General features: G+C 61.6%; 45 protein-coding genes and 2 pseudogenes. 29 read left to right on the top strand and 18 right to left on the bottom strand.

All coding sequences use genetic code 11. The annotated features are described in order from the left end of the window. Positions 1-11: 11 nt before the first annotated feature. Complete coding sequence (locus tag B2Y33_RS08190) at positions 12-509, bottom strand: PaaI family thioesterase (RefSeq protein WP_181074270.1); 498 nt, start codon at positions 507-509, stop codon at positions 12-14. A gap of 57 nt (positions 510-566) precedes the next feature. Continuing rightward, positions 567-1,949 (bottom strand): amino acid permease, encoded by a 1,383-nt coding sequence (locus B2Y33_RS08185; protein WP_027916242.1) that lies wholly within the window; start codon positions 1,947-1,949, stop codon positions 567-569. 333 nt (positions 1,950-2,282) lie between these two features. Between B2Y33_RS08185 and B2Y33_RS08180 the strand changes: the two genes are divergently transcribed. Continuing rightward, positions 2,283-3,533, top strand: coding sequence for a 2-aminoadipate transaminase (locus B2Y33_RS08180; protein ID WP_206405416.1), 1,251 nt, complete (start codon positions 2,283-2,285; stop codon positions 3,531-3,533). A 135-nt stretch (positions 3,534-3,668) separates the two neighbouring features. Here the strand turns inward: B2Y33_RS08180 and B2Y33_RS08175 are convergent, their stop codons facing one another. From B2Y33_RS08175 to B2Y33_RS08155, 5 genes are all read right to left on the bottom strand, one after another. Further along, positions 3,669-4,526, bottom strand: coding sequence for an Ig-like domain-containing protein (locus B2Y33_RS08175; RefSeq protein ID WP_206405417.1), 858 nt, complete (start codon positions 4,524-4,526; stop codon positions 3,669-3,671). A 62-nt stretch (positions 4,527-4,588) separates the two neighbouring features. Further along, positions 4,589-8,479, bottom strand: a complete 3,891-nt coding sequence (locus tag B2Y33_RS08170) for an RCC1 domain-containing protein (RefSeq protein WP_206405418.1) — start codon at positions 8,477-8,479, stop codon at positions 4,589-4,591. A gap of 106 nt (positions 8,480-8,585) precedes the next feature. Continuing rightward, positions 8,586-9,887, bottom strand: a complete 1,302-nt coding sequence (locus B2Y33_RS08165; protein ID WP_206405419.1) for a hypothetical protein — start codon at positions 9,885-9,887, stop codon at positions 8,586-8,588. A gap of 113 nt (positions 9,888-10,000) precedes the next feature. Continuing rightward, positions 10,001-11,308, bottom strand: a complete 1,308-nt coding sequence (locus B2Y33_RS08160) for a DUF2599 domain-containing protein (RefSeq protein ID WP_288632827.1) — start codon at positions 11,306-11,308, stop codon at positions 10,001-10,003. Positions 11,309-11,448: 140 nt separating this feature from the next. After that, complete coding sequence (locus B2Y33_RS08155) at positions 11,449-11,751, bottom strand: hypothetical protein (RefSeq protein ID WP_023534858.1); 303 nt, start codon at positions 11,749-11,751, stop codon at positions 11,449-11,451. A gap of 177 nt (positions 11,752-11,928) precedes the next feature. Here B2Y33_RS08155 and B2Y33_RS08150 point away from each other — a divergent pair, with 177 nt between their 5' ends. Further along, positions 11,929-12,354 (top strand): hypothetical protein, encoded by a 426-nt coding sequence (locus B2Y33_RS08150; protein WP_028686568.1) that lies wholly within the window; start codon positions 11,929-11,931, stop codon positions 12,352-12,354. Positions 12,355-12,390: 36 nt separating this feature from the next. On the opposite strand, the gene B2Y33_RS08145 is transcribed toward B2Y33_RS08150, so the two are convergent. Together B2Y33_RS08145 and B2Y33_RS08140 are read right to left on the bottom strand one after the other, a co-directional pair. Beyond that, positions 12,391-13,833 (bottom strand): SulP family inorganic anion transporter, encoded by a 1,443-nt coding sequence (locus tag B2Y33_RS08145; protein WP_049695699.1) that lies wholly within the window; start codon positions 13,831-13,833, stop codon positions 12,391-12,393. Between the two features lie 85 nt (positions 13,834-13,918). Then, positions 13,919-15,625, bottom strand: a complete 1,707-nt coding sequence (locus B2Y33_RS08140; RefSeq protein ID WP_206405421.1) for a S8/S53 family peptidase — start codon at positions 15,623-15,625, stop codon at positions 13,919-13,921. 208 nt (positions 15,626-15,833) lie between these two features. Between B2Y33_RS08140 and B2Y33_RS08135 the strand changes: the two genes are divergently transcribed. The 3 genes from B2Y33_RS08135 to B2Y33_RS08125 all read left to right on the top strand — a co-directional run bounded on the left by B2Y33_RS08135 (position 15,834) and on the right by B2Y33_RS08125 (position 19,890). Then, a complete protein-coding gene (locus B2Y33_RS08135) occupies positions 15,834-16,568 on the top strand; it encodes a secretin N-terminal domain-containing protein (RefSeq protein WP_028686571.1) in 735 nt (244 codons plus the stop codon). A 484-nt stretch (positions 16,569-17,052) separates the two neighbouring features. Then, positions 17,053-18,378, top strand: a complete 1,326-nt coding sequence (gene aceA / locus B2Y33_RS08130; protein WP_206405422.1) for an isocitrate lyase — start codon at positions 17,053-17,055, stop codon at positions 18,376-18,378. Positions 18,379-18,618: 240 nt separating this feature from the next. Then, positions 18,619-19,890, top strand: a complete 1,272-nt coding sequence (locus tag B2Y33_RS08125; RefSeq protein WP_206405423.1) for a hypothetical protein — start codon at positions 18,619-18,621, stop codon at positions 19,888-19,890. Positions 19,891-20,066: 176 nt separating this feature from the next. Here B2Y33_RS08125 and B2Y33_RS08120 read toward each other — a convergent pair whose 3' ends face one another. Both B2Y33_RS08120 and B2Y33_RS08115 read right to left on the bottom strand, forming a co-directional pair. After that, positions 20,067-20,330 carry a DUF3077 domain-containing protein gene (locus B2Y33_RS08120; RefSeq protein WP_027916250.1) on the bottom strand — a complete coding sequence of 88 codons (264 nt, stop codon included), beginning with the start codon at positions 20,328-20,330 and terminating at the stop codon, positions 20,067-20,069. 152 nt (positions 20,331-20,482) lie between these two features. Next, positions 20,483-20,725 carry a hypothetical protein gene (locus tag B2Y33_RS08115; protein WP_027916251.1) on the bottom strand — a complete coding sequence of 81 codons (243 nt, stop codon included), beginning with the start codon at positions 20,723-20,725 and terminating at the stop codon, positions 20,483-20,485. Positions 20,726-21,625: 900 nt separating this feature from the next. On the opposite strand from B2Y33_RS08115, the gene B2Y33_RS08110 reads away from it, so the two are divergent. From B2Y33_RS08110 to B2Y33_RS08045, 14 genes are all read left to right on the top strand, one after another. Next, the gene (locus B2Y33_RS08110; protein ID WP_008096178.1) at positions 21,626-22,039 is read left to right on the top strand and encodes an NADH-quinone oxidoreductase subunit A; all 414 of its coding nucleotides are present in this window, start codon (positions 21,626-21,628) and stop codon (positions 22,037-22,039) included. A 9-nt stretch (positions 22,040-22,048) separates the two neighbouring features. Next, complete coding sequence (locus tag B2Y33_RS08105) at positions 22,049-22,726, top strand: NuoB/complex I 20 kDa subunit family protein (protein WP_023534774.1); 678 nt, start codon at positions 22,049-22,051, stop codon at positions 22,724-22,726. 79 nt (positions 22,727-22,805) lie between these two features. Further along, positions 22,806-24,587 (top strand): NADH-quinone oxidoreductase subunit C/D, encoded by a 1,782-nt coding sequence (gene nuoC / locus B2Y33_RS08100; protein WP_023534867.1) that lies wholly within the window; start codon positions 22,806-22,808, stop codon positions 24,585-24,587. A gap of 2 nt (positions 24,588-24,589) precedes the next feature. Continuing rightward, complete coding sequence (gene nuoE / locus B2Y33_RS08095; protein ID WP_027916252.1) at positions 24,590-25,087, top strand: NADH-quinone oxidoreductase subunit NuoE; 498 nt, start codon at positions 24,590-24,592, stop codon at positions 25,085-25,087. Beyond that, positions 25,084-26,463 (top strand): NADH-quinone oxidoreductase subunit NuoF, encoded by a 1,380-nt coding sequence (gene nuoF, locus B2Y33_RS08090; RefSeq protein WP_023534745.1) that lies wholly within the window; start codon positions 25,084-25,086, stop codon positions 26,461-26,463. Before nuoE ends, nuoF begins: the two co-directional genes overlap by 4 nt. Before the next feature lie 133 nt (positions 26,464-26,596). Further along, positions 26,597-29,311, top strand: coding sequence for an NADH-quinone oxidoreductase subunit NuoG (gene nuoG, locus B2Y33_RS08085; RefSeq protein WP_027916253.1), 2,715 nt, complete (start codon positions 26,597-26,599; stop codon positions 29,309-29,311). Continuing rightward, positions 29,308-30,315, top strand: a complete 1,008-nt coding sequence (gene nuoH / locus B2Y33_RS08080; RefSeq protein WP_027916254.1) for an NADH-quinone oxidoreductase subunit NuoH — start codon at positions 29,308-29,310, stop codon at positions 30,313-30,315. The genes nuoG and nuoH overlap by 4 nt, the downstream gene beginning before the upstream one ends. Positions 30,316-30,326: 11 nt before the next feature. Then, positions 30,327-30,875: an NADH-quinone oxidoreductase subunit NuoI gene (gene nuoI / locus B2Y33_RS08075; RefSeq protein ID WP_023534793.1), complete on the top strand. Its 549-nt coding sequence runs from the start codon at positions 30,327-30,329 to the stop codon at positions 30,873-30,875. 10 nt (positions 30,876-30,885) lie between these two features. Further along, entirely contained in the window at positions 30,886-31,386 is a 501-nt protein-coding gene (gene nuoJ / locus B2Y33_RS08070) for an NADH-quinone oxidoreductase subunit J (protein ID WP_023534783.1), read from the top strand. Between the two features lie 3 nt (positions 31,387-31,389). Next, positions 31,390-31,698 carry an NADH-quinone oxidoreductase subunit NuoK gene (nuoK, locus tag B2Y33_RS08065; RefSeq protein WP_003251446.1) on the top strand — a complete coding sequence of 103 codons (309 nt, stop codon included), beginning with the start codon at positions 31,390-31,392 and terminating at the stop codon, positions 31,696-31,698. Continuing rightward, entirely contained in the window at positions 31,695-33,548 is a 1,854-nt protein-coding gene (nuoL, locus tag B2Y33_RS08060; RefSeq protein ID WP_027916255.1) for an NADH-quinone oxidoreductase subunit L, read from the top strand. Before nuoK ends, nuoL begins: the two co-directional genes overlap by 4 nt. 49 nt (positions 33,549-33,597) lie before the next feature. After that, entirely contained in the window at positions 33,598-35,130 is a 1,533-nt protein-coding gene (gene nuoM / locus B2Y33_RS08055; protein ID WP_023534786.1) for an NADH-quinone oxidoreductase subunit M, read from the top strand. 7 nt (positions 35,131-35,137) lie between these two features. After that, complete coding sequence (nuoN, locus tag B2Y33_RS08050) at positions 35,138-36,607, top strand: NADH-quinone oxidoreductase subunit NuoN (protein ID WP_023534778.1); 1,470 nt, start codon at positions 35,138-35,140, stop codon at positions 36,605-36,607. A 217-nt stretch (positions 36,608-36,824) separates the two neighbouring features. Further along, a complete protein-coding gene (locus B2Y33_RS08045; protein WP_104926364.1) occupies positions 36,825-38,897 on the top strand; it encodes a TonB-dependent receptor family protein in 2,073 nt (690 codons plus the stop codon). 82 nt (positions 38,898-38,979) lie between these two features. Here the strand turns inward: B2Y33_RS08045 and B2Y33_RS08040 are convergent, their stop codons facing one another. Next, on the bottom strand, positions 38,980-39,540 hold the full coding sequence (locus B2Y33_RS08040) for an NADPH-dependent FMN reductase (protein WP_023534853.1): 561 nt from the start codon (positions 39,538-39,540) through the stop codon (positions 38,980-38,982). Positions 39,541-39,695: 155 nt separating this feature from the next. Between B2Y33_RS08040 and B2Y33_RS08035 the strand changes: the two genes are divergently transcribed. Further along, positions 39,696-39,914 carry a hypothetical protein gene (locus tag B2Y33_RS08035; protein WP_027916257.1) on the top strand — a complete coding sequence of 73 codons (219 nt, stop codon included), beginning with the start codon at positions 39,696-39,698 and terminating at the stop codon, positions 39,912-39,914. Between the two features lie 84 nt (positions 39,915-39,998). Here the strand turns inward: B2Y33_RS08035 and dnaQ are convergent, their stop codons facing one another. The 3 genes from dnaQ to B2Y33_RS08020 form a co-directional block, all read right to left on the bottom strand. Further along, positions 39,999-40,703, bottom strand: a complete 705-nt coding sequence (dnaQ, locus tag B2Y33_RS08030; RefSeq protein WP_232097597.1) for a DNA polymerase III subunit epsilon — start codon at positions 40,701-40,703, stop codon at positions 39,999-40,001. Positions 40,704-40,853: 150 nt separating this feature from the next. After that, positions 40,854-41,300 carry a ribonuclease HI gene (gene rnhA / locus B2Y33_RS08025; RefSeq protein WP_023534768.1) on the bottom strand — a complete coding sequence of 149 codons (447 nt, stop codon included), beginning with the start codon at positions 41,298-41,300 and terminating at the stop codon, positions 40,854-40,856. 13 nt (positions 41,301-41,313) lie between these two features. Continuing rightward, positions 41,314-42,087, bottom strand: a complete 774-nt coding sequence (locus tag B2Y33_RS08020; RefSeq protein ID WP_027916259.1) for a class I SAM-dependent methyltransferase — start codon at positions 42,085-42,087, stop codon at positions 41,314-41,316. 86 nt (positions 42,088-42,173) lie between these two features. Between B2Y33_RS08020 and gloB the strand changes: the two genes are divergently transcribed. The 7 genes from gloB to B2Y33_RS07985 all read left to right on the top strand — a co-directional run bounded on the left by gloB (position 42,174) and on the right by B2Y33_RS07985 (position 51,980). Continuing rightward, positions 42,174-42,953: a hydroxyacylglutathione hydrolase gene (gene gloB, locus B2Y33_RS08015; protein ID WP_206405424.1), complete on the top strand. Its 780-nt coding sequence runs from the start codon at positions 42,174-42,176 to the stop codon at positions 42,951-42,953. Between the two features lie 100 nt (positions 42,954-43,053). Continuing rightward, positions 43,054-44,484: a lytic transglycosylase domain-containing protein gene (locus B2Y33_RS08010; protein WP_027916261.1), complete on the top strand. Its 1,431-nt coding sequence runs from the start codon at positions 43,054-43,056 to the stop codon at positions 44,482-44,484. A 129-nt stretch (positions 44,485-44,613) separates the two neighbouring features. After that, the gene (locus tag B2Y33_RS08005; RefSeq protein ID WP_206405425.1) at positions 44,614-46,443 is read left to right on the top strand and encodes an extracellular solute-binding protein; all 1,830 of its coding nucleotides are present in this window, start codon (positions 44,614-44,616) and stop codon (positions 46,441-46,443) included. Continuing rightward, positions 46,440-48,275, top strand: a complete 1,836-nt coding sequence (locus tag B2Y33_RS08000) for an extracellular solute-binding protein (protein ID WP_027916263.1) — start codon at positions 46,440-46,442, stop codon at positions 48,273-48,275. The genes B2Y33_RS08005 and B2Y33_RS08000 overlap by 4 nt, the downstream gene beginning before the upstream one ends. 1 nt (position 48,276) lies before the next feature. Beyond that, on the top strand, positions 48,277-49,350 hold the full coding sequence (locus B2Y33_RS07995) for a microcin C ABC transporter permease YejB (RefSeq protein ID WP_028686579.1): 1,074 nt from the start codon (positions 48,277-48,279) through the stop codon (positions 49,348-49,350). A 1-nt stretch (position 49,351) separates the two neighbouring features. After that, entirely contained in the window at positions 49,352-50,371 is a 1,020-nt protein-coding gene (locus B2Y33_RS07990; protein WP_023534824.1) for an ABC transporter permease, read from the top strand. A 1-nt stretch (position 50,372) separates the two neighbouring features. Further along, entirely contained in the window at positions 50,373-51,980 is a 1,608-nt protein-coding gene (locus tag B2Y33_RS07985) for an ABC transporter ATP-binding protein (protein ID WP_206405426.1), read from the top strand. A 70-nt stretch (positions 51,981-52,050) separates the two neighbouring features. On the opposite strand, the gene B2Y33_RS07980 is transcribed toward B2Y33_RS07985, so the two are convergent. Next, on the bottom strand, positions 52,051-52,482 hold the full coding sequence (locus B2Y33_RS07980) for a hypothetical protein (RefSeq protein WP_111475294.1): 432 nt from the start codon (positions 52,480-52,482) through the stop codon (positions 52,051-52,053). 87 nt (positions 52,483-52,569) lie between these two features. On the opposite strand from B2Y33_RS07980, the gene B2Y33_RS07975 reads away from it, so the two are divergent. Then, positions 52,570-52,950, top strand: coding sequence for a MerR family DNA-binding protein (locus tag B2Y33_RS07975; RefSeq protein WP_027916267.1), 381 nt, complete (start codon positions 52,570-52,572; stop codon positions 52,948-52,950). Here B2Y33_RS07975 and B2Y33_RS23210 read toward each other — a convergent pair. Together B2Y33_RS23210 and B2Y33_RS23205 are read right to left on the bottom strand one after the other, a co-directional pair. Continuing rightward, positions 52,931-53,362: pseudogene (locus B2Y33_RS23210) on the bottom strand (methyl-accepting chemotaxis protein); the annotation flags it as partial. The gene B2Y33_RS07975 and the pseudogene B2Y33_RS23210 sit on opposite strands and share 20 nt — an antisense overlap. A 105-nt stretch (positions 53,363-53,467) precedes the next feature. After that, positions 53,468-54,043: pseudogene (locus B2Y33_RS23205) on the bottom strand (PAS domain S-box protein); the annotation flags it as partial. A 411-nt stretch (positions 54,044-54,454) separates the two neighbouring features. Between B2Y33_RS23205 and B2Y33_RS07965 the strand changes: the two are divergent. Next, a complete protein-coding gene (locus B2Y33_RS07965; protein ID WP_206405427.1) occupies positions 54,455-57,382 on the top strand; it encodes an aminotransferase in 2,928 nt (975 codons plus the stop codon). Positions 57,383-57,671 lie beyond the last annotated feature (289 nt).

The raw sequence follows: 57,671 nt of genomic DNA, 5'->3' as shown, positions 1-57,671 counted from the left end.
CCGTAAGGAACTCACGCCCTTGCATGGGCCTGGCGCTGCAACTTATCGGTATCGACACGGACGAACACCGAATCGGCCCTGACAGTGAGCACCCCATCGGCCCACACCTCGCAGATCACCCGGCTTTTGCGTGCTACTTCCCCCTCAACCCGAGCCTTGAGCAGCAGCTCAACCCCCATAGGGGTTGGTTTGAGGTACTCAAGCCCCAGGCGGCCAGTGACGCAGTCGATACGCGGTAAGCTGCCAGGCGCCCGGCCTTCGTTTCGATAGTGGTAGGCCATGGCCGTCCAATTGGAGTGGCAGTCCACCAGCATCGCGAGCAATCCGCCGTAGACCAGCCCCGGCCAGCCGGTAAAGGTAGCGTCGGGGGTGTGCCGGCAGATCAGATGAATGCCGTCTTCGGCCCAATGGCTTTGTACATGCAGCCCGCCCGGATGGGCGCTGCCACAGCCATAGCAAATGCCATCCAGGGCAGCCACTGCCTGCAGGCTCAAGGCTTGATCGTTCATACGCTTCCTGTGCTTGTTGTAATGAGGGCGCGCTACGCCCTCATTAAAGCAGAGAGGTCACGCGGTTTGCAGGCTCGCCTTGCCGGGGCGCCTGGCCAGCGCTACTACAAGGATGAACGTCGTGACCCCGGCTGTCATCAATGTTTCGTATCGGTAGGCATCGCTGACCAACATGTATCCCAGCACCAGGACGATGGTGGCGATAACCAGCCAGGTCAGCCATGGGAACAACCACATCTTGAGCTCCAGCGGGCGCCCTTCCCGCTCTGCGCGGGCGCGCATGCGCAATTGCGACACGGCGATGACCAGATACACCAGCAGCGCAATGGCACCGGTGGTGGACAGCAGAAAGCCGAATACCTTGCCTGGGAACACGTAGTTGACCAGACACCCGGCAAACCCTGCCAACGTCGAGAGGATCACCGCGACCGTGGGCACGCCGGAGCCTGAGATACGCCGGGTCATGGGCAGGGCCTGCCCGCGAGCGCCCAGCGAATACAGCATGCGCGAGGCGGTATACAGCCCCGAGTTCATGCAACTGGTCACGGCTACCAATACCACCAAGTCCACCAGCAGCTTGGCACCAGGCACGTTCAGCACTTCAAGTACGCGTTGGAACGAGCCGACTGCCTTGAGCCCTGGATCATTCCAGGCCACCAGCGAAACCACCAGAAAGATCGAAGCCAGGTAGAAGATCGCGATGCGATACACCACCAGGTTGGTGGCACGCCGGATCTTGTCCTTGGGGTTGGCCGTCTCGTCGGCAGCGATGGTGACGATCTCCGCGCCAAAGAACGAAAAAATGGTGATCAGCACGCCGCCCAGTACGGTGCCAAAGCCATTGGGCATGAAGCCCCCAGCATCCCAGAGTCGGCTGACCCCGGACACCTCGGCCAAGGGCCAGAACCCACTCACCGCCAAGGTACACACGACGATGAAGGCAACGATGGCCACGACCTTGATCAACGCGAACCAGTATTCGAACGCGCCGAAGTTCTTGACACTGATCAGGTTGGTGCCCGATAGCACGAGCATGATCAGGAAGGCGAACAGCCAGGACGGCACCCCGGGAAAGTAGGCATGCAGAATATCAGCGCCGGCAATGGCTTCGACCGGAATGATCAACACCCAGAACCACCAGTACAGCCAGCCGATGGTAAAGCCTGCCCACGGGCCAATGGCTTGCGAGGCGTAGGTGGAGAACGAGCCGCTGTTAGGGTTGGCAATGGCCATCTCACCCAGCATGCGCATCACCAGCAACACCAGCAGCCCGGTCATGGCGTAGGAAATGAGAATGGCCGGGCCTGCCGTGGCGATGGCGTTGGACGAGCCAATGAACAGCCCGGCGCCAATGATGCCGGCAATGGAAATCATCGATACCTGGCGCGAAGTCAGGCCATGTTGCAAGGAACGCTGTTTCTTGTTGTTCGAGGAAGCCATGTTGAACCCTCTGACTGGATCGCACGGTCATTTTTTGATCCGAGTCAGTATTGGGGCTTGGCCGGGGCGTCACAAACGACGTTTTATCACTACGTGATTCCCTCAAGGAATGATCACGTGCTCTTACACATAGGAACACGTTCTCTAAACTGGCCTGCAGGCCTATGTCGTGAAGGTCAGTTCATAAGGCTCCGAGTTCATCGCTCGCAGAGCGTTGATGATTGACTCGAATACATCAAGAATCAAAGGAATGAAAGCAATCCAATAATTCGTTTGCACCCCCTGATGACACGCGTTTGGATTGGCAGCACATCGCCCATAGGTCCCTGCCCCATGAACCACGACTGCATCAGCCAATCCATCGCCATCGTTCATCCCATCACCCTTTCACATGGCCGCAACGCCGAGGTGTGGGACGAGCAAGGTAAACGCTACATCGATTTCGTAGGCGGCATCGGCGTGTTGAACCTGGGCCATTGCAATCCCGCGGTCGTACAGGCCATACAAGCTCAGGCCAGCCGCCTGACTCACTACGCCTTCAATGCAGCGCCGCATGCCCCTTACCTTGAGCTGATGGCGCAACTCAACCAATTCATCCCGGTCGATTACGCGCTGGCCGGCATGCTGACCAACAGCGGCGCGGAGGCGGCGGAAAACGCCCTGAAAGTCGCCCGTGCGGCGACCGGCAAGCGCGCCATCATCGCCTTCGACGGCGGCTTCCACGGCCGCACACTGGCCACCCTGAACCTCAACGGCAAGGTGGCCCCTTACAAGCAGCGGGTCGGCGAACTACCGGGGCCGGTGTACCACATGCCCTACCCCAGCGCCGATAACGGGGTTACCTGCGAACAGGCCCTCAAGGCGATGGACCGCCTGTTCAGCGTCGAACTGGCAGTGGAGGACGTGGCGGCGTTCATCTTCGAGCCGGTGCAAGGCGAAGGCGGATTCCTCGCCCTTGACCCAAGCTTCGCCCAGGCCCTGCGCCGCTTCTGTGACGACCATGGCATCCTGATCATCATCGACGAGATCCAGTCCGGATTCGGCCGCACCGGCCAGCGCTTCGCCTTCCCGCGCTTGGGGCTTGAGCCCGACCTGCTGCTGTTGGCCAAAAGCATTGCCGGCGGCATGCCGCTGGGTGCGGTGGTCGGGCGCAAGGAACTGATGGCAGCGCTGCCCAAGGGCGGCCTGGGTGGCACCTATTCAGGCAACCCAATCGCCTGCGCAGCGGCCCTGGCCAGCCTGGCGCAGATGACCGACGAGAACATCGCTACCTGGGGCGAACGTCAGGAGCAGGCAATCGTGCGCCGCTTCGCACACTGGCAGGCGATGGGCCTGCCGTTCCTCGGCCGCCTGACCGGCGTCGGTGCCATGCGCGGGATCGAGTTCGTCAATGCCGACGGCAGCCCGGCACCGGCGCAGCTGGTAAAGGTGATTGAAGCGGCACGCGCCAGGGGGCTGCTGCTGATGCCCAGCGGCAAGGCGCGGCACATCATCCGCCTGTTGGCACCGCTGACCATCGAGGCCCACGTGCTCGAGGAAGGCCTGGATGTGCTCGAGAGGTGCCTAGCAGAGCTTGACTCCTGAGAGGAAGAGGATATAGAGACTCAGCGCTTGCGGAGTAAGCCTGTCGAACTCGAAGGCAATTAAGCTGCCTTCGAGTTCGAATGGCAATTGACGACCAAACCGCAGTAGACCAGGCCGTTTACACGCCGGCTTGCCTCAGTTGATTCCCGCCGCCTGACGCAATACCCCGTCCTTGCTGGACTCGCCGGTGATCACGCCGGTGTGGGGGTGGAAAGTCCAGGCGCTGTCGGCACCGATCGTCTCACCCCAGATTGCCAGGTCCGGCAACCACTGGCCGAGCTGATCGCCGTAAACATTCTTGAACAAGATGAAGTCTGACTTGCTTGGCATGCGCATGCCAAGGGACTTACACAGCTTCTCGGCACTGCTCCGTGTCGAACTGGCGGCAAGGATTTCCAACCCGACCAGGCCGGTGACGGTCAATTGATACTGCTCTGTGCTACCTGAGGCCAGAGTAGCGGTAATGGTGGTACTACCGTTTCGCAAGACCCCGATATTACCGGCGCCGTCCACCGTCGCGACGCTTGCATCACTGCTTTTGTAGCCAGTGGCGCCGAGCAAGGGACGAGCGAACTTCATCTGTGCCGGCAACTGCTTGGGCAGCTTGATCTTGCCGTTGTGAAGGAACACTGGCAGCCGCTGGGCTGAGAAGTCCACCTCATGACTGCCGGTGAAACCATCGCTGATTCCGAACTCCAAGGCCGCGCTGGGCCCATCCTGGCCAACTGTGTAATAGACCTTGAGCTTGCCGCTGCCCTGGGCGAACAGCTGCTTTGGGAAGCGCAAGGTAATAAGTTGATCGTTGTAGTTTACTGGCAGGCTCTTGCTTGCCAACTTCGTACCATCCACCTTGGCCAGAACGACGGTGAGTTCCTTGCCTGCATACATCGCATCGAGCTGGATGTCGACCGCTGCGCCTTGTGCGGGCAGGCGGTCCGGGTTGAGCCATCCGGCGATGGCGTGATCCGAGGTCGGGGTGTTGAGGTTGCTCATGAGGCGCTCCTATTGAGGGCCGTGTTGGGAGTGTCCGCCGGCCCTGCCATCGAGGTTGATAATCAGATGCGCTGGGCGCGAACCTTCTGTACCAGGTCGGCCTGGACGGACAAACTGGATCCGCCGTATCGACTGTCCCCCCAAGTCAGCACGCGGCCATCATGGGTCAACGCAGTGAAGGCATAATAGTTGGCGTAGATTGCCCTCACGTTGATCAACTGGCCGGCTAGGTCAGTTGTGTAGCCGCCATACGAGTTACTGCCCCAGCATCTGACCGAGCCATCGGCGAACAATGCGGCGAACGCTGCGCTTGTAGCACTGACTTGCATTACATCAGCGCGTTTGGCGATGTCAGCGGGCAGATTCCCCCCTTCCGCCGCGCGCCCCCACGCCACAACGTGCCCGTTACTGCGCCTGGCACAGAATGCCGAAGAGGTTGCAGTTACCTCGACAATGTCGGTCAAGCGCGCGATCTCGACGGGCACGACCCCACCGTAGGCCGCACCACCGAACGCAATGACCTTGCGCTGACTGGTCAGCAAGCAGTGAGCGGCAGCTGTATGCGCCTCGATCGACTCGATATCATCGCGCTGGGCAATGTCCGTGGGCAGGCTGCCGACATGGCTTAAATCGCCCCATACGAACACTTTCTTGCGCCCATCGGTAGTGACACGTCGGCCGATGAACGTGCGAACGCCACCTTGCACCTCGACTACATCGTCAAGAATCTGAAGGTCTGGCGGCATGACACCGCCGTAGTTCGGATGACCCCAGGCAACCATCCCCCCATTGCTGCGCAGCGCCGCGAATGCGTAGAGGGTAGCTACGATTTCATCGACGTCCCGCAGGTCGAGAATGTATTGCGGAATCTGCCCACCTGAGGCGATAACGCCCCATCCGGTCAGATACCGATCGCCAGGATTGGTGCCGTACAAGGCGACGAAGGCCTCGTAGTTGGAGCGAACCTTTAGGAAATCCCGCCGCACCACATCTTCCGGCCGCATGGTCGCACCGTAATTGGGATGACCCCAGCAGGTAATCGCGCCATTCGAACGTCGGGCCGCCATGGCCAGGTTGGTGACCGAGAGGTCGACCACATCATCCAGCGCAGGTGCAGCGGCGATACTACCCCATGATTTAAGCCCGTAAGCGCCAGGCACCGGCGTATCGGTCAGCGCAGTGAAGCCCCTGTCATTACCCATCACATTAGGGACATTGAGCACAATCTGCTGCGCGCCTGTGCGCACTTCGAGCAGGCGCTCTGGCTGGGTATCGTGCCAGGTCTGCGCGGGTGTCCAAGTGGCGTCGCCCCTGTAGCGCCACTCGGCGATGATCGGGCTGGAGGTCACCCCATGTACGGCCGTCAAACGCCGCGGCGGGGTTATGGCGGCTCTGCCATCGACGTTGAAGCGCGCTCCCATGACTCGCAAAGGCCCAGCACTGACCACCTGGTTGACCGAATAGAGTTGCTCCGGCGACTGCTCCACCCGGCCATCGGCAAAGCGTTTGATTCTGTAGCTGAGTTTCAGCCCATGGTTCATGTGGGCGACGATGATCGCCGAGGCGACCGGGACGTGCAGTGCTACCCCCTGCTCACCGGCCTGCACAGTATGGGTGATGGTGTTCACCTGTCCGCCCTGGAGGCCCTCGATATCGACCAGCACCTCATCGCCGATCTCGAGCCTGGCCGCAGCCGCGATCACCACCGTGGCCTGGCCGTTGAGGTCGAATGGGTTGATATTGCCCTGCAAAGCCTCGGCGATTACCGCATCCGGCAAGGGGCCGCGCTGGACGCGGAACTTGATGAGGCCTGACCAATCCGAAGGGCGTTTATCGTCGAAACGGATGATTTCGTATTGCACATCGACTTCGCCGTTCTCGCTGGCCAGAACGTAGCGCAAGTCGATCGGCACTGTGCGCGCCGCACCCTCCTCGCCTCTGGCCACCGAATCGTGAACTTCGATAACGCTGTTGGGGTGGTCGCCATTCCAATACACCACCACCTTGTCACCAGCAGCCAGCCCGGCCGCAGCCGGAATCGTCACCGTCGCAGCAAGGCTCAGGGCGCTGGGGTCGAGCACGTCCTGCTGCACCTCGTTGACCACTGGCAGAGGAAGGTCGTGCTGCGGCTGTTTACCAAGCACCAGCTCAAGGTCGAAGGATACCAGGTCGATTTGCCCAGGCCGCATGATGCGGTAGTAGACCGTCACATTCTGGGTTTGGGTCAGACCCGGATCGAGCTGCGCGCGCGGGATCTGGAACTTGATGCTGGTGCCGCCAGAGGCGGGTACATTCTGAGTGTCAAGATAGACCCCGCCGGATGAAGTACTCCATTCGATTTCAACCGTATAAGGCGCGCTGATGGTACCGGGCAGCGGCACGACCAGGTCCACACCCAGGGCGTATTCAGCCAGCGCGGGGTCGAGCACGCCGTTGGCGGGATCTGGATCGAGCGTCGGTGCAACCAAGGTTTCCAACGTTTCACCGACATCCAGCAAGGCGGATTCGGACAACACCTGCACCTTGCCCCGGGTAACTGTGTAGGACACATCCAACGTACCACCGTCGAGCGGTAGCAGCAGCTTGCTGCCATTGAGACGAAACACCGCATCCTGTCCGGCCTGGGCAGTGCTGATGCGCAACGGCGCGGGTTTCTCGAGCAGCAGCGTGGTATCTGGGCGCACACCCCGCCATGTAAGCGTCACCAGGTCGTTGGCTTGCAACTTGGCCGCGGCTGGCACGACCACTATGACGGGATCAAGATCGGCTTCTGTGTAGCCCTGACTGATACCATTGAGCTGCGGCGGCGGCAATTTGAGCGCAGCGCCTACGAACTTCACCCGCGTGCGCTTGGAATATTCAACCTTGGCGCCCCGGTAGCATTCGTAGCTGGCTATGCCCTGGCCTCCCCATAAAGGTTGCAGGTGGCGCACCGGCAGGTCGAAGATCAGGGTGCGGGTGCCACGTACCACCACCTGCGTACCAAGATCGATCTCCGACCTAACCCCCTGAGCATCCTCGCCAGTCCATAGCGCATGAATCTGATCGCCGACCTTGAACCCTCCCGCAGGTGGATCGATCTCGACACTGAGCCCCGCCGCACCTGGCGAGCCCGGCTGCAAGCGCGACACGCTCTGGAGGGTCTGCGGATCCACCACGTGCGGCGCCGGCAGGCCTTTGGCCAGATCGTTGGTGATCACCGTGTTGGGCGACCAGTCATCGGACTCGTTGCCCACCTCGTCAATGACGTAGTAGCTGATTTCCACATTGGCATCGCTGGAGCCGTCGACCACCGAATCGGGGATATCGATGGTGATCGCCTTGCCGACTTGGCGGCTGGTCACCTCATGCTCGAGCATGTGCCCCGACCAGCTCAGTTGGATGCGATCATAGCGGCGCATCTTGGCGTAGGCAGGCACCGTCACTTGCACGTTCTTGCTGTTGAGGTCGATCTTGGCATGCGACACCGTGGCTGGCGCCAGTTGATGGTCCAGATTGGGGTCTTCGCCCGGATAATTGAGCCGCACCAGCACGCTCAGTCGCACCGACTGCTCCTCGACACTGGCGCTAGGTGCAGTGACGCTGAAATAGAGTTCGGTAATGCCCGCTGGAATATCATCGGCCGGGATGTTCAATGTCAGCGGTTGGCCTTGCTGGCCGCTGCGCACTTTGTGGGTCCAGACCTGATCGTCGTCCCAGTAGACCTTGATCACATCGTCCACTTGCATGTTCGAGTAGGCCGGGATAACCACAGGCAGGCCGGCAACGCCTTCATTGATCAGGTCGCCGCTAACCCCGACGTCGGCGCCTTTGGTCTTGAGTGGGTAGACGCTTTCGGGGATATAAACATGACCGATACTGCCTGCCGGAGCACGGGTGGGGTCGAGTTTCAATAAGTAGGCGTTGAAATCATCGATATCGTTTTGCAATGCATTAGCCAGGGTCGTTGGCATTTTATCCTCCGCTGCTGAAATCAGCACATACTGAAACGCTCACGATAGATAGCTAGTATTATCAATTCAGCTTGCGCACGAGTACGCACCGTCATGTTTTCACTGATCATTCGAAGTATTGATCTTCAGGGCGATACTCTACCAATTGCCCATTGGCCGCATAGGTATCCAGCGCCAATACAGGCAGGTATCCGCCAGCGGTATCCTGATTGAATTCTCGCTGATAGCGTCTCGCAGTATCTTTGGCTGTTGCGGTGTTCCGATAATAAAATGCCTCCAACGGAAGGTCCGCCGGCACATTGTCGGGCCAAACGTTCATCACCGCTTCGTTCCAATCGTTGGCGGAACGCAGCTTTCGGACTTCCGCCGCCAACTGAAAGCCCGCCTGGTCTGCATCAAAGGCACAAGTGCCGTTCCGGCCGCCGTTATAGCGGTTATTCCACTGTGTAGCCGTAGTGATGCCTAAGCTTCGGCAGACCCCCTGATGAGAGCAAGGATTATTTCTGCGTGACGTTGCCGCATTCTGCGGATACATACAACGCAACGTGATGGGCTGAGCTGCCGGAGCGCCCGATGCTTTCAATATATAGCCCTGGGTGTAGTTTGACGATTGAACAACCTGGGTATCGGCTGCATAGAAACTGAACGAAACAGCGTTATTGAGTTTAGAGTCAGGCGTATTATTCCAAACACGAAAGTTCCCGGGGCCGGCCCCACGCACCCATACGCCATTGCAGTTGTAACGGGCACTCCCGTCCGGGCAGGCAGGCGCCGTATCCACATATCGAGCGTTGATTCGTGCTGCTACAGCGTAACCTTCGTTTAACTGCTCAGACTGAGCAAAACCGAAGACAAGGGAGTCGCTCGGCTGGTAGCGAACAAGGGGTAACCACTCCCCCGTGGCCTGATACCAGCTCAATTGGTGTCTCTGCCCGCGCCACAACGCGCCCGGTACGTCCAAGCGGTAATACAGTGCCTGGACGGCTACTTTCGCCGGAGTCTGGGCATCCCAGTTGCTCACCTCAACGGTTTCGGGCTGCGGCCGAGAGCTCACATCGTAAGCCTTGTCCTGGGCCAACGCTTCGAAACGGTTCATGAGGATAAAGCCGGTATTCTCCGTAGCCGTCGCTGCTGGCAGATCGCTGCGCAGGTAGACAAACTGCTCACTGCCTCGCTGGCTGGCTGCCGAATCATGCTCCCAGAACTTGTACGGATGGTTCTGCGACATTGGCCTGGCCAGCACGCCGCTACAGGAGTAATCGGGTTGATTTGCAGCGCATTTTTCGGGGGTATCAGCCAGGCGCATGTTCAGCGCATCGGCAACTCCGGGACCACTCATGGCCCAGATACTGGAAGTGGACAGGCATAGCAGGGCTATACCGCAAATTTGCAGCGTTAGGCGATTCATAGGTGACTCCTGAAAAGACCGCGGCAAACGTACTGCCACCACCGGTACTCTGGGCAAAGCCATGCACGGGCGGTGGCAGGGTCATTCAACCAAGGGGATATCCCGCCGGACCACTAGAGATACGGTACGGCCGGCCAGACATTGCAGCCCTCGGCGAGTGCTTGTTGTTGCGTGGCATCGGGGCGTATGGGCTCCATGTTGTAGACCGGCGTTTCACGTATGGCACGCCCCTGGTCGGTGCCATTCAGATGGCAGACCAGTTGCCTGCGCATGCCACCCCCGTACCGATCCCCACTCCAACGCGGGTCATCGCCATATTTTCTCAGCAACTCGGCATACATCGCTTCGGTCTCGTTCGCAGCGATGCGCCGGCCGTGCGCCGTAGGCGTGACCGCCAAAGACCATACGTCTTTCCCTAAGTGCGGGTCGTCACGCTGGATCCACTCAGCGCTTTGAATATAGGGCTTATTGGAGCTTGCCTGAATGCGACGCGGCAGGTCTCGATGTTGCGCATCGGCCTCACAGGAGAAGCGCGCCGCACTGTTGGCGGACTGCGGAAAGTCGAACCTCACCACCGGGACCCATGACCCGGTGTGCTGATAATAATCAAACTGGTTCTTCATGGCTTGCTTGCGACCGGCATCAAGACTATAGAAAAAGGCCGCCACCGGAACTTTATCCTTATCCCAAGTCGCCACGCGCAACTCCGTTTGAGTCTCCAACGCATCAGACGTATTGGCGATCGCCTGGCGGGCACTGATAAAGTCCTTGAACGCCTCAGTGCGTTGCGCACGGCCAAGGCTTCTTTTCAAACTGAAACCACATAGTCTTTGGTGGCGGTTGGTGCCAGCGAATGCCTGCAAACCGTTATAATGACCGACCCATCCTGTTGCGTCGGTAATCCCGAGTGCCTGACAACTGTTCTCCACTTCAGCGGTGTTGGCATTATCCAAACAGCCACGTTCTTGGCGGAAGTCGGTCCAGGCGTCGAGTGGAAACGCACAGACGACGTTCAGCTTTTTATCAGCATCGTTCACGAACTGACGAGGCGTGATGATGTAGCCGTTGTTCGCCGCCATGCCAGGATCTCGATAAGCGATTTGGTCGGCACGCATCCAGGAGACCGAAACGCCACCCGAAGCTACCGACGCCGGGCTAGGGTTCCAGACATAATATTTAAGAGGGTCGTTCGGTGTGGGGATCTTTTCCGGATTGCCAACTTTTTCATCCCAACGATGCGTGGCCCTTAACATCACCCCACTGCAGTCGACGGCCGGATCCAAGCCACAATCGGAACGCGTATCGGAATACCAACTTTCAATCTGCTTGACGACACCTTCACACGTGGCGGCGTCTGCTATCCCAGTAAAAGTCGACAGTGGAATCAAAACACAGGCGACTCTCGCCTTCATCCTGATCATCGCGGCATCCTCTTGTCGGATATATTTCCGACTTCGATGCTAAGGATGCCCACGGGTGGCAACAACTAGCAGAAATACTAGTTTTTAACTTACTCGATCTATGGAAGTTGCAGTGAATTTTTATCGCCGTGCTGCAGTACTTACAGCCCAAGCTCTTCGGGTGTCAGCATATCGGACTCGAAGGCAATCCAGCCGCCTTCGAGCTCGGCGTGGCCGTTGACGATCGGGCCATAGTAGGTCAGGCCGTTTTCCAGGGTCACGCAGATGTGCGTGGCGTTCTTTTCCGGCGCGGCCAGCGTACCGACGAAATGCACCTTCTTGAGGGTCTCGGTCACCGCCTCCAGGCCCACGCGCATGCTGGCGTTTTCCGAGGCTTCGATGTCGCCGCCTCGGTCTTCGGCGCTGATGGTGATGGTGGCGATGTACGGGTACTGGTTGCTCAAGCGGGTCTACCTCGAAACGTGGGTGGGCATAGGGGCGCGTAGAGTACGGCAGCCGTCACGCCTTGTCTCTAGCGTTCGCCTGCTGAGCCCGCACGGGACAGGCCAACACAGGTGATCTGCTCGCCATGATCTGTTAGGGTGCCGGCCGATACACGCCCTAGCATACGAGGATCCCGAGTGAGCGCCGAAGAACCCCTGATCGCCGACCTGTTCGACGTCGACAAACGCCTGTCCCTCAAGCCGGTCGTGGATTTCAACAGCTACCTGCGCAATGCGTTTGGCGAGGGACCCTGCCGCTGCCACCGTTGCCTTGAAGGCGCCGACCAGACGGCCTACGCCCTGGCGCACACGTTTTCGTTCGACGGCCGGCAATGGCATCGCCGCTTCGCCAGTACCGCCGCCAGCGACATGGCCCAAGTTCTGAAAAAGGCTTGGCTGTCCTACACCAAGGCTGATCTGACGCTGTCCGGCATGCTCGACCTGAGCACCGTACAGACCTTTACCGATGCAGCGCTGCACCCGCGCCTGCTCGCCCTGCTGCCCGCCAGCGGGCTGGCCCGTGAAGCCGACGGACAGTGGCACCTGCAGGCCCCGACCGACTGAGACCCTGGCCTGCGGTACCCTCGGCAGGCCGGCGCTTCAGTGCTGTTCGCCGGCCCGCTTGAGCAGCTTCTTGCAACGCTCGGACAAATGCACCACCCGCAGGTGCTTGCCGGCTTTGGCATAGCGCTCGCGCAAGGTTTTCAACGCGGCAATGGCCGAATAGTCCACAAAGCTCAAGTGCTGGCAGTCCAAGGTCACCTCGGCCGGATCATTGGCCGGGTCGAACTGGTTCAGGAACGGCGCGGTCGAGGCAAAGAACAACGTGCCGTGCACCTGATAACGCTTGTGCCCGTGCTCGTCTTCATGACTGTCGGCGTACAGTTCGCGCGCATGTTGCCAGGCAAAGTTCACCGCCGCGATCACGATGCCGAACAGTACGGCCATGGCCAAGTCGGTGAAGACCGTCACCACGGTGACGGCGATGATCGCCAGCATGTCGTTCACCGGCACCTTGTGCAGCACCCGCAGCGACGCCCAGGCGAACGTTTGTTGCGCTACCACGAACATCACGCCTACCAGGGCCGCCAAGGGGATGCGCTCGATCAATGGCGAAAGGAACAGCACGAACAACAGGATCATCACCCCGGCCATCACCCCGGACAGCCGCCCTCGCCCGCCGGAACTGAGGTTGATCACCGTCTGCCCGATCATGGCGCATCCGCCCATGCCGCCGCACAATCCCGACACCATGTTGGCCGCCCCGAGCGCGACGCACTCGCGGTCCGGAAAGCCGCGGCTTTCAGTGATCTCGTCCGTCAGGTTGAGGGTGAGCAGGGTTTCGAGCAGGCCCACCATGGCCATCAACACGGCGTAAGGGGCGATGATCTGCAGCGTTTCAAGGGTCCAGGGCACCGCCGGCCAAGCCAGCTGCGGAAGGCCACCAGCAATGTGGGCCATGTCACCCAGGGTGCGCGTCGGCAGGTCGAACAGGTACACCAACAGACCCACGCCCAGGATCGCAACCAGCGCCGGTGGCACAGCGCGGGTGAGCCTGGGCAGGATGTAGACCACCGCCATCGTCAACGCCACCAGGCCGACCATCAAGTACAAGGGCGCGCCGTCGAGCCAGCGCTCGCCTTGCTTGAAATGCTCCAGCTGGGCCATGGCAATGACGATCGCCAGGCCGTTGACGAAGCCGAGCATTACCGGGTACGGCACCAGCCTGACCAGCTTGCCCAGGCGCAGCACGCCGAACAGGATCATCACCACGCCCCCGAGCAACACCGTGGCCAGCAGGTATTGCGCGCCGTGCTGCACCACCAGCGCGACGATCACGACGGCCATCGAGCCCGCGGCACCGGAAATCATCCCAGGTCGACCGCCAAACAGCGCGGTCAGCGTGCAAATGACGAATGCGCCATAAAGGCCCATCAATGGATTGAGGTGTGCCACCAGGGCGAAGGCAATGCATTCGGGCACAAGAGCAAACGAGGTGGTCAAGCCGGCCAGCAGGTCGGCGCGTAGGCGAGCGGGTTTCATGGGTTTCCTGAGTGACGGTCCAGAACGGACGGAGCGCGAAAGTAAAGGCGCGATGTTACGGAATTTGTCAGGCAGGAGCCACCGATCAGCGCACCCGATCACGACTCTGCACCGCCAAATCCAGAGCACGCTGCATGTCCAGCCGTGCAGACCGCCCAAGGTCCGGATCATCCAGGCGCCCGCCTCGCTCCGACGGCAAGATGGGGGCAGTCAGGTCCTCGGCATCCATCGCCTCGAAATCCTGCTGCTCGCCAAGGGTCAGCGCACTACGCCGTAGCAACATGCGCACCTGCGCTGGGGTCAGCGCCGGATTGATCGCCAGCATCGCGGCCACGGTGGCCGCCACTAAAGGCGTGGCATAGGACGTGCCGCAATGGGGCTTTGCGCCGGAGGGCCGCAGGCATGCAGCGGCACTGACATCCACGCGGCTGTCGATGTTGGAGCTGTGGCGCTTGCGCACATGGCGCGGGTCATTGACCGGGACGGCGTGTTCACTGCGCTGATGGCCGCCCACCACGAGCAACTGTTCGGTGACGAATGACGACGGTAGCCGATATTCGTCCGTGCCCGACCACGAAGCCCCATTACCCGCCGAATTCACCACGATGACATCCGGATGCTTGGCCCGCAGCCACAGGAAGAACTCCTCGAGCAGCTCCTCGTAACCGCTCATGGCCAGCCCGGAACGGACCAGCGAATCGACCTCATCCCCTTTGATGTTACGCGCACCTACTCGGTGGATGCCCCAACTCCAATTCAGCACCCGCACACCGTCCTGCACCAGGTTGACCGATGCAGCGATATTGGCCGTGATACCGGCATCGGAATTACGGTCGACGATCACATCGAACCCCGGGCTGGCCTTGCCCAGGCCAGTGAGAAATCCCTCGTCCTGGGCGGCATAAATGCCCGCCACGTGGGTGCCATGGCTAGCAGGCTCGCTGACGTCCCTGGCATACACGCATGTCTGCCCGTGCTGGCAGGCGCCGCGATAACCCTTGAAGCCAGGCGCATCGAAGTCCACACCCCTTTCGATCACCCCCACGCGCACAGGCTGGACGGGAATTCTGGATGCAGGGATGCGGCGCTGATAGTAGTACAGGGCGTCCATGAAGCGGTTGGCGGCCCATTCGTCCGCCTGGGTGATGGCCGGTTGGGCGCGCCCGTCCCCCTCCTCGCCCCGCTCGGGAGCCGACTCTTCAACGATCACCGCATCGACACTGACCTCCGTGCCCATGCGCAGGATCATGGCGTCCCGTTGCACCAGATCGTGCACCGGCAAGCGCAATTGGTAGACGTTCAGTGGCGCTATGGCACCCACCACCTGCGCCCCGTACTTGTCGGCAATGCGCCGCGCCTCCTGCAGACCGTCGTATCTTTCCTCTATCAGCACACTGACCAGATTCAGGTAGGTGGTCAGGCCGTCCATGTTCTTGGCCACTTCATCGGGACCTGCGGCGACCACATGGCTGCGCTGACGGGTCAACCACACAGGGTTGCTGGCCTGCCCGTCGACCTCCAGCCACAACGGCGCACTTGGCCCAGACGGGTGTTCAAGGGTCAGCGTGAGCGTGTCCCCCTGGCGCTCCAACGCTCCAGCAGGTACCGCCACACCCCCAACCTTGAGTGTTGGCGCCTGTTCACCTAGGCCGGTCACGCGCAGGCACCACTGCTGGCGCTCGGCACTCAATCGATCACCGCAGCGCTGCAGTTGCTGGATGCGCAGCGTATCAGGCGCCGCCTGCAGACCGGCGCTCCACAAGCACGCCCATACGATGAACCAGCGTTTCATGACAGTCGTCCTCGGATAACCTGTGATTGCGACCCACGGCCCCTGCCAAGGTTCAGCCGTTACCCTGCCCTTCAAGACCCTCCTTGTGGAGGCCGAGCCACAGGTGGGCACTACTGAGGACCCAGGCATCAATTGCTGCGAAATGGCTCAGGAAGTTCGGGTGCTGCCGATGCAGCGATTACACTCACCTTTTACGGAGACCCTGCCCATGTCCACACGCCCGCTTTTCATCTCGCTGGCACTGCTGGTCAGCCTGACCGCACAAGCCCAAACTGAGGTCGTGCCACTGCAGCACCGCAGCAGCGCCGAGTTGCTGCCGCCCGCGCAAGCCTTCATCGGCCAGGACGGTACTGTCAGCGCCTTCGAGAACAAACTCATCGTCAATGCCAGCCCGCAACGCATTGGCGAACTGCGTGAGCTACTCAAGCAACTGGACACCGCCGCCAAACGCTTGCTGATCAGCGTCGATACCAGCGACAGCCAGTTTCAGGATACGCGCGGCAACGCGAAGATCATCCGCCGCGGCACCTCCAACCGCGACGGCGGCGTGCAGCAGATCCAGGCCAGTGAAGGTCAGCCAGCGCTGGTTCAGGTCGGCCAGAGCATCCCCGTAACCAGCTCCAGTACCGATGGATATGGGCGTGTACAGAGCGATACCCAATATCGCAATGTAACCCAAGGCTTTTACGTAACACCGACGCTCACTGGAGACACCGTTCGCCTGCAGATCAGCACTAATAATGATCGCATCAGCCGCGAACGTGCAGATGTAGTGGATGTTCAAAGCACCGACACAACTCTCACCGGCAAGGTGGGTGAGTGGATCGATATGGCCGGGTATAACCAGCAGAGCCAGGCCGGCTTTAGTACCGGAAGCCATACTTACAGCACTGAACGGGGAAAAAACATGACAGTGCGGGTAAAAGTCGATGTTTTGGACTGATCCGAGACAGTCTGCGGCCTCGACCAAAGGCCTCTGAACTGACTGATGAGTCGTATTAGACCAAAGATGTAGTAGACCTAAAAAAGCACTACAAAACGTTTGACAGGCACTTTTTAGCGAGGGCATGATGGCCTCGCTCCCGCTAATCAGGGGCCCTGGCAAGGGCCTTGGGGCGCCCTCCGTCACCATGGAGGCGCCCCGTGTCCGTACAGCCCATAAGGCCGTTCGACGAGGTTGCGACTGCACCGAGCAAGTGGTTTCGAGGGACTCAAGTGCGTCACCGCCGTCACAGCATTCGTGTAGCACCGCAGCGAGGCATCCACGAGCCGACCTGCAGGGGCACTGATGCACATGACTGCCCGCCTTGCACCTCATCCTTGCCCGCTGCCGCCGCACCCGCTTGAACAGGACTGCCGCCAGCGCCCTGATCTGCCCCGAGCATCCGCACAACTAATCCAAGATCGATGCGACGAGGTTTACTTCCATGGCACTGACACGCGAACAGCAAATTGCAGCCCTTGAGAAAGACTGGGCCGAAAACCCGCGCTGGAAAGGCGTGACCCGTACCTACACCGCCGCCGATGTCGTTCGCCTGCGTGGCTCCCTGCAGCCGGAGCATACCCTGGCCCGCCTGGGTGCTGAAAAGCTGTGGAAACTGGTCACTCATGGTGCACATCCATCGTTCCGCCCGGAAAAAGACTTCGTCAATTGCATGGGCGCCCTCACCGGTGGCCAGGCCGTGCAACAGGTCAAGGCAGGCATCCAGGCCATCTACCTGTCGGGCTGGCAGGTAGCTGCCGACAACAACTCTGCCGAGTCCATGTACCCCGACCAGTCGCTGTACCCTGTCGACTCGGTGCCGACGGTGGTCAAGCGCATCAACAACTCCTTCCGCCGCGCCGACCAGATCCAGTGGAAGGCAGGCAAGAACCCTGGTGATGAAGGCTACATCGACTACTTCGCGCCTATCGTGGCTGACGCAGAAGCAGGCTTTGGCGGCGTGCTCAATGCCTACGAGCTGATGAAGAACATGATCGAAGCGGGCGCGGCTGGCGTGCACTTCGAAGACCAGCTGGCCTCGGTGAAAAAGTGCGGCCACATGGGCGGCAAAGTTTTGGTACCTACCCAGGAAGCCGTGCAAAAGCTGGTCGCCGCGCGCCTGGCAGCCGATGTTTCGGGCGTGCCGACCATCATTCTGGCCCGTACCGACGCCAACGCCGCCGACCTGCTGACCAGTGACTGCGACCCATACGATCAGCCGTTCGTGATCGGCGAGCGCACCCGTGAAGGCTTCTACAAAGTACGCGCCGGCCTCGACCAGGCCATCGCCCGCGGCCTGGCTTACGCCCCCTACGCCGACCTGATCTGGTGCGAAACCGCCAAGCCGGACCTGGACGAAGCCCGCCGCTTCGCCGAAGCGATCAAGAAGGAGTACCCGGACCAGATCCTCTCGTACAACTGCTCGCCTTCCTTCAACTGGAAGAAGAACCTGGACGATGCCACCATCGCCAAATTCCAGCGCGAGCTGTCGGCCATGGGCTACAAGCACCAGTTCATCACCCTGGCCGGCATCCACAACATGTGGCATGGCATGTTCAACCTGGCGCACGACTACGCCCGCAACGACATGACTGCCTACGTGAAGCTGCAGGAGCAGGAGTTCGCCGACGCCAGCAAGGGCTACACCTTCGTGGCGCACCAGCAGGAAGTGGGTACGGGCTACTTCGATGACATGACCACTGTGATTCAGGGTGGGGCTTCGTCGGTGACCGCACTGACCGGCTCGACTGAGGAAGAGCAGTTCCACTAACCAGTGGGTTGCGGTTGAACGAAGGCCCGGAGCTTGTGAAGGCACCGGGCCTTCGTTTTGCTGAAGTTGGCCAGATCAAGCCACACCAAACCTGCACGCGGTCCGGGGTTTCTTGGCAAAGAACAAGGGGCTTCGCAAAGCGCGATGAGTTTTTCTGCAATCGACGCCTAGCAGTATTACCAGTTTTTTGCAGCAGCCTCTTCTGTAAACCTTGCGACTGGCCCAATCAGGAGTCGCATCATGCCAACGATTTCCAAAGCCGGTGAGCTGGACCCTACGTTTGCTTCAAGAGGCCGCTTTTGGCACAACCACTACAACCACGCTGGCCCAATGGCCTTGCTCGAATCAACCGGACACATCCTCCTGTCCTCGGCTCACAGGGCTGAGCAATACATCAAACTGCTACGGCTAGGAGCTGGCGGAGCGCCTGACCGAGAGTTTGGAACCGACGGGGTCGCCACCGTTGAATACACCGGTGCCTTACGGGTCTATCTGTCCACGATCGTTGCGGACGAAACCGAGGGAATCTATGTGGTAGGTGACTACAACGATGCCCCGAATTCGTTTTGTCCCGTCGTCTTTCACGTGCTCCCAGATGGTAAGCCCGACACGCAATTTGGCGAAAATGGACAGGCCTACCGTGTTTATCGGTCGATCAGCTCCATGCGCCAGGACCGGCCAATCAAGTCAACCCCCGCCTCCAAGCACCGCAGTTCCAATGTCCAGCAAAGCGCCAGCGGCAGAATTCGGGACGGCGTCCTCTACTTTCATTCGCGCGATCATATTGTTGCCATTTCGCTGAAAGGGGATTTGGCTACCGAGTTCAATGGCACCGGCTTCTGGCGCGCTGAACACCAGGGGCAGCCCGTGCTACTGGGCACGATAGCGGTAAATGAACAAGGTATTTATGCCGCGCACGCGCCTATGCCTACCGAGGATTACCACAGCCACGTCATCGTGACCCGCCTTGATAACCGAGCCAACGTTGACGAGACGTTTGCCGCGCGCGGCCATTTGCAGTTGAGCACGCCCGGGCACACGCTGCTTGCAGCGCGTCTTGAACAGTCCATCTCCAACACTGACTTCGTGCTGGCGTGCCGGACCGACATCAATACCTATGATGAAGGTTCCGCGCTCATGTCTTTCAAATGCGACGGTACGCCCAACACCCATTTCAATGCAGGGCAACCTGTCATTATTCAAAAGAACCCATTGGTCATAGCTTCCGCGCTGGACCTGGCCTTCGATGGGCAACCAGGCGATCACGAAAAAATTTACCTGAGCGTGCTGTATGAAGACGAAGCAGCACGCGACCCATTTGCCCTGTTGCGCTTCAACGGTGATGGCACCTTGGACGATGATTTCGGTACTGCTGGCTGGGCATTTGTCGGGGAGAGCGGGACGGCCCTGGAGGTCAGCTGTCAAAGCAATGGCCAGCCGCTTGTCGCCTGTAACCTGAAGCTTGCAACAGATCCTCGTACCGGCATCTATCTGGTACGCCTGACGCGGTAGCCGGTCGAAAGCCATCGGTGATAAGGATGTAGCAGTCAAGGACGGGGCCAACGCTTCATGGCTTGTGGGCCTTCACCTGAGTGCACTGACCTACCACTGGTACGCCTGCCCTGTAGCAGCGGCCTTGCGCGGCGCCAGACCACGCAAGTCGCTAGGCTAGGCCATCTGGCCGAAAATCACTGCGCCATGCCCAGCTCGGCGTCGTCCATCAACGCTTTGGCCATGGCGCTGAGGTAGTGGGCCGCCCAGATCATCATCGGCCTCTCTTCCGTCAGGCCGATGATGGTCAATTCGCGAACGTAACCCATCAACTCCGACGACTGCTCGCGAGCATCCCGACACGGTATGCCGGGCTCGATGCGAAACAACGCGTGGGTGCCGTTTTCGCCTTGGCAAAAGGTGGTTTGACCGACGGTGAACTGTGTGTCTTCTGTGGTCATTTTCGAATCCCCTGGAAATTTCCTACTGCATGGCCGGCCCCTGACGCAGCCAGATCCGCTCCCGCCGTGGATGTGGAACCTTGCGAGCTGCGGTGATCGGGAAGGCGCGGCTTAACCGCCAAAGACCGGCTGTAGCTGCACATCGACCAGCTTCAATGCAAAGGCTTGGCACCCGCCGGGATCTGCACTTGGATCAAGGCCGACTCAAGCAAAGCTCGAAGCGCTTCGAGTTCATGCATCGTGGTCATCATCAGGATCGATGCCGGGGACCTGGGCTGTAGGAGCAAGACCTGATGCACCACGGTAGCTGCGCAGAGTGCGTGGTCGGTGGCCTGGGTCAGGGTGTCTTCGAGGGAATGGGAGTTGCGGGGTGGATCAGGGACTATCTTCAACATAGCTATTTACCTTCTAGGGCTGGCCACCCACCTGCTGTCAAACAGAAGGGCGGCAGCTGTGCGTGGGTTGACAGACCGGCGGAAATAGCTAAGTTCCGGCGCACGCAAGCGTGCCCGCACGCACAGCCACCATATAGGAAAGCCGCGCACTATTTACCGTCACAGCCTGTCAAAGCTGTGTCGTTGATGAGCAACGACAGGCCGAGACTAGAGCGCCACCCGGGCAGCCGCAACGGAAAACAGGCGGCAAGAGTATGTTTGGGAAATGCCCTACAGGGAAGGGGTTAAATCCGACATTCCAGTGACCTTGCGCCCAACTGCACCTGGCGCCTAGCCACCTCCTTTGCGTAGACGGTGTCGCAGAAAGCGCGCGCCGCCCACCTAGCGCCTGTCCCAAGGTCAGGGCAATCAGAGCACCCTGGTCTATGCTACAGACCACAGCGGCACATGACCCAACCACCGCGCTCACGCTTTAGTATTGATCCAGAGCGGTACCCAGCGTGTCGAAAACTGCTAGAACACGCGCTTTTCGCATTTGCAAGCACAGGAAATCTGCAGATGAACTTTACACGGCGCAGAACGGACCAACTAAGAAGCGCAGCGCTAAATGATATTAATTATCATTACTCAATTCGTAATTCGTTACCACTCGCAAGAAACATAATTAACAAAAGCACGCGCAATGCCCGAATCTCAAGGCTTTCAGCCAGTTACAAGCCGAATGTGTTGTTGAACCTGCGAATAAATTTGCTACGGAAATTTTACTTGCACCGGGTTTACCCATAAAATCAGCAGGATTGATTCAGCTGCGACATTTGGTCACTGCAAGTGCGACACCACGTCGCCGCTCTACACTTATTTCAGACTGCAGAGCTGGGTCTCTGTATAAGGATTTGAAGCATGTCCGATTCGGCAGGACTCATCGCCCACAACTGGGGCTTTGCCATTTTCCTTCTGGGTGTCGTCGGCCTGTGTGCCTTCATGCTCGGCCTGTCCAGCCTGCTCGGCAGCAAGGCTTGGGGTCGCGCCAAGAACGAACCCTTCGAATCCGGCATGCTGCCCACCGGCAGCGCTCGCCTGCGCCTGTCGGCAAAATTCTATCTGGTCGCGATGCTCTTCGTGATCTTCGATATCGAAGCCCTCTTTCTCTTTGCATGGTCTGTGTCCGTCCGCGAAAGCGGCTGGACCGGGTTCGTCGAAGCACTCGTTTTCATAGCAATTCTGTTGGCAGGTCTTGTCTACCTATGGCGCGTCGGGGCCCTTGACTGGGCTCCCGAAGGTCGCCGCAAGCGGCAAGCGAAGCTGAAACAATGAGGCTTTGGCATGCAATACAATCTCACCAGAATCGATCCGGACGCACCCAACGAGCAATACCCGGTCGGTGAACGGGAAACCGTCACCGATCAACTGCTCGAAGACCAGGTCCACAAGAACATCTTCATGGGCAAGCTCGAAGATGTGCTGCGTGGCGCCGTCAACTGGGGCCGCAAGAACTCCCTGTGGCCGTACAACTTCGGCCTGTCCTGCTGCTACGTGGAAATGACCACGGCCTTCACGGCACCCCACGACATCGCCCGCTTCGGCGCCGAAGTCATCCGGGCCTCGCCGCGCCAGGCCGACTTCATGGTCATTGCCGGTACCTGCTTCATCAAGATGGCGCCGATCATCCAGCGTCTCTACGAGCAGATGCTCGAGCCCAAATGGGTCATTTCCATGGGTTCGTGCGCCAACTCCGGCGGCATGTACGACATCTACTCGGTCGTTCAGGGGGTCGACAAGTTCCTCCCCGTGGACGTCTACGTGCCCGGCTGTCCGCCACGCCCTGAGGCTTTCCTGCAAGGCTTGATGCTGCTGCAGGAGTCGATCGGCCAAGAGCGACGTCCGCTTTCCTGGGTCGTGGGCGATCAAGGCATTTACCGTGCCGAGATGCCCGCCCAGAAGGAGCTGCGTCGTGAACAGCGCATTGCCGTCACCAACCTGCGCAGCCCCGACGAAGTCTGATCCAGCGACCTGCCGCCGGCGCCCGAGGGTGCCGGCGGCCTGGCTTCATTCTTAACGTTGACCCAAAGCGACCGAGACCATGACAGCGGACAACGCTATTTACATTCCGCCCTACAAGGCAAACGACCAAGATGTGGTCGTCGAATTGCACAACCGTTTTGGCGCCGAAGCATTCGTCGCCCAGGAAACCCGCACCGGCATGCCCGTGCTGTGGGTCAAGCGCGCCCAGCTCAAGGAAGTGCTGAGCTTCCTGCGCGGTGTGGCCAAGCCCTACAGCATGCTGTACGACCTGCACGGCGTCGACGAGCGCCTGCGCACCCAGCGCCGCGGCCTGCCTGCCGCCGACTTCAGCGTGTTCTACCACCTGCTGTCGATCGAGCGTAACAGCGATGTGATGATCAAGGTCTCGCTCAGCGAAGGCGACCTGAACCTGCCGTCGGTGACCAGCATCTGGCCCAACGCCAACTGGTACGAGCGTGAAGTGTGGGACATGTTCGGCATCGATTTCGCTGGCCACCCGCACCTGAGCCGCATCATGATGCCGCCGACCTGGGAAGGTCACCCGCTGCGCAAGGACTATCCGGCCCGCGCCACCGAGTTCGATCCCTACAGCCTGACCCTGGCCAAGCAGCAGCTTGAGGAAGAGTCGGCGCGCTTCAACCCCGAAGCCTGGGGCATGAAGCGCCAGGGCGCCAACGAGGACTACATGTTCCTCAACCTTGGCCCCAACCACCCGTCTGCCCACGGTGCCTTCCGTATCGTCCTGCAACTCGACGGTGAAGAAATCGTCGACTGCGTACCGGACATCGGCTACCACCACCGTGGTGCCGAGAAAATGGCCGAACGTCAGTCCTGGCACAGCTTCATTCCTTACACCGACCGTATCGACTACCTCGGCGGTGTGATGAACAACCTGCCGTACGTTCTGGCGGTGGAAAAGCTGGCCGGCATCCAGGTGCCGCAAAAGGTCGACGTGATTCGCATCATGCTCGCCGAATTCTTCCGTATCACCAGCCACTTGCTGTTCCTGGGCACCTACATCCAGGACGTGGGCGCCATGACCCCGGTGTTCTTCACCTTCACCGACCGCCAGCGCGCGTACACGGTGATCGAGGCGATCACCGGTTTCCGTCTGCACCCGGCCTGGTACCGTATCGGTGGCGTCGCCCACGACCTGCCGCGTGGCTGGGACAAACTGGTCAAGGATTTCGTCGAGTGGCTGCCCAAGCGCCTGGACGAATACACCAAGGCCGCGCTGCAGAACAGCATCCTCAAGGGCCGTACCATTGGCGTGGCCGCCTACAACACGCAAGAGGCACTGGCCTGGGGCACCACCGGTGCCGGCCTGCGCTCCACCGGTTGCGACTTCGACCTGCGCAAGGCCCGCCCCTACTCCGGCTACGAAAACTTCGAATTCGAAGTACCACTGGCCCACAACGGCGATGCCTACGATCGCTGCATGGTCCGCGTCGAGGAGATGCGCCAGAGTATCCGCATCATCGACCAGTGCCTGCGCAACATGCCCGAAGGCCCGTACAAGGCGGACCATCCGCTGACCACGCCGCCACCCAAAGAGCGCACCCTGCAGCACATCGAGACCCTGATCACCCACTTCCTGCAAGTGTCGTGGGGCCCGGTCATGCCGGCCAACGAGTCGTTCCAGATGATCGAGGCGACCAAGGGCATCAACAGTTACTACCTGACGAGCGACGGCGGCACCATGAGCTACCGCACCCGGATCCGCACCCCGAGCTACCCGCACCTGCAGCAGATCCCCTCGGTGATCAAAGGCAGCATGGTCGCCGACCTCATTGCGTACCTGGGCAGTATCGACTTCGTTATGGCTGACGTGGACCGCTAAGCATGAACAGCACGCTTATCCAGACAGACCGTTTCGCCCTGAGCGAAACCGAACGCTCGGCCATCGAGCATGAAATGCACCACTACGAGGACCCGCGTGCGGCGTCCATCGAAGCCCTGAAGATCGTGCAGAAAGCCCGTGGCTGGGTGCCGGACGGCGCCATCCACGCCATCGGCGAGGTGCTGGGCATCCCGGCCAGCGACGTCGAAGGCGTCGCCACCTTCTACAGCCAGATCTTCCGCCAGCCGGTGGGCCGCCACATTATCCGCGTGTGCGACAGCATGGTGTGCTACATCGGCGGCCACGAGTCGGTGGTCAGCCAGATCCAGAGCGAGCTGGGCATCGGCCTGGGTCAAACGACTGCCGATGGCCGCTTCACCCTGCTGCCGGTCTGCTGCCTTGGCAACTGCGACAAGGCCCCGGCGCTGATGATCGACGACGACACCTTTGGCGACGTGCAGCCTGCTGGCGTCTCCAAGCTGCTGGAGGGTTACGCATGACCATCACTTCCTTCGGCCCGGCCAACCGCATCGCGCGCTCGGCTGAAACCCATCCGCTGACCTGGCGCCTGCGTGAAGACGGCGAGCCGGTCTGGCTGGCCGAGTACGAATCGAAGAACGGCTACGCCGCTGCCCGCAAGGCGCTGGCGCAGATGTCGGCTGACGAGATCGTGCAAAGCGTCAAGGACTCCGGCCTCAAGGGCCGTGGTGGCGCGGGCTTCCCCACCGGGGTGAAGTGGGGCCTGATGCCCAAGGATGAGTCCATGAACATCCGTTACCTGTTGTGTAACGCCGATGAAATGGAGCCCAACACCTGGAAGGACCGCATGCTGATGGAGCAACAGCCCCATCTGCTGATCGAAGGCATGCTGATCAGCGCCCGCGCGCTGAAGGCCTACCGCGGCTACATCTTCTTGCGCGGCGAATACACCACGGCGGCAAAAAACCTCAACCGTGCCATCGATGAAGCCAAGGCCGCTGGCCTGCTGGGCAAGAACGTCCTGGGCAGCGGCTTCGATTTCGAGCTGTTCGTGCACACCGGTGCAGGCCGCTATATCTGCGGTGAAGAAACCGCGCTGATCAACTCGCTCGAAGGTCGCCGCGCCAACCCACGCTCCAAGCCGCCCTTCCCTGCCGCCGTGGGCGTGTGGGGCAAGCCGACCTGCGTGAACAACGTCGAGACCCTGTGCAACGTGCCGGCCATCGTCGCCAATGGCAACGACTGGTACAAGTCGCTGGCCCGCGAAGGCAGCGAAGACCATGGCACCAAGCTGATGGGCTTCTCCGGCAAGGTCAAGAACCCAGGCCTGTGGGAGCTGCCGTTTGGCGTCACCGCACGCGAACTGTTCGAGGACTACGCGGGCGGCATGCGCGACGGCTTCCGGCTCAAGTGCTGGCAGCCCGGCGGGGCCGGCACCGGTTTCCTGCTGCCCGAGCACCTGGACGCGCAAATGTACGCGGGCGGTATCGCCAAAGTCGGCACCCGCATGGGGACCGGCCTTGCCATGGCGGTGGACGACAGTGTCAGCATGGTCTCGCTGCTGCGCAACATGGAGGAGTTCTTCGCCCGTGAGTCGTGCGGCTGGTGCACACCGTGCCGTGACGGCCTGCCCTGGAGCGTGAAGATGCTGCGCGCCCTGGAGAACCGCCAGGGCCGCGCCGAAGACATCGAGACCCTGCTGGGGCTGGTCAACTTCCTCGGCCCAGGCCGTACCTTCTGCGCCCACGCACCCGGTGCGGTGGAGCCGCTTGGCAGTGCCATCAAGTACTTCCGCTCGGAGTTCGAGGCCGGTGTCGCACCGGTTGTCGCTGGCGAGGCGTTGCGCCCTGACCTGGCAAGACCGCTTCAGGCCGGGCCGACCGTAGTCGGCGCATAACACGATGTTCCTGCGGGTGGTCCGTGCCACTCGCCAGCTTGCCGACAGGCCCGACCCGATCGCGGCGTGTCGCAGGCTTACCGATTTCCATTAGCCACGCCTGCTCACGCGGGCCAACGAAGAACTTTGAACAATGGCCACTATCCACGTAGACGGCAAAGCGCTCGAAGTCAACGGTGCAGACAACCTGTTACAGGCCTGTCTGTCACTTGGCCTCGACATCCCTTATTTCTGCTGGCACCCGGCGCTTGGCAGCGTCGGTGCCTGCCGCCAATGTGCGGTCAAGCAGTACACCGACGAGAACGACACGCGCGGGCGTATCGTCATGTCCTGCATGACGCCTGCATCCGACGGTACCTGGATCTCCATCGACGATGACGAGTCCAAGGCGTTTCGCGCCAGCGTCGTCGAATGGCTGATGACCAACCACCCGCACGACTGCCCGGTGTGCGAGGAAGGCGGGCACTGCCACCTGCAAGACATGACAGTGATGACCGGCCACAACGAGCGCCGCTATCGCTTCACCAAGCGCACCCACCAGAACCAGGACCTCGGCCCGTTCATCGCCCATGAGATGAACCGCTGCATCGCCTGCTACCGCTGCGTGCGTTACTACAAGGACTACGCCGGTGGCACCGACCTGGGTGTCTATGGCGCCCATGACAACGTGTATTTCGGGCGCGTCGAAGACGGTGTGCTGGAAAGCGAGTTCTCGGGCAACCTGACCGAAGTCTGCCCAACCGGCGTGTTCACCGACAAAACCCACTCCGAGCGCTACAACCGCAAGTGGGACATGCAGTTTGCCCCGAGCATCTGCCACGGTTGCTCCAGTGGCTGCAACATCAGCCCAGGCGAGCGTTACGGTGAACTGCGCCGCATCGAGAACCGTTTCAACGGCTCGGTGAACCAGTACTTCCTGTGCGACCGAGGCCGCTTCGGCTATGGCTACGTCAACCGCACGGATCGTCCACGCCAGGCGCAACTGGCCGACGGCACCAAGTTGGGCCTGGACGCGGCCCTGGACAAAGCCGCCGACCTGCTGCGCGGCCGTACCATCGTCGGTATCGGTTCGCCACGCGCCAGCCTCGAAAGCAACTATGGCCTGCGCGAACTAGTCGGTGCCGAGTATTTCCACTGCGGGATGGAAGCCGGTGAGCTGACGCGCGTGCGTCTGGCGCTAGAGGTGCTGAACAACAGCCCCCTGCCCGTTCCGACCCTGCGCGACATCGAAGACCATGATGCGGTATTCGTGCTCGGTGAAGACCTGACCCAGACCGCTGCCCGCGTCGCCCTGGCCGTGCGCCAGGCCACCAAGGGCAAGGCCGAGGCCATGGCCGAGGCGATGAAGGTTCAGCCGTGGCTCGACGCTGCCGTCAAGAACATCGGTCAGCATGCGCTGTACCCCCTGTTCATCGCCAGCCTGGCCGAGACCAAGCTCGACGACGTGGCCGAAGAATGCGTGCATGCAGCCCCGGCGGACCTGGCCCGTCTCGGTTTTGCCGTGGCCCATGCCATCGACCCAAGTGCGCCAGCCGTCGCCGGCCTGGACGACGAGGCCAAGGCGCTGGCCCAGCGCATCGCCGATGCCCTGATCGCGGCCAAGCGCCCGCTGGTCATTGCCGGCACCTCGCTGGCCGATGCTTCGCTGATCGAAGCAGCCGCCAACATCGCCAAGGCCCTGAAGCTGCGCGACAAACAAGGCTCCTTGAGCCTGGTGGTGCCTGAAGCCAACAGCCTTGGCCTGGCCATGCTGGGTGGCGAGTCGGTCGACGCCGCACTGGATGCGGTCATCGACGGCAAGGCCGACGCCATCGTGGTGCTGGAAAACGACCTCTACGCCCGCGTCCCTGCAGCCAAGGTGGATGCTGCCCTGGCAGCGGCCAAGGTGGTCATCGTTGCCGACCACTCCAGAACCCCGACGGTCGAGCGCGCTCACCTGGTACTGCCGGCCGCCTCCTTCGCCGAAGGCGACGGCACCCTGGTCAGCCAGGAAGGCCGTGCCCAGCGCTTCTTCCAGGTGTTCGACCCGCAGTACCTGGACAGCAGCATCCAGGTCCACGAAGGCTGGCGCTGGATGCACGCCCTGCGTGCCACCCTGCTGGCCAAGCCCGTGGACTGGACCCAACTGGACCACGTTACCCACGCCTGCGCCCAGGCGGCCCCGCAACTGGCTGGCATCGTCGATGCCGCGCCAAGCGCCGCCTTCCGCATCAAGGGCCTGAAGCTTGCCCGTGAGCCGCTGCGCTACTCCGGGCGCACCGCCATGCGCGCCAACATCAGCGTGCACGAGCCGCGTACCCCGCAAGATCGCGATACCGCGTTCGCCTTCTCCATGGAAGGGTATTCGGGCTCGGCCGAGCCACGCCAGCAGGTCCCGTTCGCCTGGTCGCCAGGTTGGAACTCGCCCCAGGCCTGGAACAAGTTTCAGGATGAGGTGGGTGGTCACTTGCGTGCCGGCGACCCAGGCGTGCGGCTGATCGAATCCAAAGGTGATGGCCTGGCCTGGTTCACCACGGTACCTGGCGCCTTCAACCCGGCCCGCGGCACCTGGACAGCGGTACCGTTCTTCCACCTGTTCGGCAGCGAAGAAAGCTCCTCGCGTGCCGCGCCGGTGCAAACGCGCATCCCGGCTGCCTACGTGGCCCTGGCCAAGTCCGAAGCCGATCGCCTGGGCGTCAACGAAGGTGCCCTGCTGGACCTGAACGTCGCGGGTGTGGCGCTGCGCCTGCCGCTGCGTATCAATGAAGCGCTGGGCGCTGGCCTGGTCGCGCTGCCCAAGGGCTTGGCCGGCATCCCGCCTGCCGTGTTCGGGGCATCCGTCGAAGGCCTGCAGGAGGCAGCACAATGAGCTGGTTCACCCCCGAAGTGATCGACGTGATCCTCACCGTGCTAAGGGCAATCGTGGTCCTGCTGGCGGTGGTGGTCTGCGGCGCGCTGCTCAGCTTCATCGAGCGGCGCCTGCTGGGCTGGTGGCAGGACCGTTACGGTCCGAACCGCGTTGGCCCGTTCGGCATGTTCCAGATCGCTGCCGACATGTTGAAGATGTTCTTCAAGGAAGACTGGAACCCGCCCTTCGTCGACCGCGTGATCTTTACCCTGGCACCCGTCGTGGCCATGAGCGCCCTGCTGATTGCCTTCGTGGTCATTCCGATCACCCCGACCTGGGGCGTGGCCGACCTGAACATCGGCCTGCTGTTCTTCTTCGCCATGGCAGGTCTGTCGGTCTATGCCGTCCTGTTCGCCGGCTGGTCCTCGAACAACAAGTACGCCTTGCTGGGCAGCTTGCGGGCCTCGGCCCAGACCGTGTCGTACGAAGTGTTCCTGGGCCTGGCGCTGATGGGCGTGGTGGTACAGGTCGGTTCGTTCAACATGCGCGACATCGTCGAGTACCAGGCGCAGAACCTGTGGTTCATCATTCCGCAGTTCTTCGGCTTCTGCACCTTCTTCATCGCTGGCGTGGCCGTGACTCACCGTCACCCCTTCGACCAGCCGGAAGCGGAACAGGAACTGGCCGACGGCTACCACATCGAGTATGCCGGCATGAAATGGGGCATGTTCTTCGTCGGTGAGTACATCGGCATCATCCTCATCTCGGCGCTGCTGGTCACCCTGTTCTTCGGCGGATGGCACGGCCCGTTCGGCATCCTGCCGCAACTGTCGTTCCTGTGGTTCGCCCTGAAGACCGCGTTCTTCATCATGCTGTTCATCCTGCTGCGCGCCTCCATTCCGCGCCCACGCTATGACCAGGTGATGGACTTCAGCTGGAAGTTCTGCCTGCCGCTGACCCTGATCAATTTGCTGGTGACCGCTGCGATCGTGCTTTACAACACGCCAGCCGTCGCGGCCCAGTGAGGATTTGACCCATGTTCAAGTATATCGGCGACATCGTTAAGGGCACCGGCACCCAGCTGCGCAGCCTGGCCATGGTGTTCTCCCACGGGTTTCGCAAGCGCGACACCCTGCAGTACCCCGAAGAACCCGTGTACCTGCCCCCACGCTACCGTGGCCGCATCGTCCTGACGCGCGACCCTGATGGCGAAGAGCGCTGCGTGGCCTGCAACCTGTGCGCGGTGGCCTGCCCGGTGGGCTGCATCTCGCTGCAGAAGGCAGAAACCGACGACGGCCGTTGGTACCCGGAGTTCTTCCGCATCAACTTCTCGCGCTGCATCTTCTGTGGCCTGTGCGAAGAAGCGTGCCCGACCACCGCAATCCAGCTGACTCCGGATTTCGAAATGGCCGAGTTCAAGCGTCAGGACCTGGTGTACGAGAAAGAAGATCTGCTGATCTCCGGCCCCGGCAAGAACCCTGACTACAACTTCTACCGTGTTGCGGGCATGGCGATCGCTGGCAAGCCGAAAGGCGCTGCGCAGAACGAAGCCGAGCCGATCAACGTGAAGAGCTTGCTCCCATAAGGACAGAAAGATGGAATTCGCTTTCTACTTCGCATCCGGGATCGCCGTGGTGTCCACCCTTCGGGTGGTGACCGGCACAAACCCCGTGCACGCCCTGCTCTACCTGATCATCTCGCTGATTTCCGTGGCGATGATCTTCTTTTCCCTGGGTGCGCCGTTCGCGGGCGCCCTGGAAGTGATCGCCTATGCCGGCGCCATCATGGTGCTGTTCGTCTTCGTGGTGATGATGCTCAACCTGGGGCCGGCTTCGGTTGCCCAGGAGCGCGGCTGGCTCAAGCCCGGCATCTGGGCAGGGCCGGTGATCCTTGGCGCCCTGTTGCTGGTGGAGCTGCTGTACGTGCTGTTCGTCGCACCCAGCGGCGCTGCCATCAGCGGTACCACCGTGGGCCCGAAAGCAGTGGGTGTGAGCCTGTTCGGCCCCTACCTGCTGGTGGTCGAACTGGCGTCGATGCTGCTGCTCGCGGCAGCGGTCACCGCCTTCCACCTGGGCCGCAATGAGGCGAAGGAGTAAATCATGGGTGCTATCCCTCTCGAACATGGCCTGGCCGTCGCCGGCATCCTGTTCTGCTTAGGTCTGGTTGGCCTGATGGTCCGCCGCAACATCCTCTTCGTACTCATGAGCCTGGAAGTCATGATGAACGCCTCTGCCCTGGCGTTCGTCGTCGCCGGTGCCCGTTGGGTCCAACCCGATGGCCAGGTGATGTTCATTCTGGTGATCAGCCTGGCAGCAGCCGAGGCCAGCATTGGCTTGGCCATCCTGCTGCAGCTGTATCGCCGCTTCCACACTCTCGACATCGATGCTGCCAGTGAGATGCGCGGATGAACCTTCTCTTCCTGACTTTCGTCTTCCCCCTTGTGGGCTTTGTGCTGCTGTCGTTCTCGCGCGGGAGGTTCTCGGAGAACCTGTCCGCCTTGATCGGCGTCGGTTCGGTTGGCCTGTCGGCGGCCACGGCCGCCTACGTGATCTGGCAATTCAACGTCGCCCCGCCTGAAGGCGGTGCGTACAGCCAGCTGCTGTGGCAGTGGATGTCGGTGGATGGTTTTGCGCCGAACTTCACCCTGTACCTCGATGGCCTGTCGGTCACCATGCTGGGCGTAGTGACAGGTGTGGGTTTCCTGATCCACTTGTTCGCGTCCTGGTACATGCGTGGCGAGACCGGCTACTCACGGTTCTTCTCGTACACCAACCTGTTCATCGCCAGCATGCTGTTCCTGATCCTGGGCGACAACCTGCTGTTCATCTACTTCGGCTGGGAAGGCGTAGGCCTGTGTTCCTACCTGTTGATCGGTTTCTACTACAGCAACCGCAACAATGGTAACGCAGCGCTCAAGGCCTTCATCGTCACCCGTATCGGCGACGTGTTCATGGCCATCGGCCTGTTCATCCTGTTCGCCCAGCTGGGCACGCTGAACGTCCAGGAACTGCTGGTGCTGGCACCGCAGAAATTCCAGGCCGGCGATACCTGGATGGTGTTGGCAACGCTGATGCTGCTCGGCGGCGCCGTGGGCAAATCCGCGCAGCTACCGCTGCAGACCTGGTTGGCGGACGCCATGGCCGGCCCGACCCCGGTGTCGGCGCTGATCCACGCGGCGACGATGGTAACGGCCGGTGTCTACCTGATTGCCCGTACCAATGGCCTGTTCCTGCTGGCGCCGGACATCCTGCACCTGGTGGGCGTGGTGGGTGGCGTTACCCTGGTGCTGGCGGGCTTCGCTGCACTGGTGCAAACCGACATCAAGCGTATCCTGGCCTACTCGACCATGAGCCAGATCGGCTACATGTTCCTGGCACTGGGCGTCGGCGCCTGGGATGCGGCGATCTTCCACTTGATGACCCACGCCTTCTTCAAGGCGCTGCTGTTCCTGGCTTCGGGCGCCGTCATCGTGGCCTGCCACCACGAGCAGAACATCTTCAAGATGGGCGGGCTGTGGAAGAAACTGCCGCTGGCCTACGCCAGCTTCGTGGTCGGTGGCGCTGCCCTGGCGGCCTTGCCGATCGTGACCGTAGGCTTCTACTCCAAGGACGAGATCCTGTGGGAAGCCTTTGCCAGCGGCAACTCCGGCCTGCTGTACGCCGGCCTGCTCGGCGCCTTCATGACCTCGCTGTACACCTTCCGCCTGATCTTCATCGCCTTCCACGGCGAAGCGAAGACCGAAGCCCACGCCGGCCACGGCATCAGCCATTGGCTGCCACTGGGCGTGCTGATCGTGCTGTCGACCTTCGTCGGCGCATGGATCACACCGCCGTTGGCTGACGTGCTGCCTCAAAGCGCAGGCCATGCCGGCGGTGAGGCCAAGCATGCTCTGGAGATCACCTCGGGCGCCATTGCCATTGCCGGTATCCTGCTCGCCGCCTTGCTGTTCCTGGGCAAGCGCAGCTTCGTCAGCGCGGTGGCCAACAGTGGCATCGGCCGCGTGCTGTCGGCCTGGTGGTTCGCGGCCTGGGGCTTCGACTGGATCTACGACAAGCTGTTCGTCAAGCCCTACCTGCTGATCAGCCACCTGCTGCGCAAAGACCCGGTTGACCGCGGTATCGGCCTGATCCCTCGTCTGGCTCGCGGTGGCCACGTGGCCATGACCAAGACCGAGACGGGCCAGCTGCGCTGGTATACCGCCTCCATCGCCATTGGCGCAGTGCTGGTACTCGGCGCTGTGGTAGTGGCCGCGGTATGACCATGAACCTTGCGAACCTTGCGACCCTGCAAAAGGAAACCAACCCGTCATGATTTTGCCTTGGCTGATCCTGATCCCCTTCATCGGCGGCTTCCTGTGCTGGCTGGGCGAGCGCTTCGGCGCTACCCTGCCGCGCTGGATCGCGCTGCTGACCATGTCCCTGTTGCTCGGCATCGGCCTGTGGCTGTGGGCTAACGGCGACTACACCCTTGCCCCGGCTCCGGGCGCCGAGCCTGCATGGGCCCTGGAATACAAAGTCCAGTGGATCCAGCGCTTCGGCATCAGCATCCACCTGGCCCTCGACGGCCTGTCGCTGCTGATGATCCTGCTCACAGGCCTGCTGGGCGTGTTGTCGGTGCTGTGCTCCTGGAAAGAGATCCAGCGCCACGTCGGCTTCTTCCACCTGAACCTGATGTGGATCCTGGGCGGTGTGGTCGGTGTGTTCCTGGCGCTGGACCTGTTCCTGTTCTTCTTCTTCTGGGAAATGATGCTGGTGCCGATGTATTTCCTCATCGCGCTCTGGGGTCATAGCTCGGCGGACGGCAAGAAGACGCGCATCTACGCGGCGACCAAGTTCTTCATCTTCACCCAGGCCAGCGGCCTGATCATGCTGGTGGCGATCCTGGGCCTGGTACTGGTCAACTACACCAACACCGGTGTGATCACGTTCAACTACAGCGACCTGCTCAAGGCCGACCTGCCGGCCGGTACCGAGTACCTGCTGATGCTGGGCTTCTTCATTGCCTTTGCCGTGAAGCTGCCGGTGGTGCCGTTCCACTCCTGGTTGCCCGACGCCCACGCCCAGGCGCCGACCGCAGGTTCCGTGGACCTGGCGGGTATCCTGCTCAAGACCGCTGCTTATGGCCTGCTGCGCTTCGCCCTGCCGCTGTTCCCCAATGCTTCGGCAGAGTTCGCGCCCATCGCCATGACCCTGGGCCTGATCGGCATCTTCTACGGGGCCTTCCTGGCCTTCGCCCAGACCGACATCAAGCGCCTGATCGCCTTCTCCAGCGTCTCTCACATGGGCTTCGTGCTGATCGGCATCTATTCCGGTAGCCAGCAAGCACTGCAAGGTGCGGTCATCCAGATGCTGGCTCACGGTCTGTCGGCTGCCGCGCTGTTCATCCTGTCCGGTCAGTTGTACGAGCGCCTGCACACCCGCGACATGCGCCAGATGGGCGGGCTGTGGCACCGCATCGCCTACCTGCCTGCCATCAGCCTGTTCTTCGCTGCCGCCTCCCTGGGGCTGCCAGGCACCGGCAACTTCGTGGGTGAGTTCCTGATCCTGATCGGCAGCTTCGTGCACGTGCCTTGGATCACCGTCATCGCCACTACCGGCCTGGTATTCGGCTCGGTCTACTCGCTGATCATGATTCACCGCGCCTACTTCGGCCCGAGCAAATCGGACACCGTACTGGCCGGCATGGACACCCGCGAGCTGGTCATGGTGCTGGGCCTGGCGGTACTGCTGGTGCTGCTGGGCGTGTATCCACAGCCGTTCCTCGACACCTCTGCCGCCACCATGAGTGGTGTGCAGCAGTGGCTCGGTTCCGCTTTCACTCAACTCGCTTCGGCCCGGTAAGAGCGCTATGGAATTCACCACTCAACACTTCATCGCATTGGCGCCGATGCTGATCACCACCATCACCACGGTGGTGGTGATGCTGGCGATCGCCTGGAAGCGCAATCACTCGCAGACGTTCCTGCTGTCCACCGTGGGGCTGAACCTGGCCCTGCTTTCGATCCTGCCAGCATTGAAGGTCGCGCCACTGGCGGTCACGTCGCTGATCACCATCGACAAGTTCGCCTGCCTGTACATGGCAATCATGTTGGTCGCGACCCTGGCATGCGTAACGCTCGCCCATGCCTACCTGGGCGAAGGCGCCAAGGGTTTCCCGGGCAACCGCGAAGAGCTGTACCTGCTGCTGCTGATGTCGGCACTGGGCGGGCTGGTGCTGGTCAGCGCCAACCACCTGGCGGGCCTGTTCATTGGCCTGGAGTTGCTGTCGGTACCGGTCTACGGCCTGGTGGCGTATGCGTTCTTCAACAAGCGCTCGCTTGAAGCCGGCATCAAGTACATGGTGCTGTCGGCAGCAGGTTCTGCCTTCCTGCTGTTCGGCATGGCGCTGCTGTACGCCGACGCCGGCAGCTTGACCTTCGACCAGTTGGGCAAGGCATTGGCTGCCACCAGCATGCCGAGCCTGCTGGCTCAACTGGGTCTGGGCATGATGTTGGTCGGCCTGGCGTTCAAACTGTCGCTGGTACCGTTCCACCTGTGGACGCCCGATGTGTACGAAGGTGCTCCGGCCCCGGTCGCCGCGTTCCTCGCCACGGCCAGCAAGGTTGCGGTGTTCGCGGTGGTCATCCGCCTGTTCATGCTCTCCCCTGCCGCCAGCAGCGGTGTGCTGAGCACGGTGCTTGCCATCATCGCCGTGGCGTCGATCCTGGTCGGTAACCTGCTGGCGCTGACCCAGAGCAACCTCAAGCGCCTGCTGGGTTACTCGTCCATCGCCCACTTCGGCTACCTGCTGATCGCGCTGGTGGCCAGTAAGGGCCTGGCGCTGGAGGCCATGGGCGTCTACCTGGTCACCTACGTGCTCACAAGCCTTGGGGCATTCGGTGTCATCACCTTGATGTCCTCGCCCTACGGTGGCCGCGATGCTGACGCGCTGTACGAGTACCGCGGTCTGTTCTGGCGTCGCCCCTACCTGACCGCCGTGCTGACCGTGATGATGCTGTCGCTGGCCGGTATCCCGCTCACTGCTGGTTTCATCGGCAAGTTCTACATCATTGCCACCGGTGTCGAGTCGCAGCTGTGGTGGTTGGTGGGCGCGCTGGTCATCGGTAGTGCCATCGGTGTGTACTACTACCTGCGTGTGATGGTCACCCTGTACCTGGTCGAGCCTAACCTGCGCCGTCACGACGCACCGTTGAAGTGGGAACAGCGCACCGGTGGCGTCATGCTGCTGGCTGTCGCCCTGCTCGTCTTCGTACTGGGTGTGTACCCGCAGCCGCTGCTGGACCTGGTGCAGCATGCAGGTTTGTACCTGATCGGCTAACCCGCCTGGCAATCCCAGACACCCCGCTTACGCGGGGTGTTTTTGTTTGTGCCTGGCAAATGCTGGACTCGCCCTCAGGCCTATCGGTCGCCCGATCTGGCGTGTGGGTGAAAGCGTTGGGGCAGTGTCAGCATTTTTACCCTGCTGTGGGTGATCTGGGCGCGGGTTCGTACGTCATACCGCTGTTGCCTCACTGCTGGTCGTCTGGAGCCCTACGATGCGTCGCGTTTTGTTGCTGTCCCCCCGCCTTGGCCTGCTTGGCGCCATCATTGCGAGCCCGCCTGCCTGGTCAGCAAGCCCGATCGAACTTGGCCAGGTGCTGATCACCGACCAGGCGCAAGGGGACCTGGAGGCCGCAGCGCAGCGCCTGCGCAGTGCCCCAGGTGGCACCAACCTGGTGGACATGCAAAAGGTGGGTCAAGGCCGTGTGGCCAGCAACCAGGATGTCCTTGCCTACCAGCCGGGGGTGTTCGCCCAGTCGGCGGGCAACGACGGCATCAAGTTGTCGATTCGCGGCTCCGGCCTCAACCGGGCCCCAGGCGCGCACGGCTCAGGGGTCTACACGCAGTTCGACGGCCTGCCGCTGACCGGCCCCGGGGGCACGCCCTACGAGCTGTTCGAGCCGTTGTGGCTCAACCGCGCCGAAGTGCTGCGCGGTGCCAACGGGTTTGATCAGGGATCGCTGGCGTTGGGCGGTGCCATCAATTACGTCACCCACACCGGCTACGATGCAGCGCCCCTGCACGTGCGCTATGAAGTCGGCAGCCGTGGCTATCAGCGCCGCCACATCAGCTCCGGCCAGGTACTCGGTAACCTTGACTACTACGTTGCGCTGACCGATGCGCACTACGACGGCTACCAGCAGCACAGCAGCGGCAGCGCCAAGGGCATCGCGGCCAACGTCGGCTATCGCTTCAACCCCAACCTTGAAACACGGCTGTACCTGCGCTACCGGGAAACGGAGAACGACCTGGCCGGACGTTTGACCAAAGACCAGATCAAGCATCACCCTACCTCGGCGAACCCTGCCTACCTGGCACGTGATGACAGCCGTCCGCAGCCGGGCAGTACCTGGGTTGGCAGCAAGACCACGTTCTACCTCGACGATGATGCCCGCGTCGAAGCCGGCCTGGTCTACCACGATTACCCCATGGACCTGCGCGAGGGCCCGATGCGCCTGAAGGTGGCTTACACCGACGTCAGTGGCACGCTGAACTATCAGCGGCGCGACACGGTGTTTGGCCGTGAGAGCAAGACGACCGTGGGCTGGCGCACCACCAAGCACCTGCCCAACAGCGGCGCCTCACAATTTGCGCGCAACGGCCAGGTGATCGGCACTCGGACACGTGACTTCACCTATCAAGGCTCCGATACCGTGTTGCATCTAGGTAATGACCTGGAGCTCATACCGAACCTGTGGCTGACAACCGGGCTGGCCGCTATCTATACGCGACGCGAGAGCGACGTGACCTACCCCGCCGAAGGCGGCAAGGTGTCGATGCATGATTGGGATTATGCGCCGCGCATCGGACTGCGCTACGACGCACGCCCGGACCTGCAGGTGTACGGCAACCTCAGCCGCTCGGTGGAACCGCCCCACCCATGGTCGCTGATCTGGAGCTCGCCAAGCGTGGGCGGCAAGCAGATTCAACCGATCGAAATGCAGAACCAGACAGCCACCACGCTGGAAGTAGGTGCGCGCGGCGAGTCGGCATTCGGGCGGTGGGACCTTGCCTGGTACTACGCCCAAGTACGCCACGAACTGCTCGCGGTCGAGGTGGTGCCGAACTTCACCTCGGAATTCAATGCCAGCGCCACGGTGCACCAGGGCGTGGAGGCCGGGCTGGACAGCACGCTCTGGGAGCAGTCAGGCCTGGGTCGCCTGAGCCTGCGTCAGGCCTACACCTTCAGTGACTTCCATTACCGCGACGACGAAAGATTCGGCGACAACCGCCTGCCGGGCATCCCCATGCACTACTATCAGGCCGAGTTGCGCTTCGACTGGCCCAGCGGCTTCTACGCCGGGATCAACACGCAGATGGCGTCCAAGGTGCAAGTGGACTATGCCAACAGCTACCATGCTGACGATTACGCCACCCTCGGCGCCCGTCTCGGTTGGGACTCGCCGCAGCGTGACTGGCAGACCTGGCTGGATCTACGCAACCTGACCAACAAGCGCTACGCAGCGACCGTAACCCCAGGCTTCAATGACGCAGGGCGGGACATTGCCCGCTCCACTCCGGGCGAAGGCGCTGCGGTCTATGCGGGAGTGTCCTACACATTCCGCTGACTGCCACGATCGGGCAGCCCTTGGCTGACAAACATTGCGCGGGCCGACTGGCCCGCACAATGTGGTGCCGCTTAGGCCACGGTCATACAGAGCGATTGAGCTTCACCCAAGACGCGAACTTGTCGATGAAGCCTTGCAAAAACGGCCGGGTCTTGTCGTTGAGTTTGCCTGACTCGTCGAACAGGCTGGCAGCGCCGCCAATGTAGGCCTCCGGCATCTGCATGCATGGCATGTCCAGGAACACCAGGGACTGGCGCACTGAATGGTTGGCACCGAAGCCGCCGATCGCACCTGGCGACACACTCGCCACGGCTGCCGGCTTGCCGCCCCACGCGCTTTGCCCGTAAGGCCTTGAACCCACATCGATGGCATTCTTCAGGCAGCCTGGCATGGTCCGGTTGTACTCCGGCGTGACGAAGAGCACCGCATCGCTGCCCTTGATGTCGTTCCGAAAGCGTGTCCAGGCAGCTGGCGGGGCATCGGTTTCCAGGTCTTCGTTGTACAGGGGTAAGTCGCCGATCTCGACGATCTTCAGTGCCAGGCTCGACGGCGCCAGCTCAGACAGCGCGCGGGCCACCTTGCGGTTATAGGAATCCTTGCGCAGGCTACCGACGACGACGGCAACCGAATAGACCTGGGTCATGGCAATCTCCAACTTCATGTTTTCAGGGACGATGTAGTTATAGATGACCGTTTTGCGCTGCTTTGGTTTTTTTTCCCGGCCGCGAAAACTTCCCCTGCCCTTGGAAGGTCTACTGCTACAGACATTTCCTACGCAATTCAGAGGGTTCCACCCAAATGGCAGCAGTAATGGTCGGCCAATTCCATGCCCGCGACGCCGAAGGCCGTATCTATCCCGTGCACGAGTTTCAGGAATCTACCCTGCAACACGACGGCAGCACGACCGGCGCACCTATCACCACCTACCGCCTTGCCATCGGCGATCGCGTCAACTACCTGGGTGAAAATCGATTCGAGCTTGCCCGCACCGGTGTCGAAATCATCCGTATCCCATGATACGAAGAGGCACTGGCCTGTTACTGCTCGATGAGGGTGAGACCGCTTGCGGTCTTGATTGACCAGCAGCAGGCCGTCGCTTTTTTAGTCCGCTGACCGCTCAGTCAGTGCCTGCCAGAGCGATGGGCCGCCAGCGGACTTGGCAATCGCTGCAAGGCGTTCGGCATGAGCTTCGAGCTCATCCGGTGCGGCCAGAATGACCCGGCCGGGCGCGCGACCGCTGATGCGACGAATGTCAGCTCCTCCGCTACCCTGCCCGTTTTCGTCCGAATCGCTGCCATGCCCTGCCAACGAGAGGCTGGTCTGCCCCCCGGTCATTGCCAGGTAGACATCCGCCAGCAGCTCGGCGTCGAGCAACGCGCCGTGCAGTTCGCGCCCCGAGTTGTCGATATCGTAGCGTTTGCACAAGGCATCCAGGCTGTTGCGTTGCCCCGGATGACGCGCCCGCGCCAGCAACAAGGTGTCGAGAATGGTGCAGTGCTGGGACAGGTCAGCACGGTCCTGCTGGCCCAGCAGCGCGAACTCGTTGTTGATGAACCCGACGTCGAATGCCGCGTTGTGGATGACCAGCGTAGCGCCCTGGATGAACGCGAAGAACTCCTCGGCGACGTCGCCGAAGCGCGGCTTGCCAATCAGGAAGGCGTCAGTGATGCCGTGGACGTTGATCGCGCCCTCGTCACTTTCGCGGTCAGGCTGCAGGTAGACGTGGAAATGCCTGCCTGTCAGGCGCCTGCCGACCACCTCGACGCAGCCAATCTCGATGATGCGGTGCCCCTCGCTGACCGGCATACCCGTGGTTTCGGTATCGAGGATAACGAACCGCTTGTCTTGCTGTTGCTCCACTTGGGGGACTCCAACTTGCATCGTTTACAAAGGTGCGCAGTATAACAGCAGGGCGAGCGCTGAGCCCCCTTCGCACCTGGCATCGGGTTCAGCGCGTCATGCCCGGGCGCGCACTTCGTCCACGCCACGGTTGGCCAGCTGGTCCGCACGCTCGTTGCCGGGGTGGCCAATGTGGCCGCGGACCCATTTCCAGGTCACCTTGTGGCGGTTGACCTGTTCGTCGAGTAACTGCCACAGGTCGGCATTCTTCACAGGTTCCTTGGCCGCGGTTTTCCAGCCACGCTTTTTCCAGTTGACCATCCATTCGTTGATGCCTTTCATCACGTACTGCGAGTCAGTCGTCAGCACGACCTCGCATTCACGCTTGAGCGCCATCAGCCCCTGGATGGCGGCCATTAACTCCATGCGGTTGTTGGTGGTCTCGCGCTCGCCCCCCCACAACTCTTTTTCAACGCCTTTGAAAATCATCAGCACACCCCAGCCGCCGGGGCCAGGGTTGCCCTTGCAGGCACCATCGGTAAACATTTCGACGCTATCGCTCATGTACCACTCGTATTCACTGCTTATCGGGATCGGGGGTCGCCGAGGTGCGGTTGACCTTGGCCAATGGCAACGGCAGCAACTTGCCCATCGGCTCGCGACGCTGGGGCCGCAGCGGCCGCAGGCCCACGACCATCTTGCGCGCCACCAGCACATAGACACCGCCGCCAGCGCTTTGCCACCCGCCCGCCATGCGCTCCCACCCTTCCAGGCGCTGCTGCCAGGCGGGCGAAGCAAGCGGCGGACGATAGCACCCGAAGCGGCGTTTCTCCAAGGCAAAGCCCAGCAGGTTGAGCCAGTCACCCAGTCGCGAAGGCGAGATGCAGCGGGCCTTGCGCAAAGCGCCACGGCTAAACAGGTGACGCACCCCCCAACTGCTCCACGGATTGATCCCGACGATCAGCAGATGACCGCCTGGGCGCACGGCGCTGGCGGCCTCACGCAGCAGCCCGTGGGGCGACAGGCTGAAATCCAGCCCATGTTGCAACACCACCACATCGGCCGCGTGCTCGCTCAACGGCCAGGCCTGTTCCTCGCAGACGATCTCCACCCCCGGCAGCGGCGCGCCGAGGCGCACGTTGCGCTGGACCTTCGGCGCACTGGGTGGGGCGTCGGCGCAGGGGCCATAGTGCACCAGGTAGCCACCGAAGAAGCGACCCAGCTCTTCCTCCAGCAGCTTCTGTTCTTCTTGCAGCATCAATTGGCCGAGCGGGCCCTGAAACCACTCACGCGCCAGGCTGATCAGCTTGATCCAGTCCGGGTCGGCCTGGGCAAAGGCTTGGTCGGTCATTGTGCAATTCCTCGAAAGGTTCTCCCACCGCGCCATCGCGGCTAAGATGCCTTCATGTGCCAAGCAAGGCGAATCGGATTACCACCATGATACAGATCGAAGCGTTGCCCGCTTTCTCGGACAATTACATCTGGTTGTTACAGGATACTGCCAAACGCCGCTGCGCGGTGGTCGACCCTGGCGATGCCGGCCCGGTGGAACGGTGGCTTGCCGCGCATCCTGGTTGGCAGCTCACCGACATGCTCATCACTCACCATCACAACGACCATGTAGGCGGTGTGGCGCGGCTCAAGGCGTTGACGGGCGCGCAAGTACACGGCCCGGCCAACGAGGATATCCCTTGCAGGGATGTGGCACTGGACGATGGCGACCAGGTCACAGTGCTGGGTGAGGTCTATGAGGTGCTTGCCGTGCCGGGCCACACACTGGGGCACATCGCGTTCTTCAACGCTGGCGCGGCCACGCCTGTACTGTTCAGTGGCGATACCCTGTTCGCAGCCGGATGCGGACGCATGTTCGAGGGCACTGCCGAGCAGATGCAACCGGCCCTGGCACGCCTGGCAGCCCTGCCAGCCGAGACCCAGGTCTACTGCGCACATGAATACACCTTGAGCAATTTGCGTTTTGCCAAGGCCGTGGAACCTGGCAATGAAGATGTAGTGAAGCGCTTCGAAACGGTCTCCCGGCTGCGTGCGCAAGACTGCACCACACTGCCCTCCACCATTGGTCTGGAACGGCTGACAAACCCCTTCCTGCGCACCGCTGAAACATCTGTTAAACAAAAAGCAGACGAATGGAAGGGACATTCCAACACCTCGCATGTCGCTGTTTTTGCTGCCTTGAGGTCTTGGAAAGACAGCTTCTGATAACCCCAAGATATATCGCAAGTGGCGGTCAAAGGTTGACCCGGTCCGGAGCGGTTCCTAGAATCGCCGAAATTTTTTGCCCGGATACCTGTGCCCGCCGATGTCTTCCCGAAGCCGCAGAACCTCTCATTCCGTCGCGCTGACGCGCCTGGCCCAGGTCAGTGCGCTCGCTCTGGCCGCCACCTTGGTGGGCTGCCAGAGCACCCATCAGCTCGACGAAGCCGATAGCGTCCGTGCGCACAGCCAGCAAGCGCGAATCAAACCAAGGCCGGCGCCATTGCTGGTCAAGCCGGTCGAGCAAGCGCCTCGGGATGTCTGGGAACGCATGCGCCAGGGCTTCGTGCTCCAGGAGTACCGCGACGTCAACCCACGCATCGATCAACAGCGCCTGTGGTTTGCCAGCAACCCCACGTTCATCGAAAGCGCCGGGGAGCGCGGCAGTCTCTACCTGCACTACATCGTCGAACGCCTCGAGGAGCGCGGCATGCCGCTGGAGCTGGCCCTGCTGCCGGCGATCGAGAGCGCCTACAACCCCATGGCGTACTCCCGCGCCAGTGCAGCCGGCATGTGGCAGTTCATGCCAGCCACCGGTCGACACTTCAACCTGCGCCAGACCAACTTCTATGACGGCCGTCGGGATGTCACCGCCTCGACCAACGCCGCGCTCGACTACCTGACCCGCCTGCACGACATGTTCAACGGCGACTGGCTGCTGGCACTGGCGGCCTACAATGCTGGCGAAGGCACGGTCAGCCGCGCGATGGAGCGCAACGAGAAGCTGGGCTTGCCCACCGACTACTGGAACCTGCCACTGCCTCAGGAAACCCGCGACTACGTGCCCAAGCTGTTGGCCTTGTCACAGGTGGTCTCCACACCTGAAGCCTACGGCGTGAACCTGACGCCGATCGCCAATGAGCCCTACTTCGAGGCCGTCGCGATCAACGACCGGCTCGACCTGACGCGGGTGGCCGCTTTCGCCGACATCGACGAAGACGAACTCATCCAGCTGAACCCAGCCTTCAAGAAGCGCATGACGGTCGATGGCCCGAAGCAGTTGCTGGTGCCCACGGCCAAGGCGCAGTTGCTCTCGGCCAGCCTCTCCAACCTCAACCCCGAGCAGTTGGTCACCCTGCAGCCACCCAAGGCCGCTTTCGCTCGCGCCGTGGCCGAAGCCCAGGCGCCTGTGGCCGCGCGCAGCTACAAGGTCAGGCGTGGTGACAATCTGGGGACCATCGCCAAGGCCAACCGTGTATCCATTGCGGACATCAAGCGCTGGAACCGCCTGTCGGGCAGCAGCCTGCGCGCCGGCCAGGTGCTAGCCTTGCGCGGCGGCAAAGCCTCCAGTGGCGCCGCTAACCGGGTCGCCAGCTCGGCAAAACGCACAACCCAATACAAGGTGCGCAAGGGCGATTCGCTGTATCTGGTGGCCAAACGCTTCAATGTCGAGATGACCCACCTCAAGCGCTGGAATCCGCGCAGTGGCCATGCGCTCAAACCCGGCCAGACCCTGACCGTCTACGTCGGCCACTGACCCCAGGCGGCAAGCGGACACCTGTGCGTGCGCGTACCTGTGTTTTCTTGCCGTTTGGCGCTTGCTGCGCCAGTGCAAACTGTTACTGTAGCCCGATCAAAGCCCAATGCCTTTGGATCGGATGCCGACTTGATACGTCCCCTCCTTCTTACACTCAGCCTGGCCTTGAGCTTTCCCGCAGTCGCAACCGTGAGCGAAAGCCACGGTTACGCGCAGTTCGGCACGCTCAAGTACCCGGCCTCGTTCACCCATTTCGACTGGGTCAACCCGCAAGCCCCCAAAGGTGGCACGTTGCGGGCGATGGCCTTCGGTACGTTCGACACGCTCAACCCCTATACCTTCAAGGGTACGAGCCCGGTGAGCACGCCCAACTTTCAACAGTATGGGGTCAATGAACTCAACGAGACCCTCATGGTGGGTACCGGCCAGTACGACCCCTCGGGCGATGAGCCGACCTCCAGTTACGGGTTGATTGCCCGCTCGGTCGAATACAGCCAGGACCGCAGCTGGGTAGTGTTCAACCTGCGCCCGCAAGCCCGCTGGCACGATGGCAAGCCCATCACGTCGGCAGACGTGGCCTTCTCCTTCCGCACACTGCTCAAGGAAGGTCATCCGCTTTACCGGACCAACCTGCAGGAAGTGCAGCGGGTGGACATTCTCGGGCCGCTGCGTATTCGCTTCGTGTTCAAGCGAGCCGGCAACCCGTTGTTGATCCTGCGCCTTGGGGAAATGCCCGTCCTGCCCCAGCATTACTGGCGTACGCGCGACTTCAAGGCCACTACCTTCGAACCCCCGCTGGGCAGTGGGCCTTACCGGGTGACCCAGGTACAGCCAGGCCGGCGCCTGGTGTTCGAGCGCGTCAAAAACTACTGGGGCAAAGACCTGGCGGTGAATCGAGGCAAGTACAACTTCGACCGTGTCGAGTACGAGTTCTACCGCGACTCCACCGTTGCCTTCGAAGCCTTCAAGGCAGGTGAGTTCGACATCTACATCGAGCATCAGGCCAAGAACTGGGCCAACGGCTACACGTTCCCCGCCGTGCGACGCGGCGAGGTGATCAAGGCGCAGATCCCCCACCGCATCCCTACCCAGACCCAGGGCCTGTTCATGAACAGCCGTCGCGCCACCTTCAGCGATCCACGGGTGCGCCAGGCACTGGGCTTGATGTTCGATTTCGAGTGGACCAACCGTGCCCTGTTCAGCAGCGCCTACCGGCGCTCGACCAGTTATTACCCCAATAGCGAGTTCGCGGCCGCTGGCCTGCCCCAAGGCAAGGAATGGTTGTTGCTGGCCCCGTTTCGCGACCAGCTCGCGGCCAAGCTGTTCACTGAACCCTACCAGGTCAGCCGTACGGACGGGCGCGGGATTGACCGGCAGACGTTGCGCAAGGCCCTGGCTTTGCTGGCTGAGGCCGGGTGGACACTCAAGGGCCAGCGTCTGGTCGACAGCAAAGGCCAACCGCTGCGCATGGAAGTGCTACTGGTAAACCCCAACCTGGAACGCATCCTGCAGCCGTATGTCGAAAACCTCTCCAGCATCGGTGTAGACGCGCGCTTGCGAACCGTGGACCGCGCTCAGTACAAACAGCGACTGGACCAGTTTGACTTCGACATGATTCTGATGACCCTGAACCAGACCCTGAGCCCGGGCCTCGAGCAATGGATGTACTTCCATTCAAGCCAGGCGGCCATCAAGGGCAGCAAGAACTACGCCGGGGTCGACGACCCCGTGGTCGATCACCTGCTAGACACCTTGCTGGCGGCGCGCACTCGCGATGATCAGGTCGCAGCGGCGCGAGCGCTGGACCGCGTGCTCTCATGGCAGCACTACATGATTCCCAACTGGTACCTCGACAATCACCGCCTGGCCTACCGCAATCGGTTCGGCTTCGTCACCACGCCGCCCTATACCCTCGGGCTGAACAGCTGGTGGATCAAGACTTCGGAGAAAGCCCAATGACGCCCACGCATTCCTTGCGCCGGCTGGCTGGCAGCCTGTTGCTGGCCTGCCTGAGCCTTCCCGCGCTGGCAGCGCCGCAGCACGCACTCACGCTGTACGACGAGCCGCCCAAGTACCCGGCGGATTTCAAGCACTTCGACTACGTGAACCCGGACGCCCCCAAGGGCGGCACCTTCCGCCAGTCCAGCTTTGGCGGGTTCGACAGCCTCAACCCCTTCATCAACAAAGGGGTATCTGCCGAAAACATCAGCATCATCTACGACACCTTGATGCGCCAGAGCCTGGACGAGCCTTTCACCGAATACGGCCTGGTCGCTCGACAGATCGAGAAGGCGCCTGACAACAGCTGGGTGCGCTTCTACCTGCGCCCCGAGGCGCGGTTCCACGATGGCCATCCCATGCGTGCCGAAGACGTGGTGTTCACCTTCAATGCGCTGATGAAGGACGGTGCTCCCCTGTACCGCCAATACTATGCGGACGTGGCCGAGGTGGTCGCCGAAGACCCGCTCAAGGTCGTGTTCAAGTTCAAGCACAAGGGCAACCGTGAACTGCCGCTGATCCTCGGCCAGTTGCCCGTGCTGCCCAAGCACTGGTACGCCCAGCGCGACTTCAACCGCGGCAATCTGGAAATCCCACTGGGCAGCGGCCCGTACAAGGTGGCCGAGGTCAAGGCCGGGCGTTCGGTCCGTTATGAGCGGGTCAAGGACTACTGGGCCAAGGACTTGCCCATCAACCGTGGCTTCTACAATTTCGACGCCATGACCTTCGACGCCTACCGCGACACCACGGTCGCGTTGGAGGCACTGAAGGCGGGCGCCTTCGATTATGCGCTGGAAGTCAGCGCCAAGAACTGGGCCACGGCTTACAACGTGCCTGCTGTGCGCGACGGCCGCCTGATCAAGGAGGAGCTGCCCAATGGCAACCCTACTGGCATGCAGGGCTTCATCTTCAACATTCGCCGGCCGGTATTCCAGGATATCCGCGTGCGCAAGGCGCTGAGCCTGCTGCTGGACTATGAATGGACCAACAAGCAGCTGTTCAACGGCGCCTACACACGCACCGGCAGTTACTTCGAGAACTCCGAGATGGCGGCCCGCGGCCTACCCGGCCCTGGCGAACTTCAAATCCTCGAACCGGTGCGCAGCCAGGTGCCAGAACAGGTCTTCACCCAGGCCTTCCATAACCCGGTCAGCGACGGCAGCGGCATGATCCGGGAGCAGCAGCGCCAAGCCTACAAGTTGCTGCAGGAGGCGGGCTGGAAAATCGTCGACGACAAGATGGTCGACACCAACGGCCAGCCGGTCAGCATCGAGTTCCTGCTCGCCCAGACCGAGTTCGAACGCATTTTGCTGCCGTTCAAGCGCAACCTCGCGGACCTGGGTATCGAACTCAACATCCGCCGGGTCGATGTGTCCCAGTACATCACCCGCCTGCGCTCGCGCGATTACGACATGATCGTGGGCGGCTACCCCCAGTCCAACTCTCCTGGCAACGAACAGAGGGAATTCTGGTCCAGCGCGGCCGCCGACAACCCCGGGAGCCGCAATTTCATCGGCCTGCGTGACCCCGCCATCGACCAACTGGTCGATGGCCTGATCAACGCCGAGTCGCGTCAGAGCCTGATCGACCACTGCCGTGCCCTGGACCGGGTATTGCTGTGGGGCTACTACGTGATCCCGAACTGGCACATCAAGACCTGGCGCGTGGCCTATTGGAACCACATCGGTCACCCCAAGGTTTCGCCCAAGTACGACATCGGCATCGACACCTGGTGGATCAAGCCCGGCTCAACGCCCAAGGCAACCCAGGCCACTGCTGGCGAGGCCAACTGACATGCTGGCCTATATCCTGCGGCGACTGCTGCTGATCATCCCTACACTGTTCGGCATCCTGATCATCAACTTCATCATCGTCCAGGCCGCACCTGGCGGGCCAGTGGAACAGATGATCGCCAAGCTCGAAGGCTTCGAAGGCGCCACCAGCCGGATCGCAGGTGGCGGTGCCGAGGTGTCGGTGGCCGGCTCCAACTACCGGGGTGCACAGGGCCTGGACCCTGCGCTGGTGGCGGAGATCGAGCGCATGTACGGCTTCGACAAATCGCCGCCCGAACGCCTGTGGATCATGATCAAGAACTACGCCCAGCTGGATTTTGGCGACAGTTTCTTCCGTGACGCCAAGGTCATCGACCTGATTCTGGAGAAGATGCCCGTATCGATCTCACTGGGGCTGTGGAGCACGCTGATCATGTACCTGATCTCGATCCCCCTGGGGATCGCCAAGGCGGTTCGCCACGGCAGTCACTTCGATGTGTGGACCAGCTCGGCGATCATCGTGGGCTATGCCATCCCGGCGTTCCTGTTCGCCATCTTGCTGATCGTCCTGTTCGCCGGCGGCAGCTATTTCGACTGGTTCCCACTGCGCGGCCTGACCTCCAACAACTTCGATGAGCTGAGCACCACAGGCAAGGTCCTCGATTATTTCTGGCACCTGGTGTTGCCGATCACGGCCTTGGTGATCGGCAACTTCGCCACCATGACGCTGCTGACCAAGAACAGCTTTCTCGACGAGATCAACAAGCAGTACGTGGTCACCGCCAAGGCCAAGGGCCTGAGCCGGTCGCGGGTGCTGTATGGCCACGTGTTCCGTAATGCCATGCTGCTGGTGATCGCCGGCTTTCCTTCGGCCTTCATCGGTATCTTCTTCACAGGCTCGCTGCTGATCGAGGTGATCTTCAGCCTCGACGGGCTGGGCCTGATGAGTTTCGAAGCGGCCATCAACCGCGATTACCCGGTGGTCTTCGGCACCCTGTTCATCTTCACCCTCCTGGGGCTGGTGGTGAAACTGATCGGCGACCTGACCTACACCCTGGTCGATCCACGTATCGACTTTGCCAGCCGGGAGCACTGACATGGCCTTGTCCCCCCTGAACCGTCGTCGCTTCGAGCGTTTCAAGGCCAACCGCCGTGGCTGGTGGTCGCTGTGGCTGTTCCTGATTCTGTTCGGGTTGAGCCTGGGCGCCGAGCTCATCGCCAATGACAAGCCCATTGCCGTGCATTACGACGGCCAGTGGTACTTCCCTGCCTTCAAGCGCTACCCGGAAACCACCTTTGGCGGTGAGTTCCCGCTGGAAGCCAACTACAAAAGCCCCTACGTGCGTGACCTGCTGGCCAAGAAAGACAGCTTCGTGCTGTGGGCGCCCATACCCTTCAGCTACCAGAGCATCAACTACGACCTGCGCGTGCCCGCCCCCGCCCCGCCCTCATCCGACAACTGGCTGGGCACCGATGATCAAGGGCGCGACGTGCTGGCACGGGTAATCTACGGGTTTCGCATTTCGGTACTGTTCGCCCTGACCCTGACCGTGCTCAGCTCGATCATCGGCGTGATCGCCGGTGCCTTGCAGGGTTTCTATGGTGGCTGGGTAGACCTGGCCGGGCAACGCTTCCTGGAAATCTGGTCCGGCCTGCCGGTGCTTTACCTGCTGATCATCCTGGCCAGTTTCGTGCAGCCCAATTTCTGGTGGTTGCTGGGCATCATGCTGTTGTTTTCCTGGATGAGCCTGGTGGACGTGGTCCGCGCCGAATTCCTGCGCGGACGCAACCTTGAGTACGTGCGCGCCGCGCGCGCACTGGGCATGCGCAACGGCGCGATCATGTACCGGCATATCCTGCCCAATGCCATGATCTCGACCATGACGTTCATGCCGTTCATTCTCACCGGCGCGATCGGCACGCTGACCGCGTTGGACTTCCTCGGCTTCGGCCTGCCTCCGGGCGCCCCGTCGCTCGGTGAGTTGGTTGCGCAGGGCAAATCCAACCTGCAGGCGCCGTGGCTTGGCATCAGCGCATTTGCCGTGCTGGCCGTGATGCTGAGCCTGCTGGTATTCATCGGCGAGTCCGCCCGCGACGCCTTCGACCCGAGGAAGTGACATGAGCGAAGAAAACCTGATCGAAGTGCGCGACCTGGCCGTCGAATTCGTGAGTGGCGAGCACACCAACCGGGTGGTCGACGGCATCAGCTTCGACATCCGCAAGGGTGAAACGCTGGCGCTCGTCGGAGAAAGCGGTTCGGGCAAGTCGGTGACTGCCCACTCGATCCTGCGCTTGCTGCCCTATCCCCTGGCGCGTCATCCCAGTGGCACCATCCGCTACCAAGGCAAGGACTTGCTGCAGCAGAACGAAAAGAGCATGCAGCGCATTCGCGGCGACCGCATCGCGATGATTTTCCAGGAGCCGATGACCTCGCTCAATCCGCTGCACTGCATCGAAAAGCAGATCAACGAGATCCTGCTCATCCACAAGGGGCTGACCGGCAAGCAGGCCACCGCTCGCACCCTTGAGTTGCTGGAGATGGTGGGTATCCCAGAGCCGCGCAAGCGCCTCAAGGCGCTGCCCCACGAACTCTCGGGCGGCCAACGCCAACGTGTGATGATCGCCATGGCGTTGGCCAACGAGCCAGAACTGCTGATTGCAGATGAACCGACCACCGCGCTGGACGTGACCGTACAGCTCAAGGTGCTCGACCTGCTTAAGGCGCTGCAGGCGCGCCTGGGCATGGCCCTGTTGTTGATCAGCCACGACCTGAATTTGGTACGGCGAATCGCGCACCGGGTGTGCGTGATGCAGCAGGGGCATATCGTCGAACAAGCCGACTGCGCCACGCTGTTCGATGCCCCACAGCACCCGTATACGCAGATGCTGATCAACGCCGAGCCCAGCGGTTTGCCGGCTCACAACACACCCGGCTCGCCACTGCTGGCGGTGGACGACCTGAAAGTGTGGTTCCCGATCAAGAAAGGCTTGCTGCGCCGCACCGTCGACCACGTGAAAGCCGTGGACGGTATCAATTTCAGCCTGCCTCAGGGGCAGACCTTGGGCATTGTGGGCGAGTCGGGCTCAGGCAAGTCGACTCTGGGCCTGGCGATTCTGCGCTTGATTGGGAGCCAAGGCGGCATCCGCTTCCACGGCAAGGACCTGCAAGGGCTGAACCAGCAAGCCGTGCGTCCGCTGCGCCGGGAAATGCAGGTGGTATTCCAGGACCCGTTCGGCAGCCTCAGCCCCCGCATGAGCGTGGCCGAGATCGTGGGCGAAGGCCTGCGCATCCACCGTATCGGGACTGCCCAGGAACAGGAAGCAGCCATCATCGCAGCACTGCAGGAGGTCGGGCTGGACCCACAGACGCGCCATCGCTACCCCCATGAGTTCTCAGGCGGGCAGCGCCAGCGCATCGCGATCGCCAGGGCCCTGGTGCTCAAGCCGGCGCTGATCCTGCTGGACGAACCCACCTCCGCGCTGGACCGGACGGTGCAGCGCCAGGTGGTTGAGCTGCTGCGCAACCTGCAGCAAAAATACAACCTCACCTACTTGTTCATCAGTCACGACCTGGCGGTGGTCAAGGCCCTGAGCCATCAGCTGATGGTGATCAAGCAAGGTCATGTGGTCGAGCAAGGGGATGCTCAGGCCATCTTTCAGGACCCGCAGCACCCCTACACCCAGCAACTGCTGGATGCGGCGTTCTTGCAGCCTGAGGGCCGCTGACACCCACGGCGCGTTAGTCATGTCCCGGCCCGACGCGCTCATCCACAGGGCGCGTCGGGTTGGCACGCTGTCAGGCGGCGGCGGGCGTTCTACACAGCGTCTGGCGGCGCCCGGTGACGGGCATCAGTTGCAGGATCGCCCACACTACCTCCATCACCAAGATGCCCCAGATCAGCGCCGAGCCGCCGTGCATCAGCGCATACAGCTGCCAGCTACTGAACAGCACGCGACCGGCCGCATCATAACGACCGAACCGCACATGAGGATGACGTATGCGCAGCCACGCCCACACGCAGACGATCGAGCCCATGAGGTTGGCCATCAACATGTGCATCGGCTCGAACACCGGCAGTTCACCGTGAAGCCCCAGGGAGGCGTGCATATCACCCAGCCAGCCGTGCAACCAGACAAATGTCCATGGGGTCGCGAAACCAATGGTCATCAGCAAATCGTAATAACCACTGATACGCACCAGCTTGCGGTAGTGGGGCTTGCTCCACATCGTCGAACACCTTGCTCAAGTAAAGAAGGCCCCAGGCTAAAGCCTGGGGTATGCTCCAGGGTCAAGCACCCCAAGAAGGAGATTGCCGTGCGAATTGGTCGACTTGCCGCCTGCTGCGAGGTCAGCCGCGATACCCTGCGGTTCTATGAGGCCAAGGGTTTGATCAAGGCCCAGCGCTCGGCCAACGGTTACCGGGACTATGCCGATGACACCGTACAGCTGGTCGCCTTCATCCGTACGGCGCAGCACCTTGGGTTCAGCCTCAGCGAAATTGGCAGTAACGTGCAGCAGTTGTGGAGCGCAACCGAGCCGGCACAAGCCGTTGAAGCACTGTTGCGCGATAAACTGGCGCTCATCGAGCAGCGCATGGCCGACCTGCAGGCACTGCGTGCATCCCTGCTACACCGCCTGGACCTGGCCTGCCCCCTGCGCCCGAACCTACAGGATGCTAACGCAGGTCCTTGCTGACCCGCTCGACAGCGCCGACCACACGCTTGGCACCTTCCTGGATACTGCTGATCACATGCCCCGCATGGTCAGCGAGCTGCAGGCCGTTGGCTGCCTCGGCACGGCTGCTTTGCACTTCGCCCACGGCCTGGGTCACCAACGCCTGATTTCGTGCCACCACCGCGTCGATTTCCGCCGTGGCTGCGCTGGTGCGACCGGCCAGTTTGCGTACTTCGTCGGCGACCACGGCAAAGCCACGCCCCTGATCACCTGCTCGCGCCGCCTCGATGGCCGCATTGAGCGCCAGCAGATTGGTTTGCGATGCAATGGCGCCAATGGTCTGGACGATGGCGCTGATCACCGTCGATTGCTGGCCGAGCGCGCTGATGGTATCGCCAGCCGACTGCAGTTGACGCGCGACCCCCTGCATGGACTGCCCCACTTCCTGCATGACCACGACCCCTTCACTGGCGCTGCCATCGGTTTGCAGCGACACTTCAAGCGCCACCTGCGCTGCTTGCTTGACTGCCTCTTCACGCTGCACCTGGTCGGTCACCAAGGAAGCGAACTTGACCACCCTCACCAGCTTGCCGCTGGCATCGCTGACCGGGTTATAGCTGGCCTCGAGCCAGACCTCATGCCCGTGGCGGTCCAGGCGCTTGAAACGCCCGGTCACGTAGCGACCTGCGTTGAGCGTGCGCCAAAAATTGCTATAGGCCTCGCCTTTGACCTCATCAGGGCTGCAGAACATGCGGTGATGGTGTCCCACCACTTCGTCCAGGCGGTAACCCAACGCCGTCAGGAAATTGGAGTTGGCGGACACCACCTTGCCCTCAAGGTCGAACTGGATGATGGCGCTGGAGCGCAACAGGGCCTCCAGCAGCGCCTGGCTTTCCTGCGCCGGAGCGGCCAGCCAGTTTCCGAGTGGCTGCCCTACCACCTCTTCGGGCGAAACGCCCAAGGCAGTGGCGAACGCCGAGCTGCATTCGAGGGCGCGACGTTGTGCATCAAGGCGCAGGAATGCACCGCTTTCCAAGACGTCGAGGCGCTGGCGAAGCGCGGCCAGTTCGGTTTCGCGGGCGGCCAAGGTAGCTTTGAGTTGCCGATTGAACATAGGGGTCACCTGAGGGTGGGGTGCGTCAGCACCAGCGTCTTGTCACCACTTATGTGTGACAAATCAGTCAATACTTGTACATCCCCAAGGCACAGTCCAACGGAGTGCCTGGAGTCTGTTCGTCACGTCCCTGATGCCGTTTCGACTAGAAGATACGGTGGTCGTTCCTATAGAAGGGGTTAATAAGTGTGATTGAGCGAGGCCAAGACTCACCCTGGGATGCCATCATTAAGGCATCGTATTTCTTGTACAGTAAATTATCGGTGTACAGGATCGATGCGCGGGCCGTTGCTCCACGGCGTAGCCGCACTGCTTGTGGGGTTGTCAGAAAAACTGAAGACAATCGTCTTTCTTCATCGCTCAGAACGGGCATTAATGGCGTCAGTCCCCTTCATGACCCGGTACGACCCCATGCCTACACACCTTCATGATGCTACCACCGCCCTTCGCCACATCGCAGAACGTGTGAGCCTGCCTGCGCCCTGTCTGGCACCCTCCCAGGCGCTTGCAATGCTTTGGGAGCATTACGGCCTGCGGGGTGACATACAGCCGCTTGGCAGTCAGCAGGATCTGAATGTGCTCATGGATACTGGCCAGGCCCAGTTCGTGCTCAAGGCGTGTCACGCCAGCTATGCCGAGCCCGAGTTGCATGCCCAGCATGCTGCGCTGGGCGTGCTGCGGGACCGGGGCTTGCCGGTGCCTTCGGTGCTTGCCGCAAAGGATGGCGATACCCTGCTGACACTGCCTATCGATGGGCAGGTGCTGAGGGTCCGGGTTTTGGAGTACTTGCAAGGACAACCCCTGACCCGATGCGGATGGCTTCCCGCCCCCGTGATGAGGGCGATGGGCACGCTCTGCGCGCAGGTCGACAGGGCCCTGGCCGATTTTGACCACGAGGGTCTAGAGCGAACGCTGCAGTGGGACCCCAGGCATGCCCCGGCATTGATTGACCGCCTGCTGTCACAGGTAGACGACCCCAGGCAACGCGAACGGCTGAGCGAGGCAGCACGCGCCGCGGCCTTGCGCCTGTCCCCCTTGATGGAGCAATTGCCCATCCAGGCCGTACACCTGGACATCACCGATGACAATACCGTCTGGGCTCGCGATGCGCAGCGCGAGTGGCAACTGCAGGGGCTCATCGATTTCGGCGACTTGGTTCGCACCTGGCGCGTTGCCGACCTGTCGGTGACCTGCGCAGCCCTGCTGCATCATGCCGAAGGCGACCCCTTCAGGGTGCTCGCCGCAGTCAGTGCCTATCAGGCGATCAATCCGCTGACCGAGGCCGAACTACGCGCGTTGTGGCCCTTGGTGCTCAACCGTGCAATTGTGCTGGTGCTCAGTAGTGCTCAACAGCAGGCCATCGACCCTGGTAACCAGTACATCCGCGATAACGCCGCCCACGAATGGCAGATTTTCGAGACTGCGCAGGCGACACCGCTGGCACTGATGGAAGTCGCCATTTTGCAGGCAGCTGGCTTGGCGTCTTGTGTACCCAGCTTCGATGATTGCGCACCGCTGCTCCCTACCGTGGCTGGCCGCCCTGTCGCCCGCCTGGACTTGGGTGTACTGAGCGTGCACTGCGACGCCGGCAACTGGGAAGTGCCAGGGTTTGACCAGCGTCTGCTGGCAGCCCAGTCAGCGCCAGCGTGCACGTTGCATGGGCAGTATCGCCTGTCTCAGACGCACATCGATCGCAGCGAAGAACCGACAACCTGTGCGTTGGGCGTGGAGCTGAAACTGGAACCGGGCACGGTCGTGCAGGCGCCGCAGGACGGCACATGGCGGTCGGTGGGTGAACAGAGCGGATATCTGCGCACCCCCTCATGGAACCTGTGGATCGATGGCTTGGCCCACGCCCCCGTCGACGGCCAACGGTTGCAAAAAGGTGATGCATTGGGCAAAAGCGGCGAGAGGCTCAGCGTTCAGCTGTGCCTGGACAGCAGCCTGGAACCGCCATTCTTCGCGGTGCCCTCCCAGGCGCCAGCATGGCTGGCCCTGTGCCCTTCCCCTGCGGGCTTACTGGGTGTGGACTGCAACGCCGACGCCCTGCCAGATCCCCACGCGTTGCTGGCTCGGCGCGAGGCCAGTTTTGCCCGGTCGCAAAAGCACTATTATGCCGACCCACCACAGATCGAGCGTGGCTGGCGCAACTACCTGATCGATCTGCACGGTCGCTCGTACCTGGACATGCTCAACAACGTGGCCGTCCTGGGGCACGGTCATCCGCGCATGGCGGCCGAGTCGGCCCGGCAGTGGTCGCTGCTCAACACCAATTCGCGTTTTCACTACGCCGCCGTCACCGAATTTTCCGAACGCCTGCTGGCCCTGGCGCCCGACGGTTTCGACCGCGTGTTCATGGTCAACAGCGGTACCGAAGCCAATGACCTGGCTATCCGCCTGGCATGGGCCTACAGCGGTGGCCGCGACATGCTCAGCGTGCTGGAGGCCTACCATGGCTGGTCAGTGGCGACGGATGCAATCTCCACGTCCATCGCCGACAACCCGCAGGCCCTGGAAACTCGCCCCGCCTGGGTGCACCCGGTAGAAGCCCCCAACACGTTCCGCGGCCGTTTCCGAGGCGCGGACAGCGCCGCTGACTACCTGCGCGACGTCGATGCTCGCCTGGCCGAACTCGATACAAACGGGCGCCAGCTGGCCGGGATCATCTGCGAGCCTGTGTATGGCAATGCCGGCGGCATCGCTTTACCGCCGGGCTATCTGCAAGCGGCCTATGCCAAGGTGCGTGCACGCGGCGGGGTGTGCATCGCCGACGAAGTGCAGGTGGGCTATGGCCGTCTAGGAGAGCATTTCTGGGGTTTCGAAGAGCAAGGCGTGGTGCCGGATATCATCACCATGGCCAAGGGTATGGGCAATGGCCAGCCGCTGGGGGTAGTGATCACTCGTCGCGACATCGCCGAGGCGCTGGAGGCTGAGGGGTACTTCTTCTCCTCTGCCGGCGGTAGCCCGGTCAGTTGCCGCATTGGCATGGCGGTGCTGGATGTGTTGCAGCAGGAGGGCCTGTGGGACAATGCCCGCGAAACCGGGCGCTATTTCAAGGCCCGGCTTCAAGCGCTGGTCGACAAGCACCCATTGGCAGGCGCGGCGCATGGTTCGGGCTTTTATCTGGGGCTGGAACTGGTGCGCGACCGGGATACGCTGGAACCTGCGACCGAGGAAACTCTGGTGCTGTGTGATCGCCTGCGCGAGCTGGGGATTTTCATGCAGCCGACGGGCGATTACCTGAACATCCTGAAGATCAAACCGCCGATGTGCACCAGGCGGGCGAGTGTGGATTATTTTGTCGACTGCATTGATCGGGTGCTTTCGCAGGGGGTGTGAAGTTTCGGTGTTTGAGCAACCTCATGAGACGACTGGGGTCGCTACGCGACCCATCGCGGCCGGTCCGGCGCCCCGGCGAGGCCGCTCCCACACGGGCTGTATATAGGGGCGAGAGCAATGCACGACGGGAAGTTCTTAGGCTCTGGTAACAAAACCAGTCATAGCAGACGCAAATACTTAAAATCAAACAATAGCAACCAACAGCACTGAGATTCATCCATCAGCCAAACTGCCATACTGCTGTTGCTGTTGCTGTTCCTGTTGCTGTTGCTGTTGCTGTTGCTCTTGC

Source organism: Pseudomonas sp. UBA5666 (assembly GCF_002420785.1).
Lineage (GTDB): Bacteria > Pseudomonadota > Gammaproteobacteria > Pseudomonadales > Pseudomonadaceae > Aquipseudomonas > Aquipseudomonas fulva.
This window is presented reverse-complemented; position numbering and strand designations above follow the sequence as displayed.

Excerpts from the sequence above, each read along its gene's own strand:
- B2Y33_RS08190 (WP_181074270.1), bottom strand. The coding sequence starts at position 509 with ATGAACGATCAAGCCTTGAGCCTGCAGGCAGTGGCTGCCCTGGATGGC.
- B2Y33_RS08185 (WP_027916242.1), bottom strand. The coding sequence starts at position 1,949 with ATGGCTTCCTCGAACAACAAGAAACAGCGTTCCTTGCAACATGGCCTG.
- B2Y33_RS08180 (WP_206405416.1), top strand. The coding sequence starts at position 2,283 with ATGAACCACGACTGCATCAGCCAATCCATCGCCATCGTTCATCCCATC.
- B2Y33_RS08175 (WP_206405417.1), bottom strand. The coding sequence starts at position 4,526 with ATGAGCAACCTCAACACCCCGACCTCGGATCACGCCATCGCCGGATGG.
- B2Y33_RS08170 (WP_206405418.1), bottom strand. The coding sequence starts at position 8,479 with ATGCCAACGACCCTGGCTAATGCATTGCAAAACGATATCGATGATTTC.
- B2Y33_RS08165 (WP_206405419.1), bottom strand. The coding sequence starts at position 9,887 with ATGAATCGCCTAACGCTGCAAATTTGCGGTATAGCCCTGCTATGCCTG.
- B2Y33_RS08160 (WP_288632827.1), bottom strand. The coding sequence starts at position 11,308 with ATGATCAGGATGAAGGCGAGAGTCGCCTGTGTTTTGATTCCACTGTCG.
- B2Y33_RS08145 (WP_049695699.1), bottom strand. The coding sequence starts at position 13,833 with ATGAAACCCGCTCGCCTACGCGCCGACCTGCTGGCCGGCTTGACCACC.
- B2Y33_RS08140 (WP_206405421.1), bottom strand. The coding sequence starts at position 15,625 with ATGAAACGCTGGTTCATCGTATGGGCGTGCTTGTGGAGCGCCGGTCTG.
- B2Y33_RS08135 (WP_028686571.1), top strand. The coding sequence starts at position 15,834 with ATGTCCACACGCCCGCTTTTCATCTCGCTGGCACTGCTGGTCAGCCTG.
- aceA (WP_206405422.1), top strand. The coding sequence starts at position 17,053 with ATGGCACTGACACGCGAACAGCAAATTGCAGCCCTTGAGAAAGACTGG.
- B2Y33_RS08125 (WP_206405423.1), top strand. The coding sequence starts at position 18,619 with ATGCCAACGATTTCCAAAGCCGGTGAGCTGGACCCTACGTTTGCTTCA.
- B2Y33_RS08120 (WP_027916250.1), bottom strand. The coding sequence starts at position 20,330 with ATGACCACAGAAGACACACAGTTCACCGTCGGTCAAACCACCTTTTGC.
- B2Y33_RS08115 (WP_027916251.1), bottom strand. The coding sequence starts at position 20,725 with ATGTTGAAGATAGTCCCTGATCCACCCCGCAACTCCCATTCCCTCGAA.
- B2Y33_RS08110 (WP_008096178.1), top strand. The coding sequence starts at position 21,626 with ATGTCCGATTCGGCAGGACTCATCGCCCACAACTGGGGCTTTGCCATT.
- B2Y33_RS08105 (WP_023534774.1), top strand. The coding sequence starts at position 22,049 with ATGCAATACAATCTCACCAGAATCGATCCGGACGCACCCAACGAGCAA.
- nuoC (WP_023534867.1), top strand. The coding sequence starts at position 22,806 with ATGACAGCGGACAACGCTATTTACATTCCGCCCTACAAGGCAAACGAC.
- nuoE (WP_027916252.1), top strand. The coding sequence starts at position 24,590 with ATGAACAGCACGCTTATCCAGACAGACCGTTTCGCCCTGAGCGAAACC.
- nuoF (WP_023534745.1), top strand. The coding sequence starts at position 25,084 with ATGACCATCACTTCCTTCGGCCCGGCCAACCGCATCGCGCGCTCGGCT.
- nuoG (WP_027916253.1), top strand. The coding sequence starts at position 26,597 with ATGGCCACTATCCACGTAGACGGCAAAGCGCTCGAAGTCAACGGTGCA.
- nuoH (WP_027916254.1), top strand. The coding sequence starts at position 29,308 with ATGAGCTGGTTCACCCCCGAAGTGATCGACGTGATCCTCACCGTGCTA.
- nuoI (WP_023534793.1), top strand. The coding sequence starts at position 30,327 with ATGTTCAAGTATATCGGCGACATCGTTAAGGGCACCGGCACCCAGCTG.
- nuoJ (WP_023534783.1), top strand. The coding sequence starts at position 30,886 with ATGGAATTCGCTTTCTACTTCGCATCCGGGATCGCCGTGGTGTCCACC.
- nuoK (WP_003251446.1), top strand. The coding sequence starts at position 31,390 with ATGGGTGCTATCCCTCTCGAACATGGCCTGGCCGTCGCCGGCATCCTG.
- nuoL (WP_027916255.1), top strand. The coding sequence starts at position 31,695 with ATGAACCTTCTCTTCCTGACTTTCGTCTTCCCCCTTGTGGGCTTTGTG.
- nuoM (WP_023534786.1), top strand. The coding sequence starts at position 33,598 with ATGATTTTGCCTTGGCTGATCCTGATCCCCTTCATCGGCGGCTTCCTG.
- nuoN (WP_023534778.1), top strand. The coding sequence starts at position 35,138 with ATGGAATTCACCACTCAACACTTCATCGCATTGGCGCCGATGCTGATC.
- B2Y33_RS08045 (WP_104926364.1), top strand. The coding sequence starts at position 36,825 with ATGCGTCGCGTTTTGTTGCTGTCCCCCCGCCTTGGCCTGCTTGGCGCC.
- B2Y33_RS08040 (WP_023534853.1), bottom strand. The coding sequence starts at position 39,540 with ATGACCCAGGTCTATTCGGTTGCCGTCGTCGTCGGTAGCCTGCGCAAG.
- B2Y33_RS08035 (WP_027916257.1), top strand. The coding sequence starts at position 39,696 with ATGGCAGCAGTAATGGTCGGCCAATTCCATGCCCGCGACGCCGAAGGC.
- dnaQ (WP_232097597.1), bottom strand. The coding sequence starts at position 40,703 with ATGCCGGTCAGCGAGGGGCACCGCATCATCGAGATTGGCTGCGTCGAG.
- rnhA (WP_023534768.1), bottom strand. The coding sequence starts at position 41,300 with ATGAGCGATAGCGTCGAAATGTTTACCGATGGTGCCTGCAAGGGCAAC.
- B2Y33_RS08020 (WP_027916259.1), bottom strand. The coding sequence starts at position 42,087 with ATGACCGACCAAGCCTTTGCCCAGGCCGACCCGGACTGGATCAAGCTG.
- gloB (WP_206405424.1), top strand. The coding sequence starts at position 42,174 with ATGATACAGATCGAAGCGTTGCCCGCTTTCTCGGACAATTACATCTGG.
- B2Y33_RS08010 (WP_027916261.1), top strand. The coding sequence starts at position 43,054 with ATGTCTTCCCGAAGCCGCAGAACCTCTCATTCCGTCGCGCTGACGCGC.
- B2Y33_RS08000 (WP_027916263.1), top strand. The coding sequence starts at position 46,440 with ATGACGCCCACGCATTCCTTGCGCCGGCTGGCTGGCAGCCTGTTGCTG.
- B2Y33_RS07995 (WP_028686579.1), top strand. The coding sequence starts at position 48,277 with ATGCTGGCCTATATCCTGCGGCGACTGCTGCTGATCATCCCTACACTG.
- B2Y33_RS07990 (WP_023534824.1), top strand. The coding sequence starts at position 49,352 with ATGGCCTTGTCCCCCCTGAACCGTCGTCGCTTCGAGCGTTTCAAGGCC.
- B2Y33_RS07985 (WP_206405426.1), top strand. The coding sequence starts at position 50,373 with ATGAGCGAAGAAAACCTGATCGAAGTGCGCGACCTGGCCGTCGAATTC.
- B2Y33_RS07980 (WP_111475294.1), bottom strand. The coding sequence starts at position 52,482 with ATGTGGAGCAAGCCCCACTACCGCAAGCTGGTGCGTATCAGTGGTTAT.
- B2Y33_RS07965 (WP_206405427.1), top strand. The coding sequence starts at position 54,455 with ATGCCTACACACCTTCATGATGCTACCACCGCCCTTCGCCACATCGCA.